This is a genomic window from Spiroplasma sp. BIUS-1 (genome assembly GCF_010365805.1).
Taxonomy (GTDB): Bacteria; Bacillota_I; Bacilli_A; order Mycoplasmatales; family Mycoplasmataceae; genus Spiroplasma_A.
This window is the reverse complement of the sequence record NZ_CP048386.1, coordinates 865,072-915,326: the sequence shown is the minus strand read 5'-3', so window position 1 is coordinate 915,326 and position 50,255 is coordinate 865,072. Positions and strand designations below refer to the sequence as shown.

Annotated in this window: 50 protein-coding genes and 1 riboswitch (1 of these 51 running past the window's edge); of the genes, 39 read left to right on the top strand and 11 right to left on the bottom strand. The window is 28.1% G+C overall.

Going from position 1 to position 50,255, the window contains the following annotated elements; all coding sequences use genetic code 4:
* The first annotated feature begins 285 nt into the window (after nucleotides 1-285).
* The 6 genes from rpmH to SBIUS_RS04370 all read left to right on the top strand — a co-directional run bounded on the left by rpmH (nucleotide 286) and on the right by SBIUS_RS04370 (nucleotide 4,724).
* Nucleotides 286-420, top strand: coding sequence for a 50S ribosomal protein L34 (rpmH, locus tag SBIUS_RS04395; protein ID WP_020836790.1), 135 nt, complete (start codon nucleotides 286-288; stop codon nucleotides 418-420).
* A gap of 8 nt (nucleotides 421-428) precedes the next feature.
* Nucleotides 429-758, top strand: coding sequence for a ribonuclease P protein component (rnpA, locus tag SBIUS_RS04390; RefSeq protein WP_162685256.1), 330 nt, complete (start codon nucleotides 429-431; stop codon nucleotides 756-758).
* A gap of 84 nt (nucleotides 759-842) precedes the next feature.
* Nucleotides 843-1,985, top strand: a complete 1,143-nt coding sequence (yidC, locus tag SBIUS_RS04385; protein WP_162685255.1) for a membrane protein insertase YidC — start codon at nucleotides 843-845, stop codon at nucleotides 1,983-1,985.
* Nucleotides 1,963-2,523, top strand: a complete 561-nt coding sequence (locus SBIUS_RS04380) for a hypothetical protein (protein WP_162685254.1) — start codon at nucleotides 1,963-1,965, stop codon at nucleotides 2,521-2,523. The genes yidC and SBIUS_RS04380 overlap by 23 nt, the downstream gene beginning before the upstream one ends.
* A gap of 52 nt (nucleotides 2,524-2,575) precedes the next feature.
* Nucleotides 2,576-3,922 (top strand): tRNA uridine-5-carboxymethylaminomethyl(34) synthesis GTPase MnmE, encoded by a 1,347-nt coding sequence (mnmE, locus tag SBIUS_RS04375; RefSeq protein WP_162685287.1) that lies wholly within the window; start codon nucleotides 2,576-2,578, stop codon nucleotides 3,920-3,922.
* Nucleotides 3,923-3,929: 7 nt separating this feature from the next.
* Nucleotides 3,930-4,724, top strand: a complete 795-nt coding sequence (locus SBIUS_RS04370; protein WP_162685253.1) for a TatD family hydrolase — start codon at nucleotides 3,930-3,932, stop codon at nucleotides 4,722-4,724.
* 37 nt (nucleotides 4,725-4,761) lie between these two features.
* Here the strand turns inward: SBIUS_RS04370 and SBIUS_RS04365 are convergent, their stop codons facing one another.
* From SBIUS_RS04365 to SBIUS_RS04325, 9 genes are all read right to left on the bottom strand, one after another.
* A complete protein-coding gene (locus SBIUS_RS04365; RefSeq protein ID WP_162685252.1) occupies nucleotides 4,762-5,820 on the bottom strand; it encodes a rod shape-determining protein in 1,059 nt (352 codons plus the stop codon).
* A gap of 70 nt (nucleotides 5,821-5,890) precedes the next feature.
* Entirely contained in the window at nucleotides 5,891-6,355 is a 465-nt protein-coding gene (locus tag SBIUS_RS04360) for a hypothetical protein (protein WP_162685251.1), read from the bottom strand.
* Between the two features lie 100 nt (nucleotides 6,356-6,455).
* Nucleotides 6,456-7,508 carry a rod shape-determining protein gene (locus SBIUS_RS04355; protein WP_162685250.1) on the bottom strand — a complete coding sequence of 351 codons (1,053 nt, stop codon included), beginning with the start codon at nucleotides 7,506-7,508 and terminating at the stop codon, nucleotides 6,456-6,458.
* A gap of 52 nt (nucleotides 7,509-7,560) precedes the next feature.
* Nucleotides 7,561-8,592 (bottom strand): rod shape-determining protein, encoded by a 1,032-nt coding sequence (locus SBIUS_RS04350; RefSeq protein ID WP_162685249.1) that lies wholly within the window; start codon nucleotides 8,590-8,592, stop codon nucleotides 7,561-7,563.
* 142 nt (nucleotides 8,593-8,734) lie between these two features.
* A complete protein-coding gene (locus tag SBIUS_RS04345; RefSeq protein WP_162685248.1) occupies nucleotides 8,735-10,378 on the bottom strand; it encodes a hypothetical protein in 1,644 nt (547 codons plus the stop codon).
* On the bottom strand, nucleotides 10,362-11,111 hold the full coding sequence (locus tag SBIUS_RS04340; protein ID WP_162685247.1) for an ABC transporter ATP-binding protein: 750 nt from the start codon (nucleotides 11,109-11,111) through the stop codon (nucleotides 10,362-10,364). The genes SBIUS_RS04345 and SBIUS_RS04340 overlap by 17 nt, the downstream gene beginning before the upstream one ends.
* Before the next feature lie 131 nt (nucleotides 11,112-11,242).
* A complete protein-coding gene (gene argS, locus SBIUS_RS04335; protein WP_162685246.1) occupies nucleotides 11,243-12,898 on the bottom strand; it encodes an arginine--tRNA ligase in 1,656 nt (551 codons plus the stop codon).
* A gap of 82 nt (nucleotides 12,899-12,980) precedes the next feature.
* On the bottom strand, nucleotides 12,981-14,015 hold the full coding sequence (locus tag SBIUS_RS04330) for a rod shape-determining protein (RefSeq protein WP_162685245.1): 1,035 nt from the start codon (nucleotides 14,013-14,015) through the stop codon (nucleotides 12,981-12,983).
* A gap of 118 nt (nucleotides 14,016-14,133) precedes the next feature.
* A complete protein-coding gene (locus tag SBIUS_RS04325; RefSeq protein ID WP_162685244.1) occupies nucleotides 14,134-15,177 on the bottom strand; it encodes a rod shape-determining protein in 1,044 nt (347 codons plus the stop codon).
* 96 nt (nucleotides 15,178-15,273) lie between these two features.
* On the opposite strand from SBIUS_RS04325, the gene rnmV reads away from it, so the two are divergent.
* Genes rnmV through SBIUS_RS04310 form a run of 3 tightly spaced genes read left to right on the top strand, consistent with a single transcriptional unit; the run spans nucleotide 15,274 to nucleotide 17,278 of the window.
* Nucleotides 15,274-15,804 (top strand): ribonuclease M5, encoded by a 531-nt coding sequence (gene rnmV, locus SBIUS_RS04320; RefSeq protein WP_162685243.1) that lies wholly within the window; start codon nucleotides 15,274-15,276, stop codon nucleotides 15,802-15,804.
* 3 nt (nucleotides 15,805-15,807) lie between these two features.
* A complete protein-coding gene (gene rsmA / locus SBIUS_RS04315; protein ID WP_162685242.1) occupies nucleotides 15,808-16,599 on the top strand; it encodes a 16S rRNA (adenine(1518)-N(6)/adenine(1519)-N(6))-dimethyltransferase RsmA in 792 nt (263 codons plus the stop codon).
* 1 nt (nucleotide 16,600) lies between these two features.
* On the top strand, nucleotides 16,601-17,278 hold the full coding sequence (locus SBIUS_RS04310; protein WP_162685241.1) for a hypothetical protein: 678 nt from the start codon (nucleotides 16,601-16,603) through the stop codon (nucleotides 17,276-17,278).
* Nucleotides 17,279-17,295: 17 nt separating this feature from the next.
* On the opposite strand, the gene SBIUS_RS04440 is transcribed toward SBIUS_RS04310, so the two are convergent.
* Together SBIUS_RS04440 and SBIUS_RS04305 are read right to left on the bottom strand one after the other, a co-directional pair.
* Nucleotides 17,296-17,454 carry a hypothetical protein gene (locus SBIUS_RS04440; protein ID WP_203352880.1) on the bottom strand — a complete coding sequence of 53 codons (159 nt, stop codon included), beginning with the start codon at nucleotides 17,452-17,454 and terminating at the stop codon, nucleotides 17,296-17,298.
* 30 nt (nucleotides 17,455-17,484) lie between these two features.
* Nucleotides 17,485-19,017, bottom strand: a complete 1,533-nt coding sequence (locus tag SBIUS_RS04305; protein WP_162685240.1) for an ABC-F family ATP-binding cassette domain-containing protein — start codon at nucleotides 19,015-19,017, stop codon at nucleotides 17,485-17,487.
* Between the two features lie 313 nt (nucleotides 19,018-19,330).
* Between SBIUS_RS04305 and SBIUS_RS04300 the strand changes: the two genes are divergently transcribed.
* The 30 genes from SBIUS_RS04300 to SBIUS_RS04155 form a co-directional block, all read left to right on the top strand.
* Nucleotides 19,331-20,368 (top strand): ribose-phosphate pyrophosphokinase, encoded by a 1,038-nt coding sequence (locus SBIUS_RS04300; RefSeq protein WP_162685239.1) that lies wholly within the window; start codon nucleotides 19,331-19,333, stop codon nucleotides 20,366-20,368.
* Nucleotide 20,369: 1 nt separating this feature from the next.
* Entirely contained in the window at nucleotides 20,370-20,930 is a 561-nt protein-coding gene (gene pth / locus SBIUS_RS04295; protein WP_162685238.1) for an aminoacyl-tRNA hydrolase, read from the top strand.
* 9 nt (nucleotides 20,931-20,939) lie between these two features.
* Complete coding sequence (locus SBIUS_RS04290) at nucleotides 20,940-22,229, top strand: adenylosuccinate synthase (RefSeq protein ID WP_162685237.1); 1,290 nt, start codon at nucleotides 20,940-20,942, stop codon at nucleotides 22,227-22,229.
* Between the two features lie 15 nt (nucleotides 22,230-22,244).
* Nucleotides 22,245-23,549: an adenylosuccinate lyase gene (gene purB, locus SBIUS_RS04285; protein WP_162685236.1), complete on the top strand. Its 1,305-nt coding sequence runs from the start codon at nucleotides 22,245-22,247 to the stop codon at nucleotides 23,547-23,549.
* Complete coding sequence (locus SBIUS_RS04280; protein WP_162685235.1) at nucleotides 23,542-24,054, top strand: phosphoribosyltransferase; 513 nt, start codon at nucleotides 23,542-23,544, stop codon at nucleotides 24,052-24,054. Before purB ends, SBIUS_RS04280 begins: the two co-directional genes overlap by 8 nt.
* A gap of 2 nt (nucleotides 24,055-24,056) precedes the next feature.
* The gene (gene metG / locus SBIUS_RS04275) at nucleotides 24,057-25,571 is read left to right on the top strand and encodes a methionine--tRNA ligase (protein ID WP_162685234.1); all 1,515 of its coding nucleotides are present in this window, start codon (nucleotides 24,057-24,059) and stop codon (nucleotides 25,569-25,571) included.
* Between the two features lie 23 nt (nucleotides 25,572-25,594).
* Entirely contained in the window at nucleotides 25,595-27,466 is a 1,872-nt protein-coding gene (gene mnmG, locus SBIUS_RS04270) for a tRNA uridine-5-carboxymethylaminomethyl(34) synthesis enzyme MnmG (protein ID WP_162685233.1), read from the top strand.
* 4 nt (nucleotides 27,467-27,470) lie between these two features.
* Nucleotides 27,471-29,039, top strand: a complete 1,569-nt coding sequence (locus SBIUS_RS04265) for an amino acid permease (RefSeq protein ID WP_162685232.1) — start codon at nucleotides 27,471-27,473, stop codon at nucleotides 29,037-29,039.
* The gene (locus SBIUS_RS04260; RefSeq protein ID WP_162685231.1) at nucleotides 29,023-30,606 is read left to right on the top strand and encodes an APC family permease; all 1,584 of its coding nucleotides are present in this window, start codon (nucleotides 29,023-29,025) and stop codon (nucleotides 30,604-30,606) included. Before SBIUS_RS04265 ends, SBIUS_RS04260 begins: the two co-directional genes overlap by 17 nt.
* Nucleotides 30,607-30,645: 39 nt before the next feature.
* A complete protein-coding gene (gene rsmG, locus SBIUS_RS04255) occupies nucleotides 30,646-31,341 on the top strand; it encodes a 16S rRNA (guanine(527)-N(7))-methyltransferase RsmG (RefSeq protein WP_162685230.1) in 696 nt (231 codons plus the stop codon).
* A gap of 40 nt (nucleotides 31,342-31,381) precedes the next feature.
* Nucleotides 31,382-32,155 (top strand): ParA family protein, encoded by a 774-nt coding sequence (locus SBIUS_RS04250; RefSeq protein WP_162685229.1) that lies wholly within the window; start codon nucleotides 31,382-31,384, stop codon nucleotides 32,153-32,155.
* Nucleotides 32,142-33,014, top strand: coding sequence for a ParB/RepB/Spo0J family partition protein (locus SBIUS_RS04245; protein ID WP_162685228.1), 873 nt, complete (start codon nucleotides 32,142-32,144; stop codon nucleotides 33,012-33,014). The genes SBIUS_RS04250 and SBIUS_RS04245 overlap by 14 nt, the downstream gene beginning before the upstream one ends.
* A complete protein-coding gene (locus SBIUS_RS04240) occupies nucleotides 33,004-33,189 on the top strand; it encodes a DUF951 domain-containing protein (RefSeq protein ID WP_162685227.1) in 186 nt (61 codons plus the stop codon). The genes SBIUS_RS04245 and SBIUS_RS04240 overlap by 11 nt, the downstream gene beginning before the upstream one ends.
* A 1-nt stretch (nucleotide 33,190) precedes the next feature.
* Nucleotides 33,191-34,288, top strand: coding sequence for a redox-regulated ATPase YchF (ychF, locus tag SBIUS_RS04235; protein WP_162685226.1), 1,098 nt, complete (start codon nucleotides 33,191-33,193; stop codon nucleotides 34,286-34,288).
* A 76-nt stretch (nucleotides 34,289-34,364) separates the two neighbouring features.
* On the top strand, nucleotides 34,365-34,838 hold the full coding sequence (gene ispF / locus SBIUS_RS04230) for a 2-C-methyl-D-erythritol 2,4-cyclodiphosphate synthase (RefSeq protein WP_162685225.1): 474 nt from the start codon (nucleotides 34,365-34,367) through the stop codon (nucleotides 34,836-34,838).
* Nucleotide 34,839: 1 nt separating this feature from the next.
* Nucleotides 34,840-36,267 carry a glutamate--tRNA ligase gene (gene gltX, locus SBIUS_RS04225; RefSeq protein ID WP_162685224.1) on the top strand — a complete coding sequence of 476 codons (1,428 nt, stop codon included), beginning with the start codon at nucleotides 34,840-34,842 and terminating at the stop codon, nucleotides 36,265-36,267.
* A gap of 13 nt (nucleotides 36,268-36,280) precedes the next feature.
* On the top strand, nucleotides 36,281-37,471 hold the full coding sequence (locus SBIUS_RS04220) for an HD domain-containing protein (RefSeq protein ID WP_162685223.1): 1,191 nt from the start codon (nucleotides 36,281-36,283) through the stop codon (nucleotides 37,469-37,471).
* 19 nt (nucleotides 37,472-37,490) lie between these two features.
* Nucleotides 37,491-37,955, top strand: a complete 465-nt coding sequence (gene rpoE, locus SBIUS_RS04215; RefSeq protein WP_162685222.1) for a DNA-directed RNA polymerase subunit delta — start codon at nucleotides 37,491-37,493, stop codon at nucleotides 37,953-37,955.
* 63 nt (nucleotides 37,956-38,018) lie between these two features.
* Complete coding sequence (locus tag SBIUS_RS04210) at nucleotides 38,019-39,611, top strand: CTP synthase (protein WP_162685221.1); 1,593 nt, start codon at nucleotides 38,019-38,021, stop codon at nucleotides 39,609-39,611.
* Between the two features lie 120 nt (nucleotides 39,612-39,731).
* Nucleotides 39,732-40,625, top strand: coding sequence for a class II fructose-1,6-bisphosphate aldolase (fba, locus tag SBIUS_RS04205; protein ID WP_162685220.1), 894 nt, complete (start codon nucleotides 39,732-39,734; stop codon nucleotides 40,623-40,625).
* Nucleotides 40,626-40,663: 38 nt separating this feature from the next.
* A complete protein-coding gene (locus tag SBIUS_RS04200; protein WP_162685219.1) occupies nucleotides 40,664-40,837 on the top strand; it encodes a helix-turn-helix domain-containing protein in 174 nt (57 codons plus the stop codon).
* Between the two features lie 49 nt (nucleotides 40,838-40,886).
* Nucleotides 40,887-41,747, top strand: a complete 861-nt coding sequence (locus SBIUS_RS04195; RefSeq protein WP_162685218.1) for an SPE_1075/MLC_0560 family membrane protein — start codon at nucleotides 40,887-40,889, stop codon at nucleotides 41,745-41,747.
* 49 nt (nucleotides 41,748-41,796) lie between these two features.
* A riboswitch (purine riboswitch) is annotated at nucleotides 41,797-41,893 on the top strand.
* A gap of 106 nt (nucleotides 41,894-41,999) precedes the next feature.
* The gene (locus tag SBIUS_RS04190) at nucleotides 42,000-43,475 is read left to right on the top strand and encodes an NCS2 family permease (protein ID WP_162685217.1); all 1,476 of its coding nucleotides are present in this window, start codon (nucleotides 42,000-42,002) and stop codon (nucleotides 43,473-43,475) included.
* Nucleotides 43,476-43,602: 127 nt separating this feature from the next.
* A complete protein-coding gene (gene rpmE, locus SBIUS_RS04185; protein ID WP_162685216.1) occupies nucleotides 43,603-43,893 on the top strand; it encodes a 50S ribosomal protein L31 in 291 nt (96 codons plus the stop codon).
* Between the two features lie 90 nt (nucleotides 43,894-43,983).
* The gene (locus SBIUS_RS04180; protein WP_162685215.1) at nucleotides 43,984-45,834 is read left to right on the top strand and encodes a hypothetical protein; all 1,851 of its coding nucleotides are present in this window, start codon (nucleotides 43,984-43,986) and stop codon (nucleotides 45,832-45,834) included.
* Between the two features lie 9 nt (nucleotides 45,835-45,843).
* The gene (locus tag SBIUS_RS04175) at nucleotides 45,844-46,791 is read left to right on the top strand and encodes a bifunctional oligoribonuclease/PAP phosphatase NrnA (RefSeq protein WP_162685214.1); all 948 of its coding nucleotides are present in this window, start codon (nucleotides 45,844-45,846) and stop codon (nucleotides 46,789-46,791) included.
* 12 nt (nucleotides 46,792-46,803) lie between these two features.
* Complete coding sequence (locus SBIUS_RS04170) at nucleotides 46,804-47,406, top strand: thymidine kinase (RefSeq protein ID WP_238988296.1); 603 nt, start codon at nucleotides 46,804-46,806, stop codon at nucleotides 47,404-47,406.
* 9 nt (nucleotides 47,407-47,415) lie between these two features.
* Nucleotides 47,416-48,501, top strand: a complete 1,086-nt coding sequence (prfA, locus tag SBIUS_RS04165) for a peptide chain release factor 1 (protein ID WP_162685213.1) — start codon at nucleotides 47,416-47,418, stop codon at nucleotides 48,499-48,501.
* Nucleotides 48,502-48,503: 2 nt separating this feature from the next.
* Entirely contained in the window at nucleotides 48,504-49,340 is an 837-nt protein-coding gene (gene prmC, locus SBIUS_RS04160) for a peptide chain release factor N(5)-glutamine methyltransferase (RefSeq protein ID WP_162685212.1), read from the top strand.
* Nucleotides 49,333-50,255, top strand: partial view of a hypothetical protein gene (locus SBIUS_RS04155; protein ID WP_162685211.1) — the 5' portion only. Its footprint extends 370 nt past the window's final position; the window shows 923 of its 1,293 coding nt (coding positions 1-923); it begins with the start codon at nucleotides 49,333-49,335; the stop codon falls past the right edge of the window. Before prmC ends, SBIUS_RS04155 begins: the two co-directional genes overlap by 8 nt.

Below are 50,255 nucleotides of genomic sequence, written 5' to 3'. Positions count from 1 at the left end.
TTTGCACCTCGAATATTAACATTTAGATTATAAGTTATCCCCATTACTTTAATGTGGATAACTTTAAAAACACATTCAAAAATGTATAAAATGTGGATAACTTATTAATATATAACCTTTATTTATGGGTTTAAAAAAAGTTATCCACATATTAAATTTGTTAATACTTTACTAAAAGTTATTCAATATTGAATATAATCAATAAATTACAATATTCAATACCAAATCTCAATGATTTAAGTTATAATCTTAAATGAAGTTTTGTTTAAAAAAGGAGGTAACTTTATGAAAAGAACTTGACAACCAAGTAAAATCAAACATGCTAGAACTCACGGGTTTAGAGCTAGAATGGCTACTAAAAACGGAAGAAAAGTTATTAAAGCAAGAAGAGCTAAAGGTAGAGCTAAACTTACTGCTTAATAATAAGTATGAAAAATATAAATATAATTAAAAAAAATCACGAATTTCAAAGTATTATTGGGAATAAAAGATTCATTAAAACAAAAGGATTTGTAATTTATTTTAAAAAAAATGATCTTAATAGATTCAGATATGGTGTTTCTGTTGGTAAAAAAATGGGTAATGCTGTATTGAGAAATAGAGTTAAAAGACAAGTTAGGTCAATGATCTATGAATTATTAAATGATCAAAAAGAAAAGAGTTATGATGTAGTCTTAATGGCTAGAATAATGATTTTAGATAAAAGCTATGAAGAGAATCTTGAAGATCTTAGAAAGTCGCTTTTATTAATAAAATAAAGAGAGGTGAATATCTTGTATAAACAGGACTATTCTAAATACCTAAATAATAATAACAATAAGAAAAAAACTCGTAAGGACTGAATGAAATTAGTTTGAGTTTGAACTAAGTTAATATTGTTTGTATTTATTATCGTTTCTATGCTGTGAGGATGTGTACAGATGTATCAACCACAGTATACAGTTAATACAGTAACTGATATGGCTGGGAATAAAATTTATTCTCCAGGGGTATCATTTGAAATAATCATAAAATCTTTAGGTGATTGAAGTTCAAAAACACATTGATTTATGATTGATGAAAAAACAGGTGAATTAAAAGAATATGCATTTAACCCAATATCAAGTTGGGGACAAGCATTTACTGTTACATCTTCTCCATTTTACGGATTCTTCGTTTATCCATTGTCATGATTATTGGTAGCATTCATTAGTCTATTCTCTAAACATGCACCAGGTGGTCAATTAAACCCAGATTCTACTTCATATGGAGTTGCTGCAATATTTGCAATATTCTTTACTTCATTAATTATTAGAGGTATTACTCTTGCATTTACTTGAAAAACTCAAATTAATCAAGAAAAAATGCAAGGTTTACAAGCTAAACAAGCAGAAGTACAGGAGAAATATAAAAACTCTTCTGATCCAAGTGCAAAACAAAAACAACAAATGGAACTAATGGCTTTATATAAAAAAGAAGGTATTAGTCCAATGAGTTCAATTGCAACTTCATTCCTTTCAATGCCTTTCTTATTCGCGATGTTCGCAGTAGTTAGGGCAACTCATGCCCTTAAAGTGGCAACTGTTGGACAAATTACTTTAGTTGAAGTACCTTTCCAACAAATTCAACAAGGAAATTGAATTTACTTAACTCTTATTGTTGTATACTTACCACTGCAAATTGGTTCAATGATGCTTCCGATGATCTTGCAAATGTTTAAAAAGAAACCTAAATTGGAATCTGAACAACAGAAGAAAGCAAGAAAAAAACAATTAATAATGCAAATTGTATTTATGGTTGTATTCTTGTTTGTTGTTTTCAACATTGCCTCAGGGGTAGCGATATATTGAATTTTCTCTTCTACTTTCCAAATAATTCAAACATTAACTTTCCACTTCTTAAAAGAAACTAAAGTTACAAGAATGAAGAAAAAAAGAGAGAAACAAATCGAAAAAAACAAAACAATAGCTGCTAAAGTTTCAAATGAAACTAAAAAAAGTAAATAATAAATTTAATCACTTTCTAATAAGTAGATATCAAGAAAATAAATTATTTTTTCGAAACGACTTAGGGGAAGTGTTTTATTTTGTTTCTTATCAAAAAAGAATTGAGTATCTAAAATTTTTAAATGAGCAGCTTAAACCATTTTTAGATATAAAGTTCATATCAATTTTTAAAACAAAAACAAAAGATAGAAATATTTTAGCTTACAGTAGCAAAGACGAATTAAGTTATGAAACCAAAAAAAGTATAGGAATTTTCATAAAGACTGTTTTTAAAATAAAGTTTAATATTAAAATAGATTTAGAAATGGTTGATTTTAAAATAGCTAAAAGAAATTCTCTTACATACAATAAAAACGATTTAAAGAAAATTGTAAAAAAAGTAATTGAAGAAAAAAGTGAGGTAATGTTACCTGCCTACACAAAAGAAATCAGAAGAAAAATTAATATGTTCCTAATTGAATACAAGAGAATAAAAATTAAAACAACAGGATCTCTTGGTGATAGAAGAATAAGAATAATATACAATCCAGAAAAATAACTTTCTGGTTTTCTTTTGTTATAATCAAGATTGGGAAGAAGATAATATGAAAATAAATTTAAATGATACAATAGTGGCTTGTGCAACAAAAGTTTCAAGACAAGCGATTTCAATTATTAGATTGTCTGGTGAACAAGCAATAGAAATAGTTAATAAATTACTTATTAAGAAAATTGATGCAAACAATAAAATGCAAGTTAGAAAAATTTATGATGGAAATGATATTATAGATGAATCATTGATTCTAACTTTTGCCCAAGGAAAGTCTTTCACTGGCGAAGTTGTTGTAGAAATACAATGTCACGGTGGAATACTTTTAACTAATAAAATTATAGCTTTACTTATTTCTCATGGAGCAAGACCTGCTTTACCGGGAGAGTTTTCTCAAAGAGCTTATTTAAATGGAAAAATAAATTTACTACAAGCTGAGAGTATTAATAATTTAATAGATTCTAAAAATGAGTTAGCTCTTAAAGTTAGCGCTATGAATTTAGAAGGTAGAAATAATAAATCTCTTTTGATAATAAAAGAAAATCTTATAGATCTAATTTCTAAAATTCAAACTTCAATTGATTATCCTGACTATGATGATGTTGAAGGTTCAAGTTCTGAAGAAATATCTTCGGAGTTAATAATTTTAAAAAATGAAGTTACAAAAATATTGGAAGCAAGCAAGAGATTTAATTTTTTAAACTCTGGTATTAATACACTGATCTTAGGAGAAACAAATGTTGGTAAATCTTCTTTACTAAACTCTCTAATTTCAGAAGAAAAAGCAATAGTAACTGACATTGAAGGGACGACAAGAGACATTGTTGAAGGACAATTAAATTTTGAAAATTTTACTCTTAATTTAATAGACACAGCAGGAATAAGAAATACTAAAGATGAAGTTGAAAAAATAGGTATTGAAAAAAGCATATCCTTAATTAATAGTTCAAATCTTATTTTATTTGTTATAAATAAGGGTAAAATTAATAATGAGATATATGAAAAGATAAAGGATAAAAAACACATTGTTGTTTTGAATAAGTCAGAACTTTTAGGTGTTGAAGAAACTAAAGAAATAAAAAACAAATTTCCAAATCTAGTTTCTGTTTCAGCAATAAACAATGACATAAAAGAGTTGATTGATAAAATAGAAGATGAATTCAATAACGATAACTTATTGGAAGTTGAAGTTCCTATACTATCAAATGCATTTCATATTGAAATGTTTAAAAATATCTTAACTTTATTAGAAAATAGTTTAAATAACATTGAATCAGGTTTTACAACTGACCTTATAAATGTTGATTTATATGAAATTTTAAAAATTTTGAATAATCTTCTGGGTATATATGATGCTGATGAAGAAGTTATAGATACAATATTTAGAAAGTATTGCTTAGGAAAGTAGGTTAATTATGGCTGGTATATTTGATACACACACACATTTTAATGATGAGATTTACAAAGAAAAAGAATTTGAAGCATTAGACATGATAAATGAAGCTAAAATAGTTGGCGTTAGTCACTTCTGTTGTGTTGGTTTTGATATAAGATCTTCAAAAGAAGCAAGCAAGTATGCGCTAAAATATCCAAATGTTTATGCAGCAGTTGGTATTCATCCAACAGATGTAATTAAATTTACAATTGATGATTTAGAAGATATTGATACTATGGCTCATGGAGACAAAGTTGTTGCTATCGGGGAAATAGGTCTAGATTATTACTATACAGATGAACATAAAGAAGTTCAAAAACATTTCTTCAAAGAACAAATTAAAATAGCTCAGAGAAATGATTTAGCAGTAATGATGCACCTAAGAGATAAAGACAACTCTGATCAAGCTTACTTAGACGCATTAGAAATTTTAGATGAATTAAAAGTAAAAAGAGCAATTGTTCATTGTTATACAAGAGGATATGAATTAGCTAAGAAGTTTACTTCAAGGGGATATTTAATTTCAATACCAGGAGTTGTAACTTTTAAAAATGCTGCACCACTTCATGATGCTGTTGAAAAACTATCTTTAAACGAAATAATAGTAGAAACAGATGCACCATATTTAACTCCCGAACCAAAAAGAGGAAAGTTAAATGTTTCAAAGAACATTGTTTATACAGTTGAAAAAATAGCTAGTTTAAAAAAAGTTAATAAAGCGGATGTTATAGAAGCAACATCAAGCAACGCAATGAAAATCTTTAAAATTGCATAAAAAAAATGGTTTGAATTCAAACCATTTTTTTTATTTACTATAAGTATGAAGTTTGACTACCTTTTTTAACGTTTTTTGCGTTTTTTCCGTAGTAATCTTTTTCAATTCTGTCATTAATTATTTTTTGGAATACTCTTGCACCTTCGATAACTCCAGTTAATGGGTTAGGTGATACATGACAAGGAACTGAGAAAATACCGTTAAAGTATTCTTTGATTCCTCTAATTTGTGATCCACCACCACAAATTGTAAATCCGTTTGAAATTATATCTCCAGCTAATTCAGGAGGAGTGTTTTCCATTAGTTCAATTAATAAGTCAGTAATTCTACTGAAAGCGTTAACTAAAACGTTTCTAATTTCTTCTGAACTAATTATTGCTTCTTTTGGTAATCCTGAAACGATATCTCTACCGAATACAGACATAGTTCTTTCACCTTTATATTTAGATAATGAACCTAATTCTTTTTTTACATCTTCAGCACTTCTGTCACCAATAGTAACATTGTATTCTGATCTAATGTATTTTTTGATTTCTTCATCTAGTGCATTTCCTGCAACTTTGATTGATCTTGAGATAACAACATCACCAGCTGAAATAATAGCTATATCAGTTGTTCCTCCACCGATATCGATTACGATGTGTCCTCTTGGAACATCGATGTTAATTCCTGCACCTAATGCAGCCATTTTAACTTCTTCTTCAACGATAACGATTTCTGCTCCCATGTCATAAGCAACTTGTTTTAGAGCTTCTCTTTCTAATTCAGTTACTTCACTAGGACAAGCTAGTAAAATGATTGAGTTTTTTCAGTCATTTAACATTTTTAATTTACTGAAAACATGTTTTAGCATATCTTTCGCTGCATCTAAATCTGTAATAACTCCGTCTTTAATTGGAACTACCATTCTAATGTTTTCGTGTGTTTTACCAACCATGTTGTAAGCGTCTCCACCTAATGCAACTAATGAGTTAGTAATGTTGTCATACGCCATGATTGATGGTTCGTCATAAACTATCCCTTGTCTTCCGACAAAAGCTAATATGTTACTTGTACCTAAATCTAAGGCTATAAATGTACGTTCATCTATTTTCATAAATACCTCCTGTGCCATAATAAAATATGTACTCTTATTATACTATTTTAAGATATAGAAAACAAGGGGGTTATTTTTGTTTTGAAAAAATATAAGTATTTTTAACCTTTTTAAACACCAAGTTATTTAGGTTATTTTCCACCATTCCTTCAAATTTATAAACTCCTAAAAACTTATATCCTTCATATTTAAAATTATCTTTAAATTTAGCAAATACTATTATTGAATCATCACTGCTTTTTAATTTTTCAAATCTTGCTTCAACTAATTTTTTAGAACCTGTGTCATTAAATAAAAAAATCTCTTCTAGATCAACAGAAGGGTATATGGCATATTTTTCTTTTTCTATTAATTCGCTTATTTTTCTTATTGGAGCAAAATTAATAAATCATACTCTTTCGTTTTTACTTATTCTGTTATCAGAACCTTTTAAAATAGATTTTCCATCAAAAGTAAAAAATTTATATATTATCTCAGAAATAAGCTCGTATGTTACATCTTCTTCTTCTGTTATTCTTATTATTTGCTTTTCCATAATTACCTCAATTACAAATAAATTAACATATAAAAAAGATAAAAGATTTTTTTATCAAAATATAAAATGATTTTTATAAAAAAAATAGAAACCTAAGTTTCTATTTTTTAAGTGATTGAAGGTAAGTATCTTGAGTTCCCTCGTAATCCCCAGCTTCAACACGTTTTATTATGATTTTTTCATAAGCTTTTGTTCCTTCAATAACACAGTTAAGAGGATCGGCAGCTATTTTTGTAGGTAATTGGAATATATCGAAGAAATATTTATCAACATTTCTTACCAATGCTCCACCACCACATAAAACCATACCGTTTTTCATGATATCTCCAGCCAATTCAGGAGGAGTGTTTTCCATAATTTCGATTACTAAATCAGTTATTTTACTAAATGCTCCCAATAGAACATTTCTAATTTCTTCTGAGTTAACAGTAACTTCTTTTGGTAATCCTGAAACAATATCTCTTCCATAAATTTGCATTGATCTTTCATTAGGATATTTTACTAATGATCCAACACTTTTTTTAATGTTTTCTGCGGTTTTAAGACCGATTGAAATATTGTATTCAGCTCTAACATATTTTAATATTTCATCATTGAATGCATTTCCAGCTATTTTAAGAGATCTTGAAATAACAATATCTCCAGCTGAAATAATAGCTATATCAGTAGTTCCTCCACCGATATCAACAATTAAATGACCCATAGGTAATTCAATATTAACACCAGCTCCTAAGGCTGACATTTTAACTTCTTCTTCAACAACTACTAAACTTGCTCCCATGTCTTTTGCGACCATTTTAAGAGCATCTCTTTCTAACTCGGTAACCCCTGAAGGACAAGCTAGAACAACGATAGAACTTTTTCAAAAGTTCATCATTTTTAATCTATCGAATATATGTTTCAATAAATCTTGTGCAGCATCTAAGTCTGCGATAACCCCATCAACTAATGGTGTTATTAATCTTACATTGTCATTTGTTTTTCCGACCATTTCATAAGCTTCTTGTCCAATGGCTATTAGTTTGTTTGTTCTAACATCGTATGCCATTAAACTTGGCTGATTATAAACAATTCCCTGACCTGAAACGTAGGCAAGAATATTGCTAGTTCCAAGATCCAGGGAAATGAATGGTCTATTAAGTTCTTTGTACATAATAAACCTCCTCATTTTTTAAAATTTTTAAACTTTATAAAACAGGGGAGTATTATCTACTCATTATATCGTCGTGTAATCTTTGAGCTTTAACAATTTCTCAGATTTCACTTTCGAATTTTTTAGTTCCGTTAATAACGGCTAATAATGGTTGTTCACCAATTTTTGTTGGTAATTGTAATGTATCTGCGAAGTATTTGTCGATTCCTCTAATTAAGGCTCCACCACCACAGATTGTGATCCCGTTTCTAAAGATATCTCCAGCTAATTCTGGTGGTGTATCTTCTAAAACTTGAACTGTTAAGTCAATAATTCTTGATACTGGTACTTTTAATACTTCACGTACTTCTTCTGGAGTAATTTCGATTTCTCTTGGTAATCCAGAAACAACGTCACGTCCGTAAACTTTCATACGTCTTTCATCAGGGTATTTTGCTAATGAACCAACGTTAACTTTGATTGATTCAGCAGTTTTTGAACCGATTTCTAATCCGTATTGTGAACGAATGAATTTTTGACATTCATCGTTTAAGTAGTTTCCAGCAACTTTAATTGATTTTGATAGAACGATATCTCCTGATGCTAAAACAGCTATATCAGTAGTTCCCCCACCCATATCAACGATTAAGTTTCCTGTTGGTGCGTAGATATTAACTCCACCACCTAAAGCAGCCATTTTAACTTCTTCTTCAACGAATACTTGGTCTGCTCCTAAGTTAACAGCGATTTTTTTAAGTGCTGTTTTTTCTAATTCAGTAATAACTGATGGACATGCCAATAACATAATTGAATGTCTTAATTGTTTTGTAATTCTTAATTTTGAGAAGATGTATCTCAATTGAGCTTCAGTAGCTCTAATGTCAGTAATAACTCCGTCAACCATTGGTCTTACAACACGAATAGTTTTGTTTCCTTTACCGATCATTTTGTATGCTTCTTCACCTACAGCGATAATTTTGTTTTCTTTAATTCTGTAAGCAACGATTGATGGTTCGTTATAAACAATACCTTGTCCAGCAATATACACTAAAGTGTTAGCTGTACCTAAGTCCATTGAAACGAATGTTGGTTTTTTATTTGCCATACTGTTTTTCTCCTTTATTAATGTTTTTTAAATAAATGAATTATATATTTCTATTTAAAAGTAGAATATATAATCTGATGTAATTCTAACATAAAAAAAGTGAAGTTGCAAACTTCACTTTTAAACAGTCTTCAGATTTTATTTATTGAATCAACAATTTATTGTATTGTTTATAAAATATATATAAAGTTAAAGCTGATATCAATAAACATATAATAGCATTTATAAATAAAATATATTCTAAATTATTAAATTTTATAGTGTTTTTAGATGCGTCATCTCATTTTGGATAATCTTGATTTGTCAAATCATTGACTATATTGGTTTTGTACAAGAAATAAACTCCTGAGGGAACCACTGGGTTATTAATAACATCATTCATTTTCATGATTTCGTTATCTGCAAAATTGTAAGACTGGAATTCATTTAGAACATAGAATGGGTTTAAAAAACTATTCAAATATAAGTTCATTTTATAACCGTTGTAACCGCCATAGGTTAACATATTATTATTTTTAGATTCATAGTCATTAGTTATTTTTAAAGCATTTACTAAAACTTCATTCAAAACATTTGCGAGAATTATTTCTCCTGGAGTGAATGTTTTTCCTTCCAAGGACTGCATTTTTCCTTCTTCATAAATGAATTTTGTATAAAATATTGGTTGTAGTTGGTAACTTTTCAAAGAATAAATATTATTTGCATAAATTTTAATGAAATTTAAAAATTCTATCTTATCCTTTCCTTTGTCATTATTCTTATTTGATAGGATCATTTTATTAATTAAGGTATTAAAATTATATTTACCTTCCAAAATAGAATTTTTTTCTTTTTTTGCAGAAAAGTAACTATTTGTTCATATTTCTTTACCATAATCATTTTCTTCTGAAAAGGTATCATCTTTATGGAAGTCTGTTAATTTTTTTGCTTCATCTAAAAGCTTATAAATTTCATTATTTTTAAATCCATCAGTAAATGAAACAGTTCCGCGAGTGGGTCCATAATATAAAAACCCTTCTCTTATTCAATCAATTTTATATTCTGTAATTGTAACGCCTTCATCAATCTCGTTGTAAGATTCTAACAAACTTTCAACATATGTATTTTTTTTGGATAATTCTCTCAATCTGTATCCTGAATAGTATTTTATGTTTTCTTCAGCAAACTCAGAATTATATATATAATTATTGTCCATGTTGGTTACTATTTCGGGTATGAAATTTAAAGGTAGAGCTAAAGAAAATATTCCGGCCACAACACCCATTAAAACATTGCTTTTAAATTGCGAAATCAAACCAAAAATAGATGAAATAAATAGATCAACTATCAAAATGATTAGAGAAAATATTAAAATGTTAACAACGTTCAAATTGAATTTTTGGTTTTCTACCCAAGATATTGTAATAACATTTATTATATTTATTATTACTAGAAAAGATATCAACATTAACTTATTTATAATTAATCTTGAGAAAAAAATTTCTTTACTACTATATTCAGCTCTTAATTCTAAATTATAGTAACCATCAACTTTATCTTTTAAATAAAACAAGTTATAAAACCATACTTCATAGATAACAACAAATAGTAGCAATAAAGAAGTTGCTGTGTATGTATAAAGTATCCTATGGTTTGAAATTACTTCGGTTTTTTTAACTATCACAGAAAATATTATATTTAAAAATAAGATTAATATAATGAATATAGAAGTTAATGTTATGAAATACGGCGATTTCAAAGTTTTGAAAAAAATTCTTTTAGAAATTGGATTAGCTATTATTTTCATTTTTCTTAAACTCCCTTAATCTTTCAAAATCAAGTACTTCATTTTCTGTTCCTATACTTTTAAAATAAAGTTCTTTTAGGTTGCTATTGGTTTTGTCAAAATCGCCAACATGAACAACTTTCCCGCTTTTTACAACTATTACGTAGTTAATTATATTTTCGATTTCATCAATATTATGAGATGTAATCATAATACCTACTTTGTATTCTTTAGAAATAAATTCTATTAATTTTAAAAACTCAGTTCTTGATTTTATATCTAAATTTTCTGTTGGCTCATCCAAAATTATTAATTTGGGTTTTGATAATATTAGCGATAACAATAAAGCTCTCTTTTGCATACCTGAAGATAATTTCTGAAATGAAGAATTTAAATAATCTTTTAAACCCAATATACCCACCAATTCCAAAATTTTTGGATCATCTTTTTTATAGTTTTGACCTTTTAGACTCTGTGTGTACAAACAATAATCTATTATATTAGAGTTTTTTGGAAAATTATTTTGATCAGGGAAATATGTTATATCCTTTTTGTAGTTTTCCGAATTTCCCAATAAACTTATTTCTCCACTATCTTTTTTATAGTCTCCTAAAATAGTTTTAATTATTGTTGTTTTACCTGCTCCGTTATCACCAATTAAACCAACAATTTTATCCATAGAAAACGAAAAAGAAATATTAAAAATTCCCTTTTCGTTTTTAAATTTTTTTGATACTTCTTTTAAGATTAGCATTCTATATAAAACCCTCTAACTATAAAACTCTAATTTGTTTATTCTTCATTTATTATATCACATGCATTTTTTTTATATAAAGTGGGCTTCTATGATTCAAATGTAAAAAGTGAAGTTGCAAACTTCACTTTTTACATTGTATCTTTTACATCAATTCCTATTAAATCAAAAGCATTTGATAGAACTTGATATATTGATTTAACTAGAAGTACTCTCTGGTTAGTGACTTCTGTATTTTCATTATCTAAAATTTTAGTTTCTGCATAATATGAATGGAAAGCTTTTGCTAAAGATTGTATATAATCACAAATTATATTTGGCAATCTTGAACTTCCTGCATATTCAACAACAGAGTTAAAACTATCTAAAAGAATAATTAATTCCTTTTCTTTTTGACTCTCAAAAATTATTTGCTTATTTGTTTCTAAATTAATATTGTTTAGAGTATTAATTATTTTATTACATCTTGCTGTTGCATATTGTGCATAATAAACTGGGTTTGTTGAGTTTTTTTCTAAAGCTAAATCTAAATCAAAATCCATGTGACTAGAAGGGGTTTTAGAAACTAACATATATCTTATTGAATCTTTCCCAACCATTTCCAATAGGTCTACTAATCAAACAGCTGTTCCTTTTCTTTTAGACATTTTATATTCTTGGCCATCTTTCATTAATCTAACCATTTGAATCATATCAATATCTACAAGATTAAAATCATATCCTAATAAAGCTAAACCTGATCTTAATCTAATTATATATCCATGGTGATCCCCACCTCAGAAGTTAATGTATTTATCTGCTTTTGATCTTTCGATTCTATCGCTATGAGATGCTATATCTGGAGTTATATAGGTGAAAGTCCCATCTGTTTTTTTAAGAACTCTATCTTTATCATCACCAAACTGAGTTGTTTTTAATCATAAAGCATTTTCACTTTCATATGTTGCTCCAAGTTCTTTATACTTATCAACAATTTTATTGATTGAGTTATTTTCATACATTTTCGCTTCACTTGAAAATAAATCAATATTAACACCAAAACTATTTAATTGTTTTTTAATTTCTTTCATAAAGAACTCAATTGATTTTTTTCTAAATAGGTCATTTACTTCTTTATCATTTATTTTATTATCAACAATTTCAACATCTTTAAATTTATCTTTATATTCATCTATAAAAAGTTGTGCAACTTCTATATACATATCTCCACCATAAGTTTCTTCTGGTTTTGATACTGGAAGACCTTGCATTTCTTTATAATGATAAAACAAAGTTGCTGCAGATATATTTATTTGATTTCCTGCATCATTTGTATAATATTCTGTTTCTACATCATATCCTGCAAACTTGAGTATTCTTGCAACAGAATCTCCGATTGCTCCATTTCTTGCATGACCAACATGTAAATAACCTGTTGGATTTGCAGAAACCAATTCAAGGTTATATTTCATATTTTTTTTGTTAGATCTACCAAAATCATTTCCTTTTTTTATAACTTCATCAATAACTTCGTTTAAAAACACTTTATTAATTCTAAAGTTTATAAATCCTGGTTTAACAAATTCAACGTTTTCAAATAAATCATTATCTTTTATTTCTTCTACAATAGATTCTGCTAATTGAATAGGGTTAGAATTATTTAATTTTGAGTTTATTAAAGCAAAGTTTGTTGCAAAATCTGCATCTTGAATAAGTTTGGGTCTTTCAACTATTATATTTCCTTTGAGTCCCAGTTTATTTACTGCTTGTTCTAAAACTGCTTTAATTTTATTTATTAAGATATTCATATTTAACCTCTAAATTCTACTATTATATTTTATAAAAAAAACTGGCATTTTTTTACAAATAAAAAAATAAGACCAAGTCTTATTATCAAAGATATGTTGTTTTTGTTAATTCCATTTCTTCTATTAAATCATAACTCTTATCTTTATGCATTATTGCACCTTCAATTGTTGAGCTTCCAGCATTTTTTGCAACAAATACTGGTATTTCAAAGAAGTTTTCGAAGAATAATTTAACCCCTGGTATTTTTGCTAAACCACCAGTTATTATTAATCCATTTTTAATTATATCTCCAGCAACTTCACTTTGAGTTTCTTCTAATAATGAAGTGATTGTGTTTGTTATGTTACCAAAAACTGAAAGTATTATTTTTGAAATGTCTTTGTCTTGAACTTCAACTTCTCTAGGTCTTGATGTATTTAAATCATAACCGTAAGCTTTAGTTTTTAATGGTTCTTTACTTTTTACAACTGAACCAACAGCTATTTTAACAGCTTCTGAACTAACATCTCCTAAAAGAATTCCTTCTTTAGTTTTTAAGTGTTTGATTATTTCGTTATCAATTACTTCCCCAGAAGCTTTTGATCATTTGTGATTTATTGTTTCACCGTTTGTGATAACACCCACTGTTGTTTTTCCAGCTCCCATGTCTAAACACATATAAGAATCTGATCCGTAAATATCATAACCAGCCCCAAGCAGAGCTAATTTAATATCATCTTCAACCATAACATGTGAAACACCTAAAGATTTAATTGAGTCTATTAAGGCTTTTCTTTCTAATTCGCTCATGCTTATAGGGCATGCCAAAGTAACTACAGCATTTTTTGTTTCTTCTTCATATTTCCCTAAAACACTTGATAAGAACAATTTAAGAAGATTCATATCTGTTAAAACTCCACGTTTTAAAAGATGTTTTATTTGCATAGCTCCACTTAGTTTACCCACGAATTTTTTTGCGTCATCTCCAATTGAAATAACTTTTCTAGTTTTATAATCTAACGCTATTAAACTAGCTTCATTAAAAACCATTCCTAATTGCTCTATAAAAATTCTAGTTTTACTTGTACCTATATCAATTGCAATGTGTCTTCTTGATCTCAAACTTACTCTTGCCACAAGAATTACCTCACTTTTACTCTATATATAATAGTTTAAACACTTTTTTCAAATAATCTACCCTTTAAAAGTTAAAAAGACAAAATAAAAAAGGAAGTTTTAATTTCTTCCTTTCTTATTATTTAATGTTGTATTCTCTTGAATCACGCATTTCAACAACTTCTAATCATTTTTCTGCTTGTTTTTCGTATTCTTTAGTACCTTCGATAACTGTTAGTAATGGATCTTGAGCTTTAGTTACTTTTAATTGGAAAATTGATTCAAAGTATGTATCAATTCCTCTAATTAAAGCTCCTCCTCCACAAATTGTAATACCATTTCTAATGATATCTCCAGCTAATTCAGCTGGTGTGTTTTCCATAACTTCAACAATTAGGTCTGTAATTTTTGAGAATGGTGCTAATAAAGCGTTTTTCACTTCATCTGGTGAGATAACTACTTCTCTTGGTAAACCAGAGATAACGTCACGTCCGAATGCACGGAATGTACGTCCATTATCTATTTTTGTTAATGCACCGATTTCAATTTTGATTTTTTCAGCAGTTTTAATTCCGATTAATACGTTGTATTCTGCACGTATGTATTTTCTTATTTCTTCATCAAAGTGATTTCCAGCAACTTTAATTGATCTTGAAATAACAATATCCCCAGCTGATATAATAGCTATATCAGTAGTTCCTCCACCGATGTCAACAACTAAGTGTCCACTTGCGATAGCAATGTTAATTCCAGCTCCGATTGCTGATAATTTAACTTCTTCTTCAACAAGAACATTTTTTGCTCCCATATCTGAAACAACTTGTTTTAATGCACTTCTTTCTAATTCAGTAACTCCTGAAGGGCAGGCAAGAACTACTAATGCATTTTTTAAGATGTCTGATAATTTAATACGTGAAAAGATTATTTTAATTAAATCTTTTGCTGCGTCAAGGTCTGCTATAACTCCATCAACTAATGGAACTACCATTCTAATGTCTTCATTTGTTTTTCCGATCATTTCGTATGCTGATTCCCCTGATGCGATAACAGTGTTTGTATGAACGTCGTATGCCATAGTTGAAGGTTCATTATAAATGATACCTTGTCCACCTAGGTAAGCAACTACGTTAGCTGTTCCTAAGTCTAAAGCAACGAATTCTCTTTTACGATCTCATGATGCCATATTTATTTCCTCCTCTATAAGAAAAAAACCCTTCGTGTATAATTATACTATATATGTATTCGAAATACTAGTATAATACACGAGAAAGGTAACCCTATGAAGATAAAACAAGTTGTTATAGTAGAGGGTGTTACAGACACTGCCAAACTTAAGAAAATATTTGGAAATGATAATGTAGACACCATTGAAACTAATGGGCTTGCCTTATCTAAAAATACTTTGAATTTTATTTCCGATGTTAACAGCACACGTGGTGTAATTATATTAACAGATCCTGATGGACCTGGATTACGAATTCGTGATACCATTAATACCTACTTAGATTTTAAATGTTTTAACGCATTTATCAATAAGAAAGACATAATAAATTCAAAAAAAATTGGAATTGCTGAAGCAAAAGAAGAAGATATTAGAAATGCTCTTTCAAATTTAATTTCTTTTGATTCAAATGCTTTGAGTATAAGTTGAGAAGACTTTTTAGAAAATGATTTTTTTAAACCGGAAGCAAGAAAAAAAATAGCTCAGAAATATAATTGAAGTGAAAAAATAAATTCAAAGCGATTGTTCAAATGATTAAATTTAATAAATCTTAATGTAGAACAAATCAAAGAAATTGTAGGAGAATAAAAAATGGAATTTGCTAAAAAGAAGTTTGGTCAAAATTTTATAACTGATAAAAATTTGATAAACAGAATAATAGATATCCTAGATCAAGAAGAGGATCACTTAATAATTGAAATAGGGCCAGGTAGAGGGGCTTTGACGAAAGAACTTATAAATAGATTTTCAAAAGTGATTGCAATAGAAATTGATCCTGATATGGAATCTATTCTAAAGTCTGAAATTAAGTCAGAGAAGTTTGAATTAATAATAGAAGACTGTTTGGAAGTTAATTTTAAAAAACTTATTGAAGATAATAAATTTAAAAAAGTTTCATTAATATCAAATACACCTTATTACATAACTAGTGAAATAATATTTAGAACTTTAAATGTTTCTAAATTTTTAGACAAAGCAATATTTATGGTTCAAAAAGAAGTTGCCCAAAGAATTTGTGCAAAAGCAAATGAAAACAACTACAATAATCTTTCTGTTGCAGCACAACTTTATTCTGATATAAAATATGAATTCACTGTTAATAAAAATATGTTTAAGCCCATACCAAAGGTTGATTCAGCAATAATTTCATTAACTTTTAATGAAGTCAATTTAAAAAAAGTTAACGATGATGCTAAGTTTGTTGCTTTCGTAAGAAAGTTATTCAACAATAAAAGAAAAACTATTTTAAATAATCTATCAAATATAACAAATAACAAAGAAGAAGCTTTAAATGTTCTGGATAAAATATGTTTAAATCAAAACTTAAGACCAGAAAATATTGATATAGATAAGTTTATAGAAATGTACAACGAGGTATATTAGTATGTTAAAAAGTTTTGCAAAAGTAAATATCGGATTAAAAGTTGGGAAAAATATTAACGGTATGCATAAAATAAACTCTACATTTACAATTGTTAAAGATTTTTTTGATGAGATTGAAATAAGTGAATCAAACGAAAGTAAAGATACACTATTTTGTAATTTAAAAGAATTAGAAAAAGAGAATTTTATTTTTAAAGTTTTAAAAATTTTAAGAGAAGAAAAAGTAATAGATAAGTTTTACAAAATAAGAATTCAAAAAAATATACCTATTGGTTCAGGTCTTGGTGGAGGAAGCAGTAATGCTATTTGTGTTGCCAAATACTTCACAGAAGATAAAAAAATTCTTAATAAAATTGCAAAAGCAGTTGGAACAGATTGTTATTTTTTTATAAAAGGCTATGAAACAGCGGTTGTTAAAGGTTTTGGTAACAAAGTAAAAAAAAGTAAAAAAAATTATTGTATAGAATTAAAAGACTTAATTCTAACAGGAGTTAATTGTAACACCAAAGATGTCTATGAAAAATTTGATGAAATTGAAGGGTGAAAGAATAAGTATGAAAAGAATATGTTAGAAATACCTGCTCTTAAACTTTACCCAGAGTTAATTGAATACAGAGAGTTGGGAACAATGAGTGGTTCAGGATCAACTTTCATTAAAAAAACTAGTTTAAATAAATAAACTAGTTTTTTTTAATCTTAAGCATGTCTTGCACATAAATGTATATTGTCTAAGTCTTGTACAGCAATTCCTTGTTGCATTTTCATTGCCAATATACTTGCAGCTGCTCCTCCTTGGTTTGTTTTTTGCATTTCTTCAACGCATTTGAAACATGATGAATCAAAATCTTTGTTCATAGTATGCACCTCCCCAGGTATAAAAATATTTTACACTAAATCAGAAAAATCCAAAGTCCTGTTAGCTCAATTTGTAGAGAAGTTAATATCGTGAGTTGTTAATATAACTGTTCCCTTAAAGCTTTCAATAGCTTCCAATAAAGCTTCTTTAGCTAAAACATCAATATGGTTTGTGGGTTCGTCAAGAACCAATAAACTACATGGAATCATACTTAAAGCAGCCAATCTTATTCTTGTTTGCTCTCCCCCTGAAAGTTTTTCCATAGGTTGCATCATTAGTCCGCTTTTAACTCCAAACTGAGCGATTTTAGCTCTTGCTTCTGATTCTGTTATGTCTGGAAATCTGTCCATTAAATATTTTATTGGTGTTATTCCTCTTACATCTTCAATTTGTTTAAAGTAAGCATACTCAACTGCATTACCAAGTTCTACTTTACCCTCAAATGCAGGTATTTCTGTAGACATAGTTTTTAGAAATGTTGTTTTACCAATACCATTTCTACCACTGATGATACATTTTTCTCCTTCTCTAAGTTCAAAGTTTAGTTCGTGCAATAAAGCAGAATCATATCCTATAACTAGATTTTCAGCTCTAACAATAACATTAGTGCTGGGTCTTTTATAAGAGAAATTAAATTTAGGTTTAGTAAGATCTCTTCTCTCTTGCATCACATCTATTTTTTCAAGTTGTTTTTGTCTTGATTGAGCAGACTTGGCAGTTGATGCTCTAGCTTTGTTTTTTGCAACATATGTTTCTAACTTTTTAATTTCTCTTTGTTGAGCAACGAAAGCTTTATCGTATTGTTCTTTTTGAAGTTCTGCTTCTTCTAGATATTTATCATAGTTACCAACATATCTTGTTAGTTTTAAATTATCTAAAGCATAAATTATTCCACAAGTTTTATTAATAAAATCGTTATCATGAGAAACCATAATAAATGCTTTTTCAAAACTTTGTAAAAACTTAGCAAGTCATTTTACTTGTTCTAAATCTAAGAAGTTAGTAGGTTCGTCAAGTAATAAGAAGTCATCTCCACTTAATAGAAGTTTTGCCAAAATAACTTTTCCTCTTTGACCACCACTAAGTTCTGCCATTTTTCTGTCCAGTTTATCAAGTCCAATTCCCAAACCTGTAACAAGGTTACCAATTCTCTTATCAATTGAATCAAAATCATTTAAAGTTAATGTATCTTGATAAGCAAGAGCCTTAACTAAGTCTTCTTCTTTATATTCAATTGCCATATCCTCATAGATTTTATTCATTCTAGCTTCTAATTCAAAAAGATCTGCAAAAGCTCCTTTTAGATAAGAATCTACAGTCTCTTCCATATCTACTTCTTGGTGTTGATCTAAATAACCAATTTTTGTTTTGGGGTGGATTTTTAAATCACCTTTATCATGAGGCATTTTACCAGCAATAATATTTAATAATGTTGTTTTACCAGCTCCATTTGGCCCTATTAAAGCAATATGTTCTCCTCTGTTTAATCTAAAATTTGTGTTGTCATATAATTTTTTACCACCATTTGCATGTGATAAATTTTCTAAAAAAACTAGTCCCATAATTTCCTCCTGATTTTTACAATAAAAAAAGTCCTAAGACTTGAAACAAGTAATGATTAAGGTAAATACCTTAAAATCTTCAAAATAATTATATATTAATTTAAATAAATTCCCTAATTTTGCCTTAATATTTGATTTTTTTTCTATCTTTGCCAAAAATAATAAAAAAAACATTGCCTAGAAGGCCAAAAGTTTGCTAAATTATCTTGTACTTGTCCAAGACCTGCTCTCAGATTTAATGTTTTTTTTAATTTAGTAAATGCATAAAAGCAAGTCTAAAAATTTGTTATTATATTTAAGGAGACTTATAAATATGAATAAAAAAGACATTATGATTTTTGGCTTATCATCAAATAAAAGCTTAACCAAAAAAGTTTGTGATATCTTAGGAGTTGAAGAATCACAATCTAAAACATCAAAGTTCTTAGATGGAGAAATGATTGTTCAATCACTTGACTCTGTTAGAGGTCAAGAAATTTATATTATACAATCAACAAATCAACCAGTTAATGACAACATAATGGAGTTGTTAATTGCAGTAGATGCTTTCAAAAGAGCAAGTGCTGCTAAAATAAACGTAGTTATACCTTACTTTGGGTATGCAAGACAAGACAGAAAAGCAAAAGGGAGACAACCAATCACTTCTAAATTAGTTGCAAACCTTATTGAAACAGCTGGAGTTCACAGAGTTATTACTGTTGACTTACACTCAGCACAAATTATGGGATTCTTTAATATTCCTATAGATAACTTTTCTACAGCACAAATTGTGGCTTCAGAAATAGTTGAAACAATTTATGCTGATAAATTAGATCCAGAAGAATGCATACTTGTATCACCAGACCATGGAGGTCTTACAAGGGTTCACGGTGTTGCTAAATATACAGGTAACATTACAAATGGTATTGCTGTTATTGCAAAAAGACGTCCAGAACCAAATAAAGCAGAAGTAGAATTCATTTTAGGGGATGTAAAAGGAAAAACTTGTTTCATTATTGATGACATGATCGATACAGGTGGAACAATAATAAAAGGTGCTCAAGCTTTAAAAGAGCAAGGTGCAAAAGAGATTTACATCATAGCTTGTCACGGTTTATTTAATGGTGAAGCTGTTTCAAAAATGGAAGATGTAATAAATAATGGAACAGTAAAACAAGTTGTTGTAACAGATACAATTGAAATTCCAGAAGAAAGAAAATTCAAGAATCTTAAAATTATCTCTGTTGCTAAATTATTAGCAAGAATGATTCAAAGTTCATATGAAAAAAATTCTCTAACTGGAGTTTACAATGATGAACAAAATGAAATCTCAAAAAGAGTAGAAGACTATATAAAAGGATATAAAAAATAATATGGCTAAACTAATAGTTGGTTTAGGAAATCCTGGTAGCAATTATTTACAAACAAGACACAATGCAGGTTTCATTGCAATCGATGTTTTGTTAGAAAAATATGGTTTTCAAAAAAAGACAGAAGATTTCAAAGCAGAAATTTATTTCTCTAATATCAAGGGAGAAAAGGTACTTTTTGTTAAACCACAAACCTTTATGAATTTATCAGGAGAAGCTGTTATATCTATAATGAACTACTATAAAATTGAAGTTAAGGATTTTATAGTATTGTATGACGACAAAGACTTAGAGTTGTCAAAAGTAAGATTCAGAGATAATGGTAGTGCTGGTGGACATAATGGAATAAAAAATATAATAAGTCACTTAAAAACTGAAAATTTTAACAGATTAAAAATTGGAATAGGAGCTCCTGGTCAATATAAAATTGTGGATTGAGTATTGTCTAAAATGAGTTCTGAAGAAATTGATTTAATAAAAGAAAAAATAATAAAAATAGCGAGTTTCGTAGAAGATTTTATTCTAGATGAAAATCTAAAAAAAATAATGAACAAATTCAATTAAGGAGAAAAAATGAAAAAATATAATTCATTAGTTGTTGTTGGATCACAATGAGGAGACGAAGGTAAAGGGAAAATGACAGACTATTTTGCTCAAAAAGCAGATGTTGTTGTAAGGTTTGCTGGAGGAGATAACGCAGGTCATGTTATAAACTTTAATGGTCAAAAACATAAAGTAACAATAATTCCATCAGGAATATTTAATAAAAAAGTTACAAGTGTTATTGCAAATGGTTGTGTAGTAAACTTGATAAATTTAGTAAATGAATTTGAAGTAATTCAAAAAAGTGGTGTTGAATATGGAAATCTTTTAATTTCTGATAGAGTTCAATTAATTTTGCCTTACCATGTATTAATAGATGAAGCTCAAGAAGAAGCGCGTGGTGAAAATAAAATTGGAACTACAAAAAGAGGAATAGGGCCAACTTATCAAGACAAAGTTTCAAGATTGGGAATAAGACTTGGAGAATTAGAAGATGATAACTTCAAAGAAAGATTTAAATCTGTATTTGATTATCAAATGAAGTTCTTAAAAAACATGTTTGATGTTGAACCTTTAGATTTTGAAAAAACTTATAGTGATTTAATTGATGCTTATAACAAAATTAAAAATAAAGTTATTGATACTGATATCTTTATTGAAGCAGCAATTAAAGATGGAAAAAAAGTTTTATTTGAAGGAGCACAAGGAGCATTGCTTGATATAGATCACGGAACTTATCCTTATGTTACAAGTTCAAATACTTCTGCAAATAATGCTTCAACAGGAAGTGGTATCAGCCATAAATTAATAGATTCAACAATGGGTGTTGTAAAAGCATACTCAACTAGAGTTGGAGCGGGAGCTTTCCCAACAGAACTTATTAATGAAATTGGTGATGGAATCAGAGAACGTGGACATGAATATGGTTCAAACACAAAAAGACCAAGAAGAGTTGGTTGATTAGATGCTGTTGCATTAAAACATGCAATTAGAACTTCAGGAATAGATTCATTATTCATTACTTTATTGGATGTATTGTCAGGTGTTGATGAAATTAACATTTGTGTTAAATATGAATTAGATGGAAAAGAAATTTTAAGTGTTCCAAGTACTAACCAAAAATATGAAAAATGTAAACCAGTATACTTATCAAATCCTGGATGAAAAGAAGATATTACAGGTGTAACATCTTTTGATCAACTACCAGATGCAGCTAAGAATTATTTAAAAATGATAGAAAAAATTTGTGAAGTAGATATAGCAGGTTTCTCAGTAGGACCAGATAGAGAACAAACAATTATATTAGAAAACATATTTTAATAGAGGTGATAAAAAATGATAGAACGTTATGCAATAAAAGAAATTGAAAAAATTTGAGCAGATGAAAATAAATTAAACATTTGATTAGATGTAGAAAAAGAAGTTGTCAATGCTTGAGTTAAATTGGGGGTTGTTCCGGGGCAGGATGCTGAAAAAATCAGTGCAAACGCTAAAGTAAACATTCAAAGAATGTTAGAAATAGAACAAGAAACCAAACATGACGTTGTAGCATTCACAAGAATGATCTCTGAAACATTAGGTTCAGAGAAAAAATGAATTCACCTTGGACTTACATCAACAGATATAGTTGATACTGCACAAAATAAAATGATTCAACAATCTAATTTAGTTTTAAATAAAGCTTTAGAAGATTTATCAAAAGTGCTTATTGAAAAAGCTCAACAAACAAAAGAAATAATTATAATGGGAAGAACCCATGGAATGTATGGAGAACCTACATCATTGGGTTTAAAATTCCTTTTATGATTTGACGAAATACAAAGACAAATTGAGAGATTAAATCTAGCAAGAAAACAAATAGAAGTTGCAAAAATCTCTGGTTCAATGGGAAACTATGCAAATTTAGAGATTGAAGTAGAAGAATATGTTGCAGATAAAATGGACTTAAATCTAGATAATATTTCAACACAAGTTACTCAAAGAGATAGACATGCTTTCTTCATATCTGTAATTGCAAATATCGCATCTACTTTGGAAAAAATATCAACAGAAATAAGACATTTTCAAAGAAGTGAAGTACAAGAAATATGTGAAGGATTCGGAGTTGGTCAAAAAGGATCAAGCTCAATGCCTCACAAAAAGAATCCAATAAGTTCAGAAAACATCTGTGGTTTAGCAAGATATGCAAGATCTTTTGTAAATTCTTCATTAGAAAACAATGTTTTGTGACATGAAAGAGATATATCTCATAGTTCAAATGAAAGACTAGTTTTTCCTGATATTTATAATATAATTATTTATATATCAAAGAGAATGACAAACACAATTAATGACTTGGTAATTAACAAGGATAAAATTGAACTACATATTAATGAACAAAGAGGAATATTCTTTAGTCAAAGAGTATTAACACATATATTAATGAATTATGAATTTTCAAGAGAAGAAGTTTATGACTTCATTCAGAAATGTACTTTGGAGTGCCAAAGCTCAAAAAAAGAATTTAAAGACATTTTAGTTGAAAATGGAATTAAAAGTTTCATTAATGATGAAAATGAATTAAATAAACTTTTTGATATCAATTTTTTCACAAGAAATGTTGAAAAAATGTTTAGAAGGGTGATGAATAATCATGGATAATCAAAAACTAATTACTTTAATAACAGAAGAGGAAATTAAAGCTGCAATCGCAAAAGCTGGAAGTGATATTGGGAAAAAATATGAGGATCAACAACTAACTATTGTAGCTGATCTATCAAGCTCATTCATTTTCATTGCTGACTTAATTAGAGAATTACCTATTGATGTTACTATTCAATTTGTAACTACACCAAAAGAAAATGAAGATTTAATAATAGATTTAGGATTAAAACATACACTAAAAGATAAAAATGTTCTAATTGTTAATGATGTTTTAAATAAAGGAAACAGATTGGCAAGACTTTATGATTTGGTTCAAAAAGAACAACCAAACAATGTAAGTGTTATAAACCTAATTGAGAAAAATATAAAAGATAGAAATATCGAAGTAGAAAGTACATCATTATTTAAATTAGAAGATGTATTTATTGTTGGTTATGGATTAACTTATAAAGAAAGTTATAGAGGACTTAAAGGAATTTATAGTCTTTCAGTAGAAGAATAATCATGAAAAAAACTTTTTATGTAACAACACCAATTTATTACCCAAGTGGTAATCTCCATATTGGACATGCATATACTACAACTCTAGCCGATGTTGTATCAAGATATAAAAAAGAAAACGGATTTGAAGTTTTCTTTTTAACTGGTTCAGATGAACATGGACAAAAAATAGAGCAAAAAGCTCAGGAAAATAATCTTAAACCAAAAGAATATGTTGATGAAATTGTTAAAGGTTTTGTTAACTTGTGAAAAATTTTAGATATAGAATATGATCGTTTTATCAGAACAACAGATGAAGATCATGTTTTTGCCGTACAACAAATTTTTACTGAGCTTTTGGAAAAGGATTTAATTTACCCATCAACCTACAAAGGTAAATATTGCATAAGTTGTGAAGAATTTTTAACAACAGAGCAAATGGATGAGAATTTTGTTCATAATGTTTGTGGAAAAGAAGCAAAAGATTTTGAAGAAGAAACTTATATGCTTAGAGTTTCTAAATTTCAAAAATATCTACAAGATTTATTTGAAACAAATTTTTTAGAACCAGAAGCAAGAAAAAAAGAAATGCTAAATAATTTCATTAATAATGATTTAGAAGATTTATCAGTTACAAGAGTTAGCTTTAATTGAGGAATTCAAATAAAGGAAAATCCAAAACATGTTATATATGTTTGGCTTGATGCTCTTTCAAACTACATTACTGCACTTGGTTTTAAATCAAAAGATGATAGTCTTTTGAAAAAATTCTGAAGTGAAGATACGGAAATCTTACAAATCATTGGTAAAGAAATAACAAGGTTCCATTCAATTTACTGACCTGTTATGTTAGATTCTTTAGGTCTTAAAGCTCCAAATAAATTACTTTCACATGGTTGAATATTAAGTGGAGATAAAAAAATGTCTAAATCAATTGGTAATGTTTTAGATCCTGTTGAAATTATCAACACTTACTCAAGTGATGCTTTAAGGTTCTATATAATCAATAACTTACCAACAGATAAAGATGGTAGTTTTACAAATGAACTTTTTATAGAGTCATTTAATAATAATTTAGCAAACAATGTTGGAAATCTTATCTCAAGAGTTTCAAATATGATCATTAAATATTTTGACGGTATCTTGCCTAAAAAAGATATTTCAAATCATTGATTAGTAAAAAAAGGTTTGGAAACAATTGAAGACTATAAAAAAAATATGGATAAGTATGAAATGTCCGAAGCCACACAATGTGTTTTAAAATTAGGACAAGAGTGTAATAAATTTATTGAAGATTCAAAACCTTGAGCTTTAGAAAAAGAAGGAAAAAACGAAGAACTTCTTGAAGTGCTTTCTGTTTTACAAAAAAACATTGTAATAATTTCATACTTACTAAAACCAATTTTAGTAAAATCATATCCAAATATGATAAAACAAATGGGTTTAAATCCTGAATCAATCAATTTTGAAAACATAAATGGCGATTTGAGTTATGAAAAAATAATTGATAAGTTAGTTTTATTTGAAAGAATAAAATAAATTTTTAGAACGGAGGCGTGCATATGCAAGCTGATATAGTTGTTGTTGGTGCAGGCCATGCCGGAGTTGAAGCTGCTTTGGCTTCTGCAAGACTAGGTAAAAAAACAATTCTTGTAAATCTTTACAAAGATAAAATAGCTACAATGCCATGCAACCCATCGGTTGGAGGGCCTGCAAAAGGTATTGTTGTAAGAGAAATTGATTCTCTTGGTGGAGAAATGGGTAAAGCAGCTGACGCAACTGCATTGCAAATGAAACTTTTAAACTCTTCAAGAGGTCCTGGTATTTGAGCTTTGAGAGCACAATCAGATAAAATTGAGTATTCAAAGTATATGCAAAAAGTTGTTGAACAACAAGAAAACTTAGAACTATATGTTGGTGTGGTAAAAGATATATCATTAGACACTAATAATAAAGTTAAGTCAGTTCTTTTAGAAGATGGGACTGAAATTTTTTGTGACGCTGTTGTTCTAACAACAGGAACATATTTATCTTCTCTTATATATAGGGGTGAAGAAAAATATGAAGGTGGACCTAATGATGAAATAACAACTAAATCTCTAAGTCAAACTCTAGTTAACTTAGGTTTAAAAACTTTTAGATTCAAAACAGGAACACCACCAAGAGTTAAAATTAATTCTATCGACTTATCAAAAGCAATTATTGAACCAGGTACAAACGAAGACTTAGCATTTTCTTTTTCTACAAAAAAATTTATACCTTTTGAAGAACAAGAAGTTTGTTATTTAATACATTCAACTCCAGAAACAAAAAAAATTATTGAAGATAATTTACACAAGTCAGCAATGTACTCAGGACAAATCGAATCAGTTGGACCAAGATATTGTCCTAGTTTTGAAGATAAAATAGTAAGATTCAACACAAAAGAAACTCATCAAATATTTTTAGAACCAGAATCAAAATCTTTAGATACATTTTATGTTCAAGGATTTTCAACTTCAATGCCAATAGATGTTCAAGATCAAATGTTGAGAAGTCTACCTGGTTTTGAAAATGTTGTTGTTGATAAATGAGCATATGCAATTGAATATGATTGTGTTGATCCTCAACAATTAAAACTATCTTTAGAATTAAAATTAATTGAAAACTTATTTTTAGCTGGACAAATTAACGGAACTAGTGGTTATGAAGAAGCTGCGGGACAAGGTTTAATTGCTGGTATAAATGCTGTTAGAAAAATTGACGGTAAAGATCCTTTAATTCTAAAAAGAAATGAATCATACATAGGTGTAATGATTGATGATTTAATTAATAAAGGTGTAATAGAACCATATAGACTTTTAACAAGTAGAGCAGAAAATAGATTAACATTAAGAAATGATAACTCAGAAATGAGATTAAGAAAATATGGACATGAAGTTGGACTTATTTCAGAATCACAATGAAATGAACATTTAGAATTTGAAAAAGAGATTTTTAATAAAATAGAATTATTAAAAGAAATAAGATTTAGTCCCAAAACAGAATTAGCTTTAGAATTAAAAGAAAAAGATCAGGCAAACTTAAATCAAGGTTTCAGTGCTTATGAAATCCTAAAACAACCAAAGGTAGATATTAATATCTTTAAAAAATATATTAAAGAATTAAATGATTTATCAAAACAACAATTACAAACTCTACTTATATTAATAAGGTTTGAGGGTTACATAAAAAAAGAAAATGAAACTATTGATAAGTTTATTAAATTGGAAAGTAAACAAATTCCAAAAGATATAGATTATTCAAAAGTAGAAAACATTGCTGTTGAAGCAAGACAAAAATTGGAAAAAGTTAGACCAAACTCAATTGGTCAAGCATCTAGAATAACGGGTGTAAACCCCGCAGATATTCAAATGCTACTTTTCCATTTAAAGAAAAAATACAACGAGGTATAAAAGCATGGTTAAGGTAAATAAAAAAAATAAAGCAAAAAATAAAATTTTTGAATTTCTTTCAGTTTTTTCAATGACCTTTGGAATCGTTGTAGGGAGTGGAATATATTTAAAAAATGCTGGAGCAAATGGTGTTCTTGCACAAGCTGGAAAGAATCCTTACCTAGCTATATCAATTTGAGTTTTAATGGCAGTATTTTGTTGTATGATGATGCTTGCATTCATAGAAATATCTTCATCAACTAAAAAAGGAGATCACAATACTCTAACTGCTTGAGCTGGAAGATTTGTTGGAAGAAGATACGGTTCTTTGGTAACAATTTTATATGCACTTATCTATTTACCAGTTTTAATAATAATTGGATCTCTATTTACAACAAGTAGTTTTTTTCAAGCTTTAGATATTATTTATAGTTATTCAAAAGGAGATGAAAATGCAAAACTAATGACTCCAGATGTAAGAGTTACAGTTGAAATTTTTACAGCAGCAACTATGCTAGTTCTATTTCAAGTGCTAAATACTTATACTTCAAAACCAGGAAAAATTTTACAAACAACTTTATCTTTTTTAAAGTTTATACCTTTACTTACAGTTCTTATTGCAGGAATTACATTGTTTGCAATGGGTGAAAAAAGTTCATTTTCCCCAGAAAATGTTCGCCCTATAAAAATTAATAATGTATTTATGACAATGGTACCTATAATGTTTGCATTTGATGGTTTCTTAGACTCTGCGGCAATACAAAAAGATTGTGAACATAAAGAAGTGGTTGCTCCTGCTATGATGACAGGTATAATTGCTGTTTCTGTGTTTTACATAGTAATAAGTGTAGCTATATTTATGGGAGCAGAAGATGGTAATATACTAAATATTTTTAAAGGAATTGATTCAAGGGCTCACTTTGCTTTCAATTTAATCATAACTATAACTCTTTTAACAATGGTTAATGCTTATAGTATCATTTATCCAATAGTAATTAGAGCATCAATTGAAGAAAAATTTATATATTCAAAAAATGGAGCAGAGCTTTCAAAAGTTAAATCAAGTTGAATAGCAATGGCAATAGTTGGTGTATTTTTTACTATGTTTGTTGCTTCTGGTTTGCTATTACCTAATTCGGTCACTAGAGATCAAGGGGGGTATCTTTATACAGCTTATTTATCTTCTGATTCAACAATAATAATTGTCTATTTATTGGATATACCAATACTAATAAACATGTTGATAAATAGAAAAACTAAGAAAGTAGAAGTTAGAAAAGTAAAAGGAGCTTATTTTGCTGCTGTATTTTCTTCTTCAATGTTAATATTTATGCTTGGTTTTATTTATTACTTAAACATTTTACAACCTTTGATAACTGGTAAAAATTTAGTTGGTTCAATTATGTGATTTGTATTTATAATAATATTAGTGGTATCTTGAATAATTAATGAATCTATAATTTCTAAAAACAATATAGATCAAAATGATTTTTATTTAAGACTAAATCCAAAGAACTGATTTAATTACAATAGAGAAAAAAGTGTAGCTGAATTTAAAAATAAAGGGGTAACAAAAAATGATAAAGGTAAATAAAAAAAATAAAGCAAAAAATAAAGCTTTTGAATTCCTTACTATTTTTTCAATGGTATTTGGAGTTGTTGTTGGTGGAGGAATCTATCTAAAAAACTCTGGTGAGAATGGTGTTCTTGCACAAGCTGGAAACAACCCTTATTTGGCATTAGCTGTTTGAGTTTTTATTGGTGTTCTTTGTTCTTTGATGATGCTAACATTTATCGAAGCAGCTTCATCTAAAACAAAATCAGGACATTCAACTGCACAAAGTTGAGCAAACACTTTTGTTAATAGAAAAACAGCATCATTATTTTCAATAATGTATATTTGTATGTATCTTCCAATTCTTACAAGTATTGGAGCATTGTTTGTTGTTAAAACATTCTTTGAAGGTATAGAAGTTTTCACAAACACTTCATTTGTTTCAACTATGGGTAGAGAGGGGTTTATGGCTCTAAAAATATTCTTATCTACAGTTATTTTAGTAGGTTTTTCATTAATGAATATTTATACGCAAAAACCAAGTAAGTTAATTCAAAGTGTACTTACATTCGTTAAATTTATACCTTTACTTTGTGTTGTAATCGGGGGATTCGCAATCTTTATTAAAGATCCGAGTGGAGAGAATTCATTTAATCAATGACACAATGGTCAACATGATAATGTAAATGGATTTAATTTATTCTTTGCAACAGCTGTTCCGATATTATTTGCATTTGATGGATTTATCTATGCAGCAACATTACAAAAAGATTGTGAACATAAAGAAGTGGTTGCTCCTGCAATGCTTAGTGCAATTATTGCAGTTACTATATTTTATGTGTTGATAACAGTTGGGATATTTTTTGGTGCTAAAGACGGAGATATATTTAAATTCTTTGACACTCTGTTTAAAGAAAACCCATGAGTATCATTATTATTTAAAGTAATAATAACTTGTACTTTATTTACTGTAGTAAACGGTTATACAACTCTTATACCAAAAACAGTTCAATCAGCTGTTGAAGAAGGATTTATATTTAGCAAGTCAGAAAAAAAAGATATAAGTATTCAAAAAGCAGGTTACATTGGTATGGCAATTACATTATCTGTTTACACTTTATTCCTTATTATTTCAATAGCTATTGGCTATGCAAATGGAGATAAAGATAAAGAAATAAATTATTTCCTTGTAGCAGATTTGGCATCAAGTAGCACGGTAATATTTGCTTTCATAGCTTATTTAATTATTATGATTGGTGTTTTACACAACAGAAGAACAAATAAAGTTGAAGTTAGAAAAGTTAAGGGAGGGTTTGTTATAGGAATAATAACAACAATTCTTGTAACTATAATGGTTGGATATATTTGTTATGTATATTTAATTGATAGATTACTTCCAGATTCAAAAGGAAGCATAATAGATCCAATACTATTAATTGTGTTTTCTATAATTATATTTATTTCTTGAGTTATCAATGAATGTTTATTTTCAAAGCAAGATATTGATAACAATGATTTTATTTTAAGAATCAACCCAAAAAACTGATTCAAATACAACAAAGAATTAGAAATAGAAAAATTTAAAAGCAAAAGTAATGTAAAATAAAAAAGGCGCAGGCTTTTTTTATTTTTTTTAGGAGGCAAAATGAACTGAGACAGATTTAATGATTTGAAAATAGAACTTAATGATTTACAAAGAGAAAATCTTATAAAGTATAAAAACATTCTCCAAGAAGAAAACAAAATTCATAATCTAACAGCGATAGTAGAAGATCAAGAAATAATTGATAAGCACTTTTATGATTCTTTGATATTCACAAATGTTTTTAATCCAGAGGGACTTTCTATATTAGATATAGGAACAGGTGCTGGCTTTCCGGGATTGGTATTAAAAATAATTTTTCCCAAAGCAAAAATTTATTTATTAGAATCAAATGGAAAAAAAATAAATTTTTTAAATAAGGTTATACAAGAATTAGATTTAAAAGATGTTTGAACTTTAAATGAAAGAGCTGAAGAATATAGTTTAGATAATAAAGAAAAGTTTGATGTAATAATTTCAAGAGCTATGGCACCATTAAATATTCTGTTAGAAGTTGGTGTACAAGCTTTAAAAGTTGATGGTACATTCATTTGTTTAAAAGCAAAAAATGTAAACAACGAAATACAAGATTTAAATGGTCAAGAAAAAAAACTTGGTTTAATGCTTGAACAAAGACAAGAGTTACAAGATGATGTTTTAGGTGAGAGAAATAACTTATTTTACAAAAAGCAAAAAGTAACACCATCAGAATATCCAAGACTTTATAGTCAAATAAGAAAAAGACCATTAGGAAAATAAGAGATATTTAAGATATAATATTCATTATGAGAGGTAATTTATGGCAAAAGTAATTTCAGTTTCAAATCAAAAAGGTGGAGTTGGTAAAACAACAACATCTGTTAACTTAGCTTGTGGTTTAGCATTAGCTGATAAAAGAGTTTTACTTATAGATATGGATCCTCAATTTAACGCAACAACTGGTGTTGGATTTGAGATAGATAGCAATACTTTAAGTATGTATCATGTCTTTGTGGGAGAAAAAGAACTTTCAGAAGTAATAATAAAAAACATTAAGCCAAATATAGACTTAGCACCAAGTTCAATAGACGTTGCTGCTGTCGACTTAATTCTTTTAGAACAAAAAACAAATAATCAAAATGTATTAAAAGATGAGATAAAAAAAATAACAGACAATTATGATTTTATAATAATCGATTGTCCACCAAGTTTAGGACTTATTAATAGAAATGGTTTAGCTATTTCAGATACTGTTCTAATTCCAATTCAAGCAGAACACTATGCAATGCATGGGGTTGCTCAACTTTTAAGAACAATTAAAAAAGTGAAAGAAACATTAAATCCTGATTTAACTATTGAAGGAGTTCTTGTAACAATGTTTGATTCAAGAACAAGATTGGCACACGATGTTTTAGAAGAAATTATGAAAACATTTGGACCAAAAGTTTATAAATCAGTTATACCAAGAAATATAAAAATTTCAGAATCTTCAATTGAAGGTAAGTCAATATACGAATACGACAAAACTGGAGCGGGTGCAATTGCCTATATTGAATTTGTAAAAGAGGTGCTAAAAGAAAATGGCCAAAGCTAAAACAAAATATAACTTTAAAGGACTAGACGATATTTTTGGTGAATCAGTTTCAGATATCGTTGGTGTTATTGAAAAAGATAAAGAAAAAGCAAATAGTAATAAAACTATGGTTGACCCTAGTTTATTAAAACCAAACCCATTTCAACCAAGAAAAACTTTTGAAGATGATGAACTAAAAGAATTAGCTGAATCAATTAAATTGCATGGAATAATTCAACCAGTTATTATTAATAACAAAAATGAAATAATAGCAGGGGAAAGAAGAACCAGAGCAGCTAGAATGGCGGGATTAAAAGAAATACCTGCAGTTATTTTAGAATTAACTTCAAACCAAATGGAAGAGTTTGCAATCATTGAAAATATTCAAAGAGTTGACCTTCTAGACATTGAAGAGGCTGTTGCTTATAAACAACTTTCTACAAATTTAAAACTAAAACAAGAAGAAATTGCAACAAGAGTTGGTAAATCAAGATCACATGTTGCAAACATAATGAGACTTTTAAACTTACCAGAAAAAGTTCAACAAGCTATGTTACAAAGAAAAGTTACAATGGGTCAAGCCAAACCATTACTTTCAATCATTAATAATGAAAAATTACTAGACTCAATATTTAAACTAATTTTAGAAAAAGACTTAACTGCTAGACAAGTTGAAGAATTAATCAAAAAAGAAAGTTTAGAAGTATCAGAAAAAAAATCAATTTCTAAAAAACCATCAGTTGTTTATATGGAAAATAAAATGATGAGAAGATTAGGAACTAAAGTTACAATCGAAAATGGAAAACTTACAATTAGATTCTCAGATGATGATGATCTAAATAGAGTTTTAGAATTATTAGGTTTAACAGATGACGATTAATGTAGGGGACAAAGTTTTTCTAAAAAAAGAACACCCAAGTAAAACAGAATTTTGAATAGTTCTAAGAGTTGGAACTATTTACAAGTTGCAATCTAATATTAATAAAGAATTAATTTTAGAATTCAAAAAAGAAAACCTCAATAAAAATATAAAAAAAATAGAAAGTGGAAATTAGTATGGGATTACAAGTAGGTATAGTTGGATTACCAAACGTTGGTAAATCAACATTATTCAATGCAATTACAAATTCAAAAGTAGAAGCTGCAAATTATCCTTTTGCAACAATTGAACCAAACGTTGGTGTTGTAGAAGTTCCAGATACAAGATTAGATAAGTTAGCTTCTATATTCAATTCGAAAAAAACAATATACACAACAATAGAATTTGTTGATATTGCAGGACTTATTGCAGGAGCAAGTAAGGGTGAAGGTTTAGGAAATGCCTTTCTTGCAAACATCAGAGAGACTGATGCTATTTGTGAAGTTATAAGATGTTTTGATTCAAAAGAAATAACTCACGTTGAAGGTAGTGTAGATCCTATAAGAGATATTGAAATAATTGAACTGGAATTAATTTTGGCAGACGAAGCTAGTGTTAAAAAAAGATTAGCAAAAGTTGAACCAAAATTTAAATCAGGAAAAGATAAAGATACTGTATTTGAATATAACTTACTTAAAAGACTTGAAACACAACTTTCTGAAGGAAAACTTTTAAATAAATTAGAATTTGATGAAGAAGAAAAAATTGCAATTAAGTCTTTCCAATTATTAACAACAAAAAAATTTATTTACGTTGCAAATGTTGGAGAAGATGAAGTTAAAGAAGACAATCAATATGTTAAATTGGTAAAAGATTATGCAGCTTCATGTAATTCACAAGTTGTTAAAATTTCTGCAAAAATTGAGGAAGAATTAAGTGAACTTGATAAAGAAGATAAAGAAGTTTTCTTACAAGATGCTGGAATAGAAACTTCAGGACTTGAACAATTAATTAGAGCTGCCTATTCAACTTTAGGTTTAAAAACTTACTTTACTTGTGGACCGCAAGAAGCAAGAGGGTGACAATTTAAAGAAGGATCAACTGCTCCTCAATGTGCAGGTATTATTCACACTGACTTTGAAAAAGGATTTATTAAAGCAGATGTTTACAAATGCGATGATATTTTTGAATTAGGTGATGAACAAGCACTAAAAAATAGTGGAAAAATTAAATTAGAAGGTAAAAACTATATCGTTCAAGATGGAGATGTATGTTTCTTTAAATTTAATAGATAAAAAAATAACGATTTATTAACTTAATTAGTTATAAATCGTTTTTTATTTTATAATCAATTTGTTATAAGGAGTATTTATGAAATTTAGAACTGGATTCTCAAAAGATATGCACAACTTAGTGGACGGAAACAAAATAATTCTTGCAGGAATTGAAATAAAATCTAACAAAAGTGTTGAAGCATACAGTGATGGTGATGTGGTTTTTCATTCCTTAGTAGAAGCTTTATTAGGTTCTATGGGGAAAGAAGATTTGGGTGAAAATTACAACCCAAATAATATGGAAAAGAATTTTAGTTCATTAATAATGGTTGAAGATGTTAAAAAACTTTTACATGAGAACCATTATATAATTTCAAATATTGATATTTTAATTGAATTGGATTCACCAAAATTGAAAGAGTTTAAAAAAAATATCAAAGATAATATTTCAAAAATTCTAAACTTAGAATTAGATCAAATATCTGTAAAAGCAACCACAACAGAAGGTAATTTTACAAATATAATAACGAGCTATTGTAATGTATTAATTTATAAAGACGAGGTAAAATAAAATGAATAAATTTAGATTAAGATATGCACCCAGCCCAACTGGTTTTCTACATATTGGAAATACAAGAACAGCTTTAATGAATTACTTATTTGCTAAACACTATAATGGAGATTTCATTTTAAGAATTGAAGATACTGATGTTGAAAGAAATGTCGATGGAGCAATAGAATCACAATTTGATAATATGGAATGATTGGGGATTATTCCTGATGAATCATTTAGAACACCAAAAGATGGTTTTGGTAAATATATGCAATCTGAAAAGTTTGATGTTTATAAAGATTATGCTCTTAAACTTGTTGAACAAGGTAAAGCTTATAAATGTTATTGTACTGCTGAAGAACTTGAAAAAGATCGTGAAGAGCAAATTGCAAAAGGTATAATTGCTCCTCAATATAATAGAAAATGTTTAAATAACAAAGTTGAAGATGATTCAAAACCTTACAACGTAAGATTTATAGTTCCTGAAAATAAAATTTATAAAATAAATGATGTTGTTCGTGGAGAAGTAGAATTCAACTCAAAAGAAATTGGAGATTTTGTTATTTTAAAATCAAATGGGATTGCAACATATAATTTTGCAGTTGTAATTGATGATTATGATATGAAAATAACTCATGTTGTTCGTGGAGAAGAACACATTTCAAATACTCCAAGACAATGCATGATTTATGAAGCTTTCGGATGAACAGAACCAACTTTCTGTCACCTTACACTTATCGTTGATGAAACAAAGAAAAAACTTTCTAAAAGAAGTGGTAATGCAGTTTTCTTTATTTCTCAATATAGAGAACAAGGATATTTACCTGAAGCTATATTCAACTATATATCTCTTCTTGGATGAAGTCCAAACAATGAACAAGAAATTTTTTCAAAAGAAGAACTAGTTAAAATATTTGATGAAAAAAGATTCTCAAAATCACCAAGTACTTTTGATATGGTAAAGATGAAATGAATAAACAGTCAGTGAATGAAGAAAATGAGTGAAGAAGATTTTACTAAATTTGTAATAAACTTTATTGATAAAACTAAGTTTGATATTTCTTCTAAAGATGCTGAATGAATAAACTCTGTTTTACTTTTATTTAAAAAAGAATTAGAATTCGGAGCTCAAATAAATGATCATTTGGATATTTTCTTTGACAAGGAATTAGATTCAAAAACAAAAGAAGTACTAAATGAATTTGGAGATGTTAGTGAATTATTATCAACATTAGAAAATAAATTAAGTGAATTAAAAGAATTTACAGAAGAAAATATAAAAGTATTAATTAAAGAAATTGGTGTAGATTTAAATAAGAAGGGTAGAGAATTATTCATGCCCGTTAGAATTTCTACAACATTGAGTGAACATGGACCAGAACTTGCTAAAACAATTTCTTTAATTGGAAAAGAAAAAGTTCTAAAAAACATAAGTAGCATTAAATAAAAAGAGGTGCAATATGGAAAAATTTATAAGAGATAATGTTCATGGAGAGATTTATATTGAAGACAAAGTATTTACAGAATTAATTGATACTGAAGAATTTCAAAGACTTAGAAGAATTATTCAATTAGGGGGAGGACAGTTTGTCTTTCCAAGCGCAAACCATACAAGATTTTCACATTGTATAGGAGTTTATCATGTTATTTGTAAGTTCCTAGAAAATGAAGAAATAAAAAAACATGTTTCTGATAAAGATAAGAAAGTCTTAAAGGTTGCTGGACTATTACATGACATAGGACACGGACCGTTCTCACACACATTTGAACTGGTTTCTACAAGACACCATGAAGAATACACTGTAGATATAATTAAAGGTGATACAAAAATAAACAAAATTCTTAAGGAAAATAATATTGATCCTGAAGAGGTTGTCTCTGTTATCGAAGGAAGACATGCAAATAATATTGTAAATTCCCTTGTATCAAGTCAACTAGATGCTGACAGACTAGATTATTTACAAAGAGATTCTATTGGTGCTGGTGTAAATTATTCAAAACCAGACATAGATTGAATAATTAGAAATGCTAGAATTCATGAAGGTAAACTGGTTTTTTCAAGCAAAACATTAAATGCTATAGAAAACTTTTTATTAGGTAGATATCACATGTTTAAGCAAGTTTATGAACATAAAATATCCACAGCTTTCGATAACACTTTTAAAATGTGATTTAAAAGGTTAAAAGATTTATATACAGAAGGTTATAATTTTATAAATTCAAAAACAATTGAACTATTTAAAGAAGTCTTTGAAGGCAAACCAATGCCTTTAAATAAATACACACATCTTGATGACTATACAATGTTTGACATATTCAAGTCTTTAAAAGAAGAAAAAGATGAAATACTTAAAGACTTATCAGAAAGATTATTAAATAGAAATTTCCTAAAAATTTCTTCTGACTTAAGTGAAGAAGAATTTGTTAAAATGAAAAATGAATTTAAGGGAAACTCAGAGTATTATTTTGACTCTGTCACAATAAAAGATGTATTCATTTATAAAGATAAAAACGATAAAAAAGATGAAACAATCTATATATTAAAGGATAATGAATTAAAAAAATTAACAGAATTGTCAGAAATTTTAAATGTTGATTGGAAGAATAATGTAAAAAAAATATATATTTTTCCAAAGTATAATGTAGAATAGAATTTATGGAGGAAATGTTATGAGCAAACTATCACCAATTAATTTAGCTTATCAATATTTAAATGAACGCAAAGACAATGCGTCATTTGAAGATATTTGAAATACAATTTCAAGAGAAATAAGCGGGGATAACGATAGCAAGAATGAAATCATAGCTGAACTTTACAGTGATTTGGTTCTGGACAACAGATTTGCACTTACATCAGATGGTAAGTGAGGTTTAAGAGATTATCTTAAATTCGATGATGTTAAGAAGCAATATGAGTACATCGACAAATTTGAAACAACAGAAGAATTTGATGATTTAGACACAGAAGCAATTCTTGGTTTAGATACATTTGATGACGACACTGGAGAGAGTGTTGGAAAAATAAGAAAATTATTAGACCAAAATCCAGATGATGATTCAATCGACACAACAATCGACGATGACGATGACGATGAAATCGACGACGAAGATCTTGATGAAGATGATGAATATTAAAATTTAACTTAATTATAAGTAGTTTTTATCAACTACTTTTTGTTTTTAGAGGAGAAGTATATTATGGCAAAACACATTTTTATTACAGGTGGGGTAGTTTCTGGTTTAGGTAAAGGAATAACAGGAAGTTCTCTTGGAGTACTTTTAAAAAACAGTGGACTAAAAATATTTATGCAAAAATTTGACCCATACTTAAACATTGACCCAGGAACAATTAATCCCATAGAGCATGGTGAAGTATATGTAACTGATGATGGTGGAGAAACAGATCTAGATTTAGGTCACTATGAAAGATTTATTGACGTTAATCTTTCAAAAAACTCATCCACTTCAGCAGGAAGAATATATTATGAAGCTCTTGAAAAAGAAAGAAATGGTAAATATGGAGGTAAAACAGTACAAGTTATTCCTCACATTACCGAAGAAATAAAACAAAGAATATATAAAGCTGAATTAGAAAGCCAAGCTGATGTAATAATTACTGAAGTTGGAGGAACAGTTGGGGATATTGAATCTCAACCTTTTTTAGAGGCTTTAAGACAAGTTAGAATGGAAAGAGGAAAAGACAATGTTATGTTTGTTCATGTTGCTCTTTTACCATATCTAAAAGTTTCTGGTGAGTTTAAAACAAAACCAATTCAACACTCAGTAAAAGAATTATTGAATTTAGGTATTCAACCAGATGTTATTATAGCTAGAAGTGAAATGGAATTTGATCAAAAATTAAAAGATAAAATATCTCTACTTTGCAGTATCCCAGTAGAGAATGTTATTGAATGTCCTGATAGTGACTCAATATATAAAGTTCCTTTAGTAATTGAAAAATGAAATCTACATAAAATTGCAGCTGAACAACTAAAACTAAAATTAGATAATACAAATTTAGAAGATTGAAAAAAACTAGTTTCAAACATTGAAGAATCAAAAGATGTGCTAACAGTTCACATTGTTGGTAAATATGTAGAGTTAAGCGATGCATATCTATCAGTTATGGAATCATTAAAGTTTGCTGGTTATGAAATTAAGAAAAAAATTAAATTCAATTGAGTAAACGCTAGAAAACTAACAAGAGAAAATCTTGAATCAGAATTATCAGGTGCTAAAGGGATATTGGTGCCTGGAGGTTTTGGAGAAGATGGTGTTGAGGGAAAAATCTTAGCAGCTGAATTTGCAAGAGTTAACAATATCCCTTATCTAGGAATCTGTTTAGGAATGCAAATAGCTTGTATAGAATTTGCAAGAAATGTTTTAAATTTAAAAGATGCACATACAACAGAAATAAATCCTAATACAAAAAATCCTATAATTGATATTATGGAAGGTAAAAATACTGAAAACATTGGTGGAACTTTAAGATTAGGAAGATATGTAACTTCACTTAAATCAGGAACACTTGCAAGTGAACTGTATAACGGAGATACTGCAATTGAGAGACATAGACATAGATATGAATTCAACAATGACTTTAGAAAAATATTTGAAGAAAATGGAATGGTTTTCTCTGGTATTTATACAGAAAAAGATCTTGTAGAAATTATTGAGTATCCAAAAAATGAATTCTTTATTGCTGCGCAATATCACCCAGAATTCACATCTAGACCTAATAAACCAAATCCTTTATTTATGGGATTTGTGAATGCAATAAACAAGAGATAGTTTTTATCTCTTTTTTTAATTCAAAATAAAAAATAAGAAAGCATAAAAATTTTTATTTAACTAAAAATAAAGGGGTATAATCTTAAAGTATAAAAAATCTTTATAGGAGGAAATAGAAATATGTCAAGAATTTATCATTCAAAATTAGTTAATTCTACACAAATGGTTAAAGATGCACATGCAAATAAATATGCAATTGGACACTTTAACATAAACAACTTAGAATGAACTAAAGCTATCTTAGAAGCAGCTCAAGAATCAAATACACCAGTTATTATTGCTACTTCAGAAGGAGCATTAAAATACATGGGTGGAGTTAAAGTTGTTGTTGGTATGGTTAATGGTTTATTAGAAGCATTAGACATAACTGTACCAGTTGCTTTACACTTAGACCACGGTCAATCAGTTGAAATGGCTAAAAAATGTATAGAAGCAGGATATTCATCAGTTATGTTTGATGGATCTCACTTACCATACGAAGAAAACATTGCAAAAGTTAAAGAATTAATGGACTTTGCAAACGCTCACGAAGTATCAGTTGAAGCTGAAATTGGTTCAATTGGTGGAGAAGAAGATGGTGTTGTTGGTGAAGGTGAATTAGGAGATCCTAACCAAGCATCAGAAATGGCAACTACAGGAATTTCAATGTTAGCTGCTGGAATTGGAAACATTCACGGGAAATACCCAGAATGATGAAAATCATTATCATTTGATACATTAGAAGAATTACAAGCAGCATGTAAATTACCAATGGTATTACATGGTGGATCAGGAATTCCTCAAGATCAAGTTGAAAAAGCTATCAAATTAGGAATATCAAAAATTAATGTTAATACAGAATTACAATTAGCATTCAGAGATGCTACAAGAGAATACATCGAAGCTAAAAAAGACTTAGACGATGAAGCAAAAGGATTCGATCCACGTAAATTATTAGCACCTGGATTCAAAGCTTTAAAACAAACATTCTTAGACTTAACTAAAGTATTTGGATGTCAAGGTAAAGCTAAATAGTAACAAATTTTTAGACCAAGTTTTTAAGGAGAAAGATTATGCACTTAACAGTTGATGAAAAAATAAAAATCATAAAAGACTTTAAAAATAGTGGGGTAACAGCAACTCAATTTGCTCCTACTAGAAATATTAGTGTTGTTTCTCTAAGAAACTGAGTTAAAAAATATGAAAATGGTGGAGCAGAAGCTCTAAAAACAAAATATGAAAAATAGGTTTTAACCTATTTTTTTTGTGTAGAATTATTTCTAGAAGAGGTTTTAAATGAAAAAGTGATTTGAAAACACAGGAGATTATATTTCTAAAAATTGATTATCAAGTATAATAAAATTTTTCTTATTTGCTGCAGGAGTTGTTATAAGTGCTTTTGGTTTAGCTTTATATCAACAACCAGCGGTTGGTGGAAGTCAAATAGATTGAACTTTGTATAACATATTAGCTATAACAATTCCTTATGATTCTAATGGGGCAATGATAGGAGAACACGTTGTTAATGTTTATGCTAATAGTCTTTCTCTTATGTATGTAGTTTTTATCTTAATAGCAATTGGTTTTGCAATTAAACCTTCGATCGATGATTATAAAGCAACAAAGAAAAAATCTGTTTGAGTTTTATTTGTTTGGGTTGTTATTGCAGATATAATTATAACTTTCGGAGTTCCACCAATTATTCAAGAATTTATGGGGGTAGTTAAAAATATTATTCCTAAAAACGACAAAGGTGAAATAACTACAAATACATCTGTTGGACTTAGAAACTTGGTTTTCATAGCCGGATTTATTTGTTTTGTTCTTGGAACTGCTCTTTGAGTTAAATCTGGATGAATATTGGGACCCTTTAATAATATTTGTACTCAATTCTTAAGATTAACAAAAATGAATTATTCATCTGGAAGACTTATTATAGATATATCAATTTTAGCTTGTGGATTTATGTTCTTTCCATTCATTCAAGGAGATGCTCCTAAAATTAAATTCTTACTAACTAACTTTGGTTTAGGAACTATTTGTTTTACTTTCCTTGTAGGACCATTGGTGAATGAAGTTTTAAAAATATTAGACAAGATTTGCAATTTTGAAAAGATAAATAAACTAACAAACAAAAGCGTATTTGAAGTAGATTAAACCTGGAAAGGTTTTTTTATTTTCAATTTTGTTAAAAAGTATATAAAATAATATTGTAATTAATAGATCTTGTATAAACCAACATATTGGGTTGGTGTCTCTACGATTAGACCTATCTAGTCTCTATGATTTCTATTTATATTCTTAATAAATAAATGCGAAAGCAAGTAACTGTTAATTACATCTTTAATTTATCAATTAGTTATTATAATTAACTATTTTTTGATATCTAACTTATAGAAAAGGAAAAAGATGAACAATAAAAATCAAAGTAAAAATAACTTTGAAGGTGAAAAAAGCAAAGATCACGCAGTTGCTTCAAATAGTTTAATTGCAAAGTATTTCGGTTTTTCAAAACTTAATACAACCTTCAAAAAGGAAATCATCGGTGGAATTTCTACACTTCTATCTATGATATACATATTATCTGTAGAACCAAGCATTTTAGGTAATGCTCATAGTATAAATGATGAAAGTATAAAAATGAACGTTAGTGGTATATTTTTAGCAACAGCTATAATGTCTTTTTTAGCTACTTTTGTAATGGGTATGTTAGCAAATGTTCCAATAGCACTTGCTCCAAGCATGGGTGTTAACGCAATGTTTACATTCACTGTTGCAAACTCAAGTAATGGTGTTGGATATGAAGGTGCTTTAATAGCAACTTGTATATCTGGTTTGCTATTTTGTATAATATCGGCAACTAAATTAAGAAAAATAATTATCAAAAGTTTACCTAAGTCTTTACATTTAGCAATTGGTGTAGGTATTGGTTTCTTTGTTGCTTATGTTGGTGTTGCAAATATAGGTTGAGTTCAAAAAACAGAAGGTGGACTTCCTATTGCAGAATTAGGAGACTTTAAAAAATACTATCCTGCAATCATATTAGGAACTGTTGTACTTTTCGCAGCAATATTTTTAAACTTTAAAAAATTCTTTGCACCAGTAGCTGTTGTTATGGTTATTGGATTTATAATTGCTGTAATACTTGCAAATACAATTAATGATCAAGCAATAATCAATTCATTTGGTAGTGCTAAGTGAGACTCGTCTGCATGAAATTATGGAAAATTATTTGAAGGGTTTGCATTTAATATTTCCTCAACATGAAAAGAAATTGGAAATGTAGATATTTGATCAAATCCAACAATGTATATTTCTATATTTGTTTTTGTTATACTTACATTTTTTGATGCAACAGGAACAATAACTGCTGTCAATGTCGAAATAAGCAGAGAGTCTGGTATTGAAACTGAAATACCTCACAAAGCATTATTGGTGGATGGTGTATCATCAGTTACAGGATCTGTTATTGGTGTTTCAAGCGTTGCTTGTTATGCTGAAAGTTGTGTAGGAGTTTCTCAAGGAGCAAGAACTGGTTTTGCATCAATAATAACTTCACTTGGATTATTATTAAGTATAGCGATATTTCCGATTTTTCAAATGATGCCCTCTTGTATAACTGGAGCTGCAACTGTATTTATTGGAACTGTTATGATTAAATCAATTACTAGTATTGAATGAGATAAACCGGAAATGGGTCTTGCTGCATTCTTTGCGATATTGTTTATGATAATCACATATAACATAGCAAATGGAATCGCATTGACAATTATGGCTTATACCGTAGGTTCACTTGCAACAGGAAAAGCAAAACAAATAACTCCCGTAGTTTGAGTTTTAAATATTGTTTTTATAGCTTACTTTATAGCAAATGCATTTATGTAGGAAAAACCCGCAAGGGTTTTTTATTTGAAATTATTTAATAAATTAACTTAAAATAAATAACATTTTAAAAAAATATGGTATTATTTACTTTGTATTAGAAAGACTTTAAATAAAGGACGGTGAAAACATGCCAAAAGCAAACATACATCCACAATATTTTGAAGCTAAATTTGTTTGTACAACTTGCAGCAATGAATTCATGTCAGGATCAACAAAAGGAGAAGAAGTAAGAATCGATACTTGTTCAAATTGTCATCCTTTCTACACTGGAAAACAAAACTTCGCTAACGCAGAAGGACGTGTTGAAAAATTCAAAGAAAAATTTGCTAAAAAAGATGCAAAAATTGCAGAAGCTGAAAAAGCTTCAGCTGCACAAAAAGCTGAAAACGAAAAAAAATCAAAAGAAGCTAAAAAATAATTTAATACAAACAACTAGACTAGTAATTGGTCTAGTTTTATTATTTTTTTATAAAATGTTATACAATAATAAAGTTATGGGGGTCTTTATATGAGTTTTACAATACAAAATGCCAAGTTTGTTAACAGAAAAGTATTACCAAAAAATGTTACTTTTAAGAATAAAGATTCTGAAAAAACAGTGGCTATTTCACAAGACAAAAACTTAAGAAAGAGCTTTAAGAATATTTTACAAGGTAAATATCTTGTAAAAAACGGTGTTTTTAAAATAGATGGTTACGATAAAGTTAATAAGCAATGAACAAAAAGAAAAGTGGCTTTGATAAAACCAAATAGATTATTAAGAAAATGACCCGAAAAGTTCTGATTGTACACATCACTACTTTTAAATAAAAAATTTTATAGTGAAGCAAAAATTAATTATATTAATAAAAAATATTCATACTTATCATTTTCAACTTCAAAAAATAACAAAACAGATTTGGAAATGAGAGACAAACTTGAAGCTATGATTTCAAAATTCATTGATAATTCTGTTGAAATAGAAGAACAATGAGTTGCTGAGTTTTTAGATCAAATAGTTGATTTTAATGATAAAAATTTATTAAAAAACTACGGTAGTTTAGAAGAACACATACGAATAATAATAAAAGACTATTATTATTTGGTTGAGAAAACTCAGAATTTAGAATTAGTTCAAACATTTCTACAAACTTTATGAGATAAAGTTTATTCTTTTATGGAGTTATCATCATTGTGTACTTGTGAATATAATGCTAAAAAATCCAAAGATAAACAAAAAAGAAAACTAGCAAAAGAATTGGACTTTCATCAAATTAACTTTGTAACAAGAAAGCAATTAAAAATTATCGATTTAAAAGTTAATGGTGTAAAAAGAAAAATTGCTAAAAATAATTTCATTATTAAAAATCTAAAAAAACAAATAATATTTGAACTTAGCAAATCAGAAAATCATAAAAAAAGAGTAAGTAACTTGGACGAAATGTTTAGCTGAAGAAAAGCATCAAATGATCAAAGGTTTGAATTTAAAAAGAAACAAGAGAAAATGTTTTTTGAAGGACTTTCAGATGAAGCTGTAACTTTAAGAGGAAAAATAGTTGAAGTTATGCACAAATATCACAAGAGAGTTTTAAATGATGAATGTGAAAAAGGTGACCTAGAAGAGTTTAGAATCAAAAAAGCAGAACTTAAAAAAGAGATATCAACAATCTATAATCAGTCTGCAGCCTTTATTGACAATACAGCCAAGGAACTTGGGTTTGAATTCAGTTTACTATCTTTCAAGATAAGCAAGATGGAGGGAATTTGATTCCAAATATTAAGTGCTGTCTATCTAAGACAATATAATTTAGTCTTTTATGATACACTTTCAAAACTAAATGATTATGAAAAGCAAGAATTAATAAAAGTAATAAATAATTTATTTGAAATGGATGGAAAATTTTCAGCTGTATTTATAGAGGAAAGTATTTATGAAATTCCTGAAATGAATAAAAATATTCACATTATAAATGAACACGAAGTTTTAGAAAGTTCTCTAGATGAAGTTTTAGAAAAATATTGATCTACTTATGGTGGTGAGTTCTTCTCTAAAAATAATAGATTCAATTATAAGTATGATGGTAAAAAACTTGAAACAATGAATGAAACAACAAAAATTCAAAGCACAATGTTTCAAGAAAGAGGACAGTTGATCATCAATCCTATGAAAGTTTATACAAATAAAAAAGAAAATAAAAATACTATTTTAGAATTCAGTGGAAGAATTTCTCCAGATAAGGATTTTGTTGATTTAAATATGCACGAAGTCACAATCAAAGAAAATAATTTAAAAGTTTATTTTTATTCAAATCAAAAATTTGAAGAGAATGAAAAAGTTAAGTTATTTATTTCTGAAGACTCTATACTAAAAGTTTTATAAGGAGAGAACATGAAAAATAAAATTAATAACGATGTTTTATTAGAAAAAATAAATGACTATGAAAACATAATAATTTCAAAACATGTTTCACCTGATTGAGATACTCAAGGAAGCGCTTATGGTCTTAGAGAAATTATTTTAAATAACTTCAAAAATAAAAATGTTTATGTTGTTGGAGAAAAGTTAAATCAAGGAATAAGAGAAGATGATGAATTAAATTTAAGTAAAGAATTAATTAGTTCATCTTTATTAATAACAGTTGATGTTGCCAATTTTGATAGAGTAGATTTTGAATTTAAAGAACTTGTTAAAGAAGTTTTTAAAGTAGATCATCACTTAGAAGTAGATGACTTTGCTAAAAACAAAATAGTTGATCCAAATGCTATTGCATGCACACAAGTAATAACTCTTTGAGCAAAAGAAAATAATTTAAAAATTACTAGACAAGCAGCAACATATCTTTACTATGGATTAATAACAGATTCAGGAAGATTCCTCTTTGAAAAAACAAATGGAAATACTTTTGAAGCTGCTAAAATTCTTGTTGAAGCTGGTGTTATAATCACAGAAGTATATTCTGATTTATTTTTAAAAAAATTAGATTTAGCTAAGTGACACAACAAAGCTTTTGGTATGGCTGAGTTTTCAGAAAATAATGACTTAGCTTATATAAAAGTAGGCAAGGAATTTTTTGAAAATACAAAACTTGGAGAAGAAGAAATAAAAAGTGCGCTAACAGTTCTTTCAGGTATTGAAGAAATAAAAATATGAGCGCTTGCTTATCAAACGCCAGATAGTGAAAAAATTAAAGTTTCAATAAGAAGTAGAAATTTTGATATAAACTCAGTTGCAGTTAATTACAATGGTGGAGGTCATAAGTTGGCTTCTGGAGCAAAAGTTAAAGATTGAAAACAATTAGAGGATCTTTTCAAGGATTTGAAAAATCTTATAAAATAAGGAGAAAATAATATGAGCTATAGAATGAACCCAAAAAGTAAAAGGGGTTGAATTGAATTAATAACAGGTTGTATGTTTGCTGGTAAAACAGAAGAATTTATAAGAAGATTAAAAAGATATAAATATGCAAAACAAAATGTTTTGGTATTTAAACCTTCAATTGACGACAGATATTCAAAAAAAGATATCTTTTCACATTCAGGAATGAGTATAGAGTCAATTCCTGTTAAAGATAGTAAAGAATTATTTGATATTTTTAGAACCGAAAATGATAAAGAAAAAATTGATATAATTGGAATAGATGAAGTGCAGTTTTTAGATACTGATGTTGTAGAAGTAATCTCAAAAATTGCTACTGAAGGAGTTATTGTTATTGTTAATGGTTTAGACAAAGACTTTAAAAATAATCCATTTCAAAATGTAGATAGACTTTTGGTTGAAGCAGAGTATGTAGATAAATTAACATCAATTTGTCACTCATGTGGTGGTAATGCAAATAGAACACAAAGAATAATTGATGGTAAACCGGCTCGTGCTGACGAACCAATTATTGTTATATCTGCAAACGAAAAATATGAAGCAAGATGTAGACATTGCTATATTCAACCAGAATAGGAGAAAAATATGAACAAGAAAACTTTAGAAGCTTTAGATGTAATGGAAAGTAGAGTTAACTCTATAGATGAAACTTTACAAAAAGAAGAAACACTTACAGACATCAAACTTCTTACAGAATTAAATAAAGAAAGATCTTCTCTTCAAGAAATTGTGGAAAAATATCAAGAATATAAAAGAGTTACTCAAGATATTGAAGAAGCAAAACAATTGTTGGAAACAGAAAAAGATGAAGAGATGAGAGGTTTGGCTAAACTTCAACTAGATGAAGGACAAGAAGCAATTACTGCAATTGAAGAGCAACTAGAAGTATTGCTATTGCCCAAAGATCCAAATGATGACAAGAATGTTATTTTTGAAATCAGGGGAGCAGCTGGTGGAGATGAAGCAAACATTTTTGCGGGAGACTTATTTAGACTTTACACAAAATTTGCAGAGAAAAATAATTGAAAAATAGAAGTTATGGATATGAATGAATCAACTGCTGGTGGATTTAGTCAAATATCATTTATGGTAAAGGGAGATAAAGTTTATTCAAAAATGAAATTTGAATCAGGAAGTCACAGAGTGCAGAGAGTTCCTAAAACTGAATCAAAAGGTAGAATTCAAACTTCAACAGCAACAGTTGCTGTACTTCCTGAGGTAAGTGATGTTGAAATTGAAATTAAAAATGCAGATTTAAGAATTGATACTTACAGAGCGTCAGGTGCTGGAGGTCAACACATTAATACAACAGACTCTGCTGTTAGAATTACACATATCCCAACAGGTATTGTTGCAGCCTCACAAGATGGACGAAGTCAACATGATAACAAAGATAAAGCAATGACCCTTCTTAGAGCAAGAGTTTATGAAGCTGAGTTAGAGAAACAACAAAGTGAAGCTGCTAGTTTAAGAAAGAATGCTGTTGGAACTGGTGCTAGAAGTGAAAAAATTAGAACATACAACTATGCACAAAACAGAGTTACTGACCACAGGGTTAACTTAACTTTAAATAAGTTAGATCAAGTTATGGAAGGTAATTTAGATGAAATCATCATAGAACTTATAAATGATGAACAAAAAAATTTAATTACTCAACATATTGAAGGTTAATTATGAAAGTAAGTAAATTAAAAGAACAAACTGTTCCTAAAATTTTTACACAAAATGAATTTAAAGAAATAATTATTAAAATAACAAATAAATCTGATTTTAACTTTGTAATTGAAAATGAGTTACACAAGAATGAATCAGATTTATTTTGAAAAATTACAAATGAATTTAATGATACTAAAAAACCATTAGCATACATTTTGGAAAATAAATATTTCTATAATTCGGATTTTTATGTAAATGAAAATGTTCTAATACCTAGACCTGAAACTGAATTAATTGTTGAAGAAGTTTTAAAACTTAATTTAGATGAAAAAAATTTATTCGATGTTTGTTGTGGCAGTGGATGTATTGGTATATCCATAAAAAATATAAATGATAGTGTAAATCTTTATTTAAGTGATATTTCACCAAAGGCTTTAGAGGTTACTAAAATCAATCTAGATAAGCATAAAATTAAAGGACAATTAATTTGTTCTGATTATCTAGAAGTTTTTAAAAAAGTAAATGTAAAACCAGATGTAATAACAATAAACCCACCATATATAGATATCGAAGATCAAAATGTTGGAGAAAGTGTGAGAAACTACGAGCCTCATATTGCTCTTTTTGCAGAAAATAATGGATTAATCTTTTACGAAAAATTATTCAACGATTTAGATTTTCTTTATAACTTAAATAAAGAATTAACAATATTTTGTGAATTTGGTTTTTCACAAAAAGAAGAATTGGAAAAACTTTTTTCACCTTTAATAGTAAAATATAATATAGATTTCAAAAAAGATTATGCAAACAACTGAAGAATGTTTGTTATTACTTCTAAGGAGAGTCATGGATAAAATACAAGATATTTTCGCGGTAGATAAATTCAAAAATAAAAAGCAATTACTAACAAAAACTTTGATAGTGTTTGCTCTTTTGTTTATACCCACAATAACTTATCTTGTTATTTTGAGTATTAATCCATCACTTAAGCATTATTTTGACAATATATCTGTTGTAAAAGATAATTTCGGGAAGAATGTCATATCAAATGAGTTTGTAATGTATTTCTTTGCTTGAGGATCTTTTTCATTCCTTGTTGTTGGAACTATAATGACAAGCTTCTTGATTTTGGTTTTAAAATCAAAAACAAAAGATTTATATAAACTATCTTATATAATATTGATTGCATTCTTTGCTGTATCAAGTATAGTTTTAAGCGCAATATCAGAACACTCATATACAAAATTTTATAATTTATTTGAGTTCTTAGCTCAAGGCAAAGTTTCTTCAAACATAAAAGAAATATCAGATATGTCTAATTTCTTTTCAGAAATGTATGGGGATAAAAAGTACAAGTGATCTTCTGATACTTTGCTATGATGATTAACAATTTTAAAAATAATAGTGGTTATACTTTGTTTTAATATTTGATTAAAAAATAACAATCAAAAGAGTCTACTTTCAAATGATGTTGTTTCAAGAAATTTAAATCAATCTAAAGTTAAAGACTTTCTTAATAAATTCTCTTTAACTAGCAGAAAAAACATATTATTTTGACTAATTATAGGTACAAGTTTAGTTTTTGTAGCTCCACTCGTTTATATAATCAATATGTCTTTACATGGAACTCAAATGAACACAATGTTAAATTGAACATTTATAGTTTCAGATTTATATAAACCTATGTCGGGAGAATCTATAGCGACGGTATCAAATAGTTCTTATTTTGCAATTAAAATATTGCCTATAATAGTTTCTGGTTTCTTGAT